Here is a 57,671-nt window from a genome sequence, read left to right on the forward strand (position 1 = left end):
GCTCGGCCAGATGCTGGGGCGTAATCCGGGCAGCTTCTTCGCTCAAACGGTCAAAGGCCACACGCGGTATGGTCGTGGCGCGAGCGCTGTCGAGGTTCAGGGATCGTACATACTCCAGGCGTTCCAGAGGCCATCGCATCGGATGTATTCTGAATTGCGTTAAGGGAAGATGGACCCTGAGCCCGCCCTCAAGCGGATCGCCTTACGCCTGCGAGAGCCATTTCACGGTAGACTGTAGCGCGACCGAGGCCGAGTTGCCGTGCGGCTTCGGTGGGTGATACCCCCGCTTCTACAAGCTTGAGCGCAGCGTTCGCCTTTTTCGGGTCGAGTGGTCGGCGTCCTGGCAATTTTCCCTTGGCGCGCGCGGCGGCGATGCCGTCCTTGGTCCGTTCGGCGATCAATCGTCTTTCGAAATGCGCGATCGATCCGAACACGTGAAACACAAGTTCGCCCGCCGCCGACGAGGTGTCGATTTTTTCTTCCAGGCTGAGCAGGGCGACACCACGCTCTTTCAATTCCGTCACAATTTTCAACAGCTCGCCAAGCGATCGACCAAGCCGATCAAGGCGCACTACCGCCAACGTATCCCCGGCACGGGCGTAAGCAAGCAACTCGTCAAGGCCTGGGCGGTCCATCGACTTGCCCGAGCGCACGTCGGTAAACACCTTTATCGCGCCAGCCTGTTCGAGCCGCATGGCCTGCCCGGCAACATCCTGATCACTGGTGCTTACCCGCGCATACCCCAGAATGCCGCTCATCCACCGTCTCCCAACCGCTCGGTCTGTGGACGTCTGAGGCGTAGACGCACCGCAGACCCTAAACCCGTCCAGAGACTACGTCTCAATAATACCTTAAGTCCACAGTTCTTCTTACCCATTTGTGGACGGATTTATCATGGCACGACGCGATCTCCTGACCGATAGCGAACGCCACGCGCTGTTCAGCGTGCCCGATACGCGCGAGGATCTGGCGCGACACTATATATTATCGCCGCGAGACCTCGCACTGGTTGCTATGCGACGGGGTGACGAAAACCGTCTCGGCTTCGCTGTGCAACTCGCGCTGATGCGCCATCCGGGTTTTGGATTTACGCTCGAAGGCAGCGCGCCCGAACACCTCGTCGCGTTTATGGCGGAACAGATCGATGTGCCCGCATGGGCGTTCGACAACTACGCCTTGCGACCCGCGACCGCGTCGGTCCATGCCCGCGAAGTCGGAGACGCTCTCGGGCTTCGTGGTCCGACCAATGCCGACTTGCCATTGCTGATTGAGGCTGGAGCGAAAGCCGCCTGGTCAACCGATCGCGGCTTGCCAATTGTAAGCGGCATCATGGAAGTGCTGCGTGCAGATGGCATCACGCTACCATCACAATCGGTTATCGAACGCGCTGGAATTGCGGGGCGCGCCCGCGCTCGGAAACGCACTTACGACGCACTACTCGCGTACGTGTCTGTCGAAAGCCTGGCCAAACTCGACGCCACGTTGATCGTCGATCCGAAAACCGGAGTGACGTCGCTCGCCTGGTTGCGCGAAATCGCTACTGTGCCAACGCCGGACAATGTGCGTGGGCTACTTGATCGATTGGCCTACTTGCGCGCTATCGAGCTACCCGTCACCATCGGGAACGCTATTCATGCTGATCGGTTGCGACAGCTTATCCGAGAAGGGCGTGCCTCGTCCGTGCAACTCATCGGACGTTATACGCCATCTCGTCGGCGAGCGACGCTGGCGGCGATGATTCTGGACCTGGAAACACGACTGACCGACGCTGTGCTCGACATCGCCGATCGCATCATCGGTGGCAGCTTCACGCGCGGGAACAACAAGCAGAAAAGGAGCTATGCCGAGACCACGCGCGACGTGGGGCATATCATGCGCCTGTTTGACCAGACCGTTGCCGCCTTGGCTGAGGCACAGGAAATCGGGATGGAAGGCTTTGCCGCAGTTGATGCGGCGGTGGGCTGGGACAAGCTGCTTCGCGCACGCGGTCAGGCCCGGCAGATAGCCGACCTGACCGCGGAGAGTCCGCTCGTCCGGGCGGCGGACCAGTGGAGCCGGCTGCGCAAATTCGCGCCGCTTTTCCTTGAGGCAATCGATTTCAAGGCAGGGCGGGGGAGCGCCTCGACGATCGCGGCGTTGAACACGTTGCGCGAGATGAATCGTTCGGGAAGCCGCGATGTACCACCAGACGCGCCGATGCCGTTCCGCAAGGAATGGCGGACTCTGGTCAAGGCGGGCGGCGGAAAACCTGATCGCCGGTTATGGGAAACCGGGGTTCTGGCGCACCTGCGTAATAAATGGCGCTCCGGCGACGTCTGGGTTGAACGCTCCGCCAACTACCGCAAGTTCGACAGCTATATGCTCTCCTCCGCAGAGGTTGCACCGATTGCTGCCGAACTTAAGCTCCCGGCCACGGCCGACGCGTGGATCGCCGATCGCAGCCGTGAACTCGACCAACGGCTGAAACGCTTTGCTGGCAGGCTGGCGCACGGAAAGGTTGAGGGTGTTGTGCTCAAAGACGGTAAGCTCTCGGTCTCTCCAGTGCGCGCAGATGAAACTGCCGCAGCCAAGGACATCGCCGCGCGCATCGACGCACTGATGCCGCGTGTGCGTATCACTGAGTTGCTTCACGAAGTCGCTAGGGAAACCTCGTTTCCTCAGGCGTTTCTCAACGTTCGCACTGGCGAACGCCACGACAACGAAAACGCCCTGCTCGCCGCCATACTCGCCGACGGATCCAATCTTGGCCTCGCACGCATGGCAGCAGCCAGCCAGGGGGTGACACCTGATCAGCTCATCTGGACCCGGTCAGCCTATATTGCACCTGACAACTACAAAGCAGCGCTCACGCGCATCATCAATGCCCACCACGCCCTGCCGATCGCATCGGTCTGGGGGCAAGGCTCTACCTCGTCTTCCGATGGCCAGTTTTTCCGCTCGGGCAAACGGGGCAGCGGTGCCGGTGATTTCAACGCCAAATATGGCGTCGATCCAGGCTTCTCATTCTATACCCATGTCTCCGACCAGCATGGCCCCTACCACGTCACGGTCATCTCGGCCGCGACGCATGAAGCGCCTTACGTCCTTGACGGGCTGCTTCATCACGGTAGCGGGCTCGAGATCGAGACGCATTACACCGATACCGGCGGCGCGACCGACCACGTCTTCGCGCTGTGCCAGATGCTGGGCTTTCGCTTCAGCCCGCGCCTGCGCGACTTTTCAGATCGCCGCATGGCTTGCATTCAGGCGCCCGGACAATACCCGTCGCTCAAGCCACTATTGGGCGCCCGCGTGAAGGTCGATGTGATCCGCGAGCATTGGGACGAGATTGTCCGGCTTGTCGCTTCGTTGAAAGCTGGCACCGTCCTACCCTCGGCGATGCTGCGTAAGCTCGCCGCTTACGAACGCCAAAATCAGCTCGACCTCGCGCTTCGCGAGATCGGTCGCGTCGAGCGGACCTTGTTCATGTTGGACTGGCTGGAGAGCCCGACCCTACGTCGCAGATGTCAGGCAGGCCTCAACAAATCCGAGCAACGCCACTTTCTTACGCAGGCAATCTGCACCTTCAAGCAAGGACGCATCGCTGACCGCACGCATGAAGCACAGCAATTTCGGGCATCGGGTCTTAACCTCGTCATCGCAGCCATTGTTTATTGGAACTCGACCTATATCGCTGACGCGGTTGCTCACCTCCGCGCAATCGGAGTGTCCGTGCCCGACGAGTTTCTGGCGCATACCTCGCCCGTAGGGTGGGGGCACATTGCCTTTTCGGGTGACTTCTTATGGGACCGTGCCGCTGCCATGCCTATCGGGCGCCGCGCGCTAAACCTGGGGCGCATCAACACGGCGGCATGACTGTCTCTGACGTTCGTTGTGCGTTCTCAGCTAGCGTAATTCAGAGAACATCCGTTGCGATGGCCTCTCATAGGACTGCGCGATCCCGAGCTTACGAAGCTCATCCGCCAGTTCCGCCTGGAAGAAGGCTCCGAACTCATGGACGCGGGATCGCAGGCGCTTTGTGTCCAGCGAGCCTACATGGCCGCTGTCGGTGACAACGACATTGTAGAGCGAATTATGGATGTGCATGTGCGGATCGCCCCCGGTCGGGGCCTCACGCAGATAGGTCGTATCGGTCTCGGCATCATGCAGGGTCAGGGTCGGGCGAGACGTGCGGTGCCGGTAGGACGTCCAGGCGACCTCCCCTGCCTCTTCTCCGTCTTCCCCGCCGTGGCCGCGTCGGGCAAAGCCCAGCTCACGGGCCACATACTGCATGGTCGCGTCATTGGCCCGCTGCACTGCGTTCCAGATCGCGGCCCCTTCGGCCTGTGTTGGCGCAAACTCGGCAGCCAGCGTGACCGATTTGTGCGGGGCCATGGTCAGGTCGTAGGCGCTGATCTTCCGCTTGGCCTGAGACCATTGCTCGCCACTGTCGGCGCGCTTGCCTTCGAACAGGGCCGCAAGTGTTTCGGTCGTGGGCATGGCACGCCGATCCACGCCGAGCACGTCCGCCATCTTCTGACTCATGCCCGGATTGAAAGAGGCCCGACCATCGCGGCCGAGGTAGTAGTTCGTGAGGCGCTGACCGTCGCCGTCAGGCACCTTGCCGGTGTCCGTGCGGAAATCGTGCTCCGGATCCGGCGCGCCCTCGGTGAAGTAGGCGGCCACGAACCGGCCGTTGCACTCCGCCGAGATCTTGCGGAAGGTCATCATGACGGGCGGCCGTCCTCTGCTTTCGTGCGAACCTTGCGGCCTTCAAGCAGGTCATTGTTGCGGGCCGTCGTATGGTCGATGCGCCTGATGACCGGCTCCTGATCCTTCATCAGCTCGACCAGGCGCGCGAGAATATCATCCATTGTCGGGCTGTCCCCTTTCTCCGAGGGGGTCAGAAGCTCAATCAGGATACTCAGCTTTTCGCTGATGAACCGGATCTCTTCTCCCTGCTCGTTAGAGCGGGTGAGGAGATGCTGAAGAAGCTCCCGATCCGAAACATCGGTCTCGGGAGCGCGGTCGGGGGTCTGGGTCTGATCTGTCATGCGGGCAGGATAGAAAGCCCTCATGCGACTGAGATCATTTCGTCAAAGCGTCAGGCCGTTCCCTCTCCTTCTGTGCGGTGGTTGCTGCCTGCATGACCCATTGCGCCAGTCGAGTGCTCAGAGAGATGGCCTGATCAAGCTGTTGGCCGCAGGAATTTTCGGTCACTGCCTTGTTCATGATGACGTCCTCGGTTCGGAAGTTCCGCCACAGGGATCCGACCAGTTGGGCAGAACTCACCAACGCCTGCACATCGGCCTGATCAACCTCGACAAGGATTTCGTCCAGATCACGGGCTTCAACATGCAAAGGCCGGTCCGGCAGACTCAGAACCATATACCGGCCCGGTAGGCGACGCATTTCCTGAAGGCGCGTAAGGTCAGCGGGGTCCACTGATTGACCTCCCGCAATCGCCAGTTCCACTCCTGGCCGAGAATAAAATCCATTTCGCCTGATGCTCGGGAGAACTTCTTTGGTAATCCAGCGACGAAAGGCGACCGCTAGCGGAAGCTGTGACTTGATCAGGAAGTGATAGAGACCGCTCTCGCTAACAACGATCTGATTTTGAATCCTACCTGAGGATGGTAGCGCGATCGTCCGCTTTTCGTCGTCATCAAGCCCACGAGCTGCAACGGCAGGCGAGCTGTGTGCGATAGCTTCACACACCTCCATCATCCGAAACCAGACTTCGCCATCTTTTACGAAAGTCTGAAGAGTTGTGTCGTTGAAACGGAACTGCGCGGCTTCGACGTAGTCCACATCAGCGACGAGGGGGGGCGATATAGCTTTCTGCTTTCTTGGCACGTCAGGCTCCTGCTGAGGGGTTCTGCCTCCCGATGAGACGGACTGGTGTTCCCCTTTCGAAAGCCAGGATGACCGCTTGATCTGCGACTGCACCGAGAGACCGAAGCGCCGCTTTCAAACGAGGGTAGGTCTATCAGATTGATACACCTACCCCTCTTCTTTTTCCCTGCGCGGCGAAGCCGTCCGCACCAACGGTGCAATGGTCTATGAAGAAGCTCTTTTCTATGCCGTACTTACGCCGTGTCTTTGCCGTGCTTACGCCGTAGCAACGCCGTAGCAACGCCGTGAACGCGCCGTGGTGCCGCCGTAACGACGCCGGACTTGCGCCGTGAAAACGCCGTGTGTATAGCTCCAGACGGCTGTATTGGGCTCTCAGACCACGTCACGCAGAGGCCGTCAGTCCCGCGCTGTGTCCAAAACGGACACACTTCGAGGAGATGCCCGTGACAAATCCACTCCACGACCTGAAGACTTCCCGGAATGGAAAACGGGCACTGCGGGAACGGGCGAGCCCACTCTACAGGTGGCTGCGCACGAACATGGCCGAGGTCTCCGACCTTCGTGAAACCGGGGTCGCAACATGGAAAGACATTCTCGGCGCCGCGCGTCTCGCGGGCCTGAATGTCGAGGTCAGTCAGCGGATGGCGAACGTCATCAGCAAACAGTGGTACCGTCTTCAGAATGAGGCTCAGGGGCTCCCGGTGGATGCCAAGTCAGACACCTCGGCAGTGAGGCCAGAGAGGATTTTGCCTCCGAGCAAAATTGATCCCGACTGGCGTCCGGACGAAATTGAGGCTCACTGGGCCGAACGCGAGGAGCCTGTTTCAGTGAGGCCGAATGAACCGAGCGGCCCCGAAGAAACAACGGGGCAGGCGCTGGTGCCAGCTCATCCGATCCGGGCGACACCTCCCGTCGCGATCGAAGACAATGAGAAAATTCCGCAGCACAGCAGAGACTCATTGAAGCGCCTGCGCGAAAAGATCCGCGCCCGCAAAGAGGAAAAGTACCGTCTGACGCCAGACTGATTTTCTTCCCCGCGCGCATCTCAGTCGCAGATCAAGCAGTCATCATGGCTTTCGAAAGAGGAGCACCAGTCCGTCTCATCGGGAGGCGGAACCCCTCAACAGGAGCCTGACTGTGACCAAGGACGCTGACGTCAAAGCCACCCCGTCTGCACCGGCCCCCAAGGCCACTACCAAGAAAAAGCCCGTTATTTTCACAATCATCGGTCGTCAGCGGGTAGGCAAAACCACCCTGCTCAATGCTCTCGCACAGACCGTTCATGACCAGGGCGGAACGCCGGAGATCTGGAACACCGATCTCCTGAACCGGTCACACTCAATCTCGAATTTCCATGACGCGGATAGTCCGGCCGCAGGCGACACAAAGCGCCAGAGAAAATGGCTCGAAGAGAAGATCCAGTCTCTCATGGAAAGTCGCCATGACGCCATTCTCGACATTGGCGGCGGATGGACAGCCCTGCACGAGCTGATCAACACGGAATCCCTAAGCCGCGCGCTCGACATGATGGGGATTACGCTGTCGGTCGTCTTTCTGATCGGGCATGAGCGGGCTGATCTGGACTACCTGGAAGATCTCCAGAAAAAGAAGAAGTTCTCTCCGCGCAATTCTGCGATCATCATTAATGAAGGCCTCATCCCTCCTTCACTGGACGTGGATGACGTTGTGGATGTCGTTTCCCACCATCCAGCCGTTGAAGAGGCGATGGAGAACGGCGCGGACATCTTCATGTATCCGGCCGCCGAGCCCATGAAGGACGTATGCGACCGGGCCATGACCTTCTCGGCCTATGCCGCAGGCGAACAGAAGGACGGCTTCCCGACCAGCTCCATCTTTGATCGACTGGCCATGGACCGCTGGTACCGTCGCGATTTCCCTGCATTTCTTCAGGAACTCGGTGCCAGCCGTCTGCCGAATATGCCTAAGGGCCTCCCTGTTCCGGCCGAAAGTGACGTGTAATGTCTGACGGCCTTACCCAGAGGATTTCCGACTGTCAGGCCAGATTTGAAAGCTCAGTGGATGCGCTCCGTGAGCAGACGCATCGGTGGACGCTTCGGCCGCGTTCACCTGAGGCCAAGGTTCTGGATGGCCTCATGATCCTGATGGAGATGAACAATCTTCATCAGGCCCTCCTCCTCAAGGATCGTGAACATTCCGAAGCAGCGCACAGAGCGCTGTTTCAGGAGGCCGAGAAGCGGATGGAGCAGTGTGTCGCGAAGTGTGAAAGCCTGCTGGATCAATGCACACGCTCGGCAACGGAAGAGGTGATTGAGGTGAGGCGTGCTCTTCATGAAGGCGTGGCAGCCTCTCGCCAGCTTCAGAAGATTGACGAAAAGACCGTCAAGGCAAAGGTCGCGGAAGTCCTTGGAACGGTCAAAGGCGAAATCGCCGAGAGCATGAAGGCCCAGATCGTGATGGCGGGCACTCGTGTTCGACGGGACGAAATCAGCAAGCGGGCCGGATGGTTCGCCACCATGATCGTCGGGGGAACCGTCTTCGGAGTTATCCTCGATCACCTGATTTAGGTGTGTCCGAAACGGACACACCGCCTTGCGCCATCAGGGCAGCGTTTCAAACGGCCCTCAAAGTCGCAGATGACAGGCGGATACTGAGCACCCCAACACAGGAGTGCTCAATGCCGCCCCCCGTCAAACAATCCTTTCTGATCACAGGTCTGGCCCTCTCGGCTGGACTTGGCCTCAGCGGTTCGTGCCAGGCGCAGTCGATCGAAGTGCCTAACGGCCTGCCGGAAGTCCCGCATGTCGTCTATCCGGAAGTCGGCCTGCCGAACTTCACGGTCCCAGCCGGAACCGTCCAGCAGATCGGCGGAGACGGCAAGGTCATCCAGACCACTCAGCCCGTTTCGACCGGATCGGATTCATTGCAAACGCTCTACAGCCGCGCATGGGGCTATCAGGCCGCTGACAATGCTTCTTCCCTTGGCGTGAACCCGGCTGCTTTGGCCGCGACGTGTCAGGTGGAGTCCGGCTGTCAGAATGTCTATACGGCCACCGGATCAGGCCACACCATCACAGGCGCGTTCCAGATGGCAAATGGCACATACACAGAGGAGATGAAGAAGGCGCTCGCATCCAATCCAGGACTTGCCAGTACCATCACATCAGGCACAGCAGGTCAGCAGGATCCAGCCACACAGGCTGTTGCCGCCGCCCAATACATGAAGGAAGAAGCGACCACCTTGCAGGCGCAGGGGATCAGCAATCCAACGGCGCTGGACACGAGAGCTATGTATAATTTCGGTAGTCATGCGGGAGCTCAAGTTGCACAAGCCGATGACAGCGCCCTGATGTCGGACTTCATTTCCTCTACTGCCATGAGCAATAATAACATCTCATCAGGAACGACAGTCGGCGAATGGCGGCAGAGCACTGCGAACAAGATGGGGACCGGTGCAAACGCTCCCGTACTCCAGAGTTAAATGACAGAAGACAGAGAACCGGATACCCAATCACCATGAAACATAAATTTCTCCTTCTGGCAGTTTTGACGGCGTCTTATTCCTTCAGTGCATCTGCATCGCCGAACAAGCCTGTCAGCCCCCTAGCGGGATATAAGTGCCTGACTCTCAACGCGACAGATGCGCAGATGATGGATCCGAACTTCTCCATTCCATTCCGCGAAAGCCCGTCCGATCAGGCTGCGGTGGTGGCGCCTGCAACCACCCTCGTCCCGGTGAACACTGCCGTCCAGCCCGTTAACGGATATTATCAGACGGTAAACCTCGCACGGAAGACCATGTGGATTTCGGCGAAGTGGTTACAGCCCTATGCCAATGTCCATCCGGGACGGACCTGCACGCCATACGTAATGACCAACGGAAGCGTAGGCTTTGTTTTCGCTAACCAATAAAGAGAGGCAGCCTCCGGGCTGCCTTTTTCATATCCCCTGAGCCTGGACGTGGAGACACCGGAACCCACCACGTCGCGGGCAATGTCACCCGGCTTTGCGGATCTCGGCGAGAATGGGATCGGCCTTTCTCTGCCGGGGACAGGGATGGGCCAGATGGGCAGCTTCCAGATCCAGCAGCCACAGGGACAAATCAGCCGGAAGTGAGGACGTGCCGTCCAGGCAGCGCCGGAACTGGTTTCTGTGCATATCGCATTTCTCGGCAGCCTGACGCTCGGACCATCCGATCCGGAACAGGGCAAGAGACAGGCGCGGCCCGGTCAGATGCTTCGGGCGGCTATCGAGAGGGGAAAGGCTCTTCGTCATGAGAGCATCCTGCCGCCGCGTTCTGCGACTGAACGCAAAAAATCTCGCCTTGAAACACATCTTCAGAATGGCCTCGAACCACCGGAAAACCTTGCCATTCCGGGCAAAAACCGCTATTTTCTTCCTATGAGTTCAGCCAAAACCCTCTTCGCTCCGACGCCTTTTTCCGCTCTTTCGGATGAAGAGCGCGCGCGCCGCCAGGACGCGGTCGAGTGGACTCTCGCGGCCCAGAGACGGCAGGGCTACACGCATGATCCGCTTATCGAGGATGCCTGCCAGTCGTTCGTTGCGGGGCAGATCGACCTTGCTGAACTGGGGCGGAGATTGAATCCCGCCCTCTGACGCGTCGATGCCTCCCGCCCACGGTTACACCTACCCGAACGTCTCCGACGATCCGGACCAGACAGACGTCCTGCGGAACCGGCTCGGCCTTCGCCGCCATTCCGAACTTCACCCTGAAGAATACCGCCGCACCAGCCACAGGATTCTGGAAATCCGGCTGGGTCTGGGGCCGACCGGCCATTTCGATGCCGACCACCTGAAGGCCATTCATCGGCATATCTTCCAAGACGTCTATGAATGGGCGGGCCACATGCGCCACGAGAGGCCGGTCGTGGACGGGGCACGGGTCGAACCGATCGGCTCGATGCGCAAAGGCGCGACCACCTTCCTGCCCGGCTCCCATATCGACATGGGCCTGACCGAGGCCTTCAAGCCCATCCGCGACCCGGACGTCCTGAAGACCTCCACGCCGGAGCAGTTTGCGGCCATCGCCGGCAAGGTTCTGAACGAACTCAATTACGTGCACCCGTTCCGGGAAGGAAACGGCAGAACGCAGGAGGCGTTTGTCGCGGAACTCGGCCGACACTACGGGCATAATGTGGACCTCTCCGTCATCACGAGATCTCGGATGGTCTCCGCGTCCATTGTCGGCACGCAGGATCCGGACCATCCGGCCATGGCGGCCCTGCTGACGGACGCCAGTTCGCCCGCCCGCACCCGTGCTCTGAAGGAGCTGATGCAGGACATGGGCTCTGGCTCTGCCGCAAGGACGCTGGATGACCTCGTCATCCGCACGGCCGCGCCTGGGGAAACTGTTTCGGGGATCTTCAAGACACGGACCAGCCTCTCCGGTGCGTTTGAAACGCCTGACGGGATCGTGGCGGTACCTGTCGCGGATCTGCGAAACGCTGTCCGAAAGGACGGCGGGTACACCGTCACCGTGCAGTCCGATTTTTTGACGGCCTCTGCTGCTCCGGTGCTTCGGCCCGTGCCGCGTCCGGTCATCCCGGCTGTCTTCGGGCCTGCGGAGGAGAAGCGCGAAAGCGCGCTCCTGGCACGGGCGAAAGAGGACGGCCGCAAGGCCGCTGCCTCTCTTCATGCGTTCTGGTCTGCCCCGCCTTCCCTTGTCTGCCGCGACATCGAGGCCGCCATCCGCCAGGAGGGCGGCGATGCAGCACAGGCCTTTACCGGCATGAAGGCCGGAGGCCGTCATGCGGCGCTCGGGAAAGAGATCGAAAAAGAACTGCGCCACAATCCCACCTTCGCGCGCGAGCTGGGCAAGGTGCAGAAGGACATGGCAGCCTATGGCGACAGTCGGGAAAAGGCCTTTGCGTTTGGGGCCGCTCACGGTCGGGAAACGGAAATTCTAACCGACCTGGCCGGGACGGATCGGGAAATCGCCCGCCACGCCAGCCGGACTCCCACCTCTGAACCGGGCCGCGCCCTGATTCAGACCCTGACCGGCCAGCCCGCCCTAACCGCCACAACGGACCCGGCAGACCGCCCGTCTCTTTCGTCTGCCCAAACACCCGGCCCCGGCTGATCGCCCCCGGTTTTCCTAGACCCATCCTGCCCGTGCGGCGAGCACACTGACGGCGACGAGAGTGGAACGACGGTGGCGTTTTCCTGAGCCCATCCTGCCACCGGCCAAGACGGGCGACGGGACAGGCCGTCAAGCCCGGAGCGTCCTGAGCAAGGGGGGCAGGCTTGCGGCTGATGCGGGGTCGCGTGCGGCCCTGCAGCAGACGCGGGCCTGACACCTGCCGCCGAGGGTCGCGCAGTGGCTTTACGGACTGGCACGGCGACTGTCAGACTGAACGCTGGATGCGAGGACGCTGTCGTGGAACGTCCCTCCCGGGCGGTCCTTCAGGACCGTTCGGGAGGGACGAGGAGCCGTCTCACGGTCGAACGTGCCAGACTAGAACCGTCCGTTCATGGAAAAGGATGCGGGTGAACCGTTACCCGGAAGGGCCGAGACGCAGGGTCCAGACGCCCGGTTGAGGGCGGCTGGACCCTGTGGCTCGGTCGAACTTGGCGACGCAGGAGCCTAGTGAGATAGAGTGAACGAACCCTTCAGGGCCGCCCCGAATTCTTTTTCCGCCAGTCGCATCTTTCCGCGTCATTCTCCCCTTCTGAAGCAAAAAACACGCGCTCATCCGAAGCGTCGGCTTCGTGAAGAAGAACATGAAACAGATGCTCACCATTCCTAAAGTCTGGCCGTATTTCCTCTTTCTCTTTGGCCTCCAGTGGCTGATCGCAACCATCCGTGAGCGAAACAACGCCAAGTTTCTCGGCACGCCCTATGCGCTTTTCCACATCGCTTCAGCGGGCATGGCAACGATGATGCTCTGGCTCCGCCGCTCGACCCGCTACGCACTTTTCTTGGCTGTTCCGGTTACGGCGCTGTGCGCAGTTCTTTCGCTTGGCCTGTATCTTCTGGGCCATGAGAAAGAGGCGGTCAGCGCTCTCGACGTGGCTCTGATGGCCGGATTTGGAGGCTGGCTTCTCGAATTACTCTCGTCCATGATCGAAGAAATCTAAGCACCATCCTTCTTCGATTGCCTCGCGCAGCCCCCCTGTGGGGGGCGAGCATTGGGGGCAAAACACTCCGCGCCGACGAGGCGCGTCCGCCTTCCCGGAAAAAACGACGGGAGATGAAAAAGGGCGGACGGGAGAAGAGGCCGAGGGCAGAGCCGAGGCCGTCAGCGCGGCCCCGGTGGATGGCCGGACCTGCTGGCCCGGCCTGTGGGCGTTAGAGAATGGCCCCCCACTGTGCGGCGCGGACGTTCTCGGTAAGGGTGCGGCCCGTGTCCTTGACGTAAGGCTTCCAGTCTTCCCCGAACAGTTCGCGGTAGGCGTCACATGCGCTCTGAGCCATGACGGCGAGCGCGTAAGCCTTCGGGGCCTGCGCTGCTGCAAAGCGAACGGCGCGGTCAACGCGGTTTTCCCCGCCGTCGATGCCTTGGCGGTCTTCGTCGCGGCTTTCGTTGCTGAAAGAGTTCTGTTCGTCGCGGGCAATCTGGCGCTTGTTCTCGTAAAAGTTGGCGGCGCCATAGGCAGAGCGGACCAGCCCGTCCACGAGGCGGCCAAGGTGCATTTCCATGGCCTTAAAATTGCGCTCGCCCCGGAAGTCGGTGACGATCAGAACGTCCTCAAGAAGCGCGTACTGGTCGCGGATCATGCTCAAACCGGCCCCCATCAGCTCGTCATAGTCGCCAGCCTCGAAACCGAAATGCTGAACAATGGCGGAAATCTTGTCATCGTTGGGGGCGATGCGGAGAACGTCGGCCAGCGTAGGGGAGGCAATGGCCTTTGTGCGGTCGCGGGCTTCGTTGAAACGACGGACGGCGGCGGGGCTGGCCTTGTTTGCGGCCTTGCTGTTCTTGGCCTTCGGTGCGATTGTGGTTGCTGCGTCGGACATGAAACTTAACCTTTCTAGTCTAGCGAAGTCCCGTTCGGTGGTGCAAACACCGTTCGGGGCGCTTTGTCTTGAGAGCCAATCCCTCTCGACAAGTAAAAGATAGCCTTTCCGGCCTTTCGTGACAAGAGAAAAAACGCAGAAAACCGCCATAAAACGCGCTTTATTTTTGCATGACAAGTAAAAAGATTGCTTGATTACTTTATGAATACCTGTCGTTTTCCTAGACCCATCCTGCCCGTGCGGCGAGCACACTGACGGCGACGAGAGTGGAACGACGGTGGCGTTTTCCTGAGCCCATCCTGCCACCGGCCAAGACGGGCGACGGGACAGGCCGTCAAGCCCGGAGCGTCCTGAGCAAGGGGGGCAGGCTTGCGGCTGATGCGGGGTCGCGTGCGGCCCTGCAGCAGACGCGGGCCTGACACCTGCCGCCGAGGGTCGCGCAGTGGCTTTACGGACTGGCACGGCGACTGTCAGACTGAACGCTGGATGCGAGGACGCTGTCGTGGAACGTCCCTCCCGGGCGGTCCTTCAGGACCGTTCGGGAGGGACGAGGAGCCGTCTCACGGTCGAACGTGCCAGACTAGAACCGTCCGTTCATGGAAAAGGATGCGGGTGAACCGTTACCCGGAAGGGCCGAGACGCAGGGTCCAGACGCCCGGTTGAGGGCGGCTGGACCCTGTGGCTCGGTCGAACTTGGCGACGCAGGAGCCTAGTGAGATAGGGTGAACGAACCCTTCAGGGCCGCCCCGATCCTTCCTTTGCTTTTTCTACTTATGGCCCTGATTTATGCCGGAAGAGTCCCGCGTCAGGAAGAACACACCCCCACCCACGGCAAGCACCAGCAGGCCTCCCCGGATTGGATGCAGAAAGCCCTGCCAGATCAGGAGTAGAATGGCGACCTGAATACTCAGTGCAACAATGCGGATTATGTTTTGTCGTGACATGGTGCCAGTCTAGTCTTTTTCGCTGTCCTGGCGCAGCCCCCCAGTGGGGGGCGAGCATTGGGGGCAACATACATCGCGCCGACGAGGCGCGTCCGCCTGACTAAACCGGGCGAGCGGACAAAAAAAAGCGGCCCGGAGGCCGCCTGTCGGTGTCACTGATGGGACGTTCGCAACTTTGCGAGCCGGGTGGCAATCGGTCCGATCGCAAGGCCCAGACCGATGGTGAAAACAGCGGCAGGAAGAAGAATAAACAGGATACTCTGGGTCACGTTATCCATTGGTTTTCGCCTCCGTCTTGTCCTCAGGATAGGGGATATAGGCCAGAAAAGTCAAAGAAATTGCCTCAAGCGCCGCACCCAGAAAAAAACAGGTGACGGCACGCATGGGTGTCAACGGTCCTGTCCCGGAGATGAGTGGGGTCACGATGCCGAGCCCCCACGCGCTGAGGGCGAATGTCTGAAGAACGCTGGCAATCGCCTTGTAGCGGTCTTCCTTGTGTTTGGAGCGCTGCGGCGGGGGCAGCAGCGCCATGAGGCGGTCTTTGTTCATCTGGCGCAACGCTCCTTTTTCCCGGAATCAAAACGGCACGTCATCGTCAAGATCGTTCCCGCCCGGTGCGTCCCAGCCCGCATTGCGGTTTCCGTTGCCAGACGATCCCGCAGACCGGCCGCCACCGTTTCCACCACCAAAGCCGGCATCGCCCTCATCGCCATTGCCTCGGTTGCTGTCGATCAGCACCAATTCACCCCGGAAACGGTCAATGACAACCTCTGTGGTGTAGTGCTCCTGACCGCCCTGATCGGTCCATTTGCGGGTGCGGAGTTCGCCTTCGATATAGACCTTGCGTCCTTTGCGAAGAAAGCGTTCCGCCACGTCACCAGCCCGCTCATTGAAGATAACGACCCGGTGCCATTCGGTGCGCTCACGACGCTCCCCGCTCTGGCGGTCGTTCCAAGTATCAGACGTGGCGAGTGTAAAGCTCACGATCTTGGAACCGGACTGCGTATGACGGACTTCGGGGTCTTTACCAAGGTTGCCAACGAGAATGACTTTGTTAACAGAACCGGCCATGAGAACCTCCAAGAATTAAGGAACGTATCAACTGGACTGTTTCGGCGTTATTGCCTCCGTCCATGAATATATATTATGTTTTTACTTACTCGCGGTCAACGAAAAACCGCAGAAAACCGCCGTTTCCAAGAAAATAAAGCCTCTGGAATTGACGATTTACTTGTTGAATACTGAACGAGTATTTGATGTCTTCCTAGACCCATCCTGCCTGTGCGGCGAGCACACTGACGGCGACGAAAGAGGAATGGAGGTGGCGTTTTCCTGAGCCCATCCTGCCACCGGCCAAGACGGGCGACGGGACAGGCCGTCAAGCCCGGAGCGTCCTGAGCAAGGGGACTGGTTTGCGTCTGATGCGGGGTCGCGTGCGGCCCTGCAGCAGATGCGGGCCTGACACCTGAAGCCGAGGGTCGCGCAGTGGCTTTACGGACTGGCACGGCGACTGTCAGACTGAATGCTGGATGCGAGGCCACCTCCATGGAACATGCCTCCGCGGACGGTCCGGAGGACTGGCCGGGGAGGTTGAGGAGCCGTCTCACGAACCGATCCCCCAGACCAGGACCGCCCATTCATGGAAAATGATGCGGGTAAGCCGTACCCGAAAGGGCCAGACCCGAGGGCCAGACGCCCGACTGAGGGCGGCTGGACGTCGGGGCTAGGCGGAGCTTGGCGACGCAGGAGCCTAGCGCAGTAGAGCGCGCGAACCCTTCAGGGCCGCCCCGATCCTTTTTTCGCCTCCCCTTCACATTACCCACGGGTCAGTCTCGACGAAAGAAAACACACTATCCCCTCTCTCCCCCTCTGCTTTCTTCAATCTCCTCCTCAGCACCTTCCGCTCCTGGCGCGCTTTCCTCCTTTTCTTTTCGCTGACGTTCCAGCGGTCCCGCAGGACGGCCCGCAGCTCCGGGCACGAGGCGCTGATCTGTCCATAGGACTGACGCCGAAACCGGGCGACGCCACCGAAGCGGTCGATCCCTGTCACCAGGGTGCTCCTGCCGATCTCCGGATAGAGGATCACCCCGAGGCCATCCTGCGCGTCGGGTGTCGAGGGCGGGCGGAGAAAGAGTGCGGCGAAGCCGTCCGTTGTCTCAACCCATTCCGGCGCTGGCCCTGCCTGTTGGCGCAACGGCATCAGGTCAAAGTGTGGACAGTTCTCGGCTATGGCTACCGAGAGAGGCTGAGACCTGTGCCAAAAGCTGGCGCAACAACCCGCCCAGTCTTTCGAAGTATCCGTTGGAAACAGGATCGAGAAAACGGTGATGAGGTCTGCTTCATAGACAAGCTGGCCGCCCTGCCATTTGACGAAGCCCGGATCATCAAAGCAGTCGAAATATTCCATGCCCCGGATACTGACGTCCGGATACTCGTCGGACAGGCCATGGCCGTGGTCAAGGAACGACGTTCCGATCCCGCTTTCGAGGGTCATCACCAGTGTGGTGTCGTCTTCCCACGTCATCTGATCCGGCGCGCAGGTGCGGTAGGCGCGTTCTTCTGCGATCTGGCGCAGACGATCCTGCGGTCCTGTGAGGGTAAAGACGGTTGTGACGTGAGTCGCCATGGGGAACATCCTTTTTCATTTTCTGGATGCTTTCCTGCGGGCGCAGACGGCTGGCCGGGACAATGGCGCGCCCTCCAGGGCGCGGGCCGCGTGCGGCCGGACCATTGTGGCGACCGGACGGCCTGTGCTGTCCCTTTCTGTCTCTACTTCGGCTCGTCTCTGTTCATTCCGCTCGATATGCCACTCTCGACCTTGAGAGCAAAAAGTTCCCAGAAGGCCGGATGCATGGTGCGATCACCACTTTCCCATCGCTTCCAGGTCAGGGGTGTGACGTGAACAAGAGACGCAGCGCTCACCTGTGTCAGGCCCGCATCGAGACGGGCTTGACGGATTGCCCGAGGAGAAATGCCCTCGACGTCAGCCGCCCTCAATAACCCAGCCATGCCCGCTTGAAATGACCTGCCTGCTCAAGTCCGGCCTTCGTCCGATTAAGGCTCGCGATCAACGTAGCGTCGGCCCGACCTCGCGGCGAGAGGTCGAAGTCTTCGCCGTATTCGCCGATTTTATCCATACTGGCTTCGTCTATTTCACAGCGACCGTCGGGAAAGATCCAGACACCTGACAGGATACGATCCCCGGTTCTGTGCTGTAGCTCAATGCGATCGGAATAATGAGGGGTGTCGTCACGCATCGCAACTTCCCCCGTTCCGTCATGCCGCATCGAGTGCTCTGTCGCGATTTCAAACCCGTCGTCCAGCTTTACACTGCCGAGATTGCGCGTCTCACCCGTTGAGAAATGCCAGCCTGACAGAGCCAGTCTGTCCACTTCGGTCTTTCCGACCTTACGAATGGCCTTCGCGACATCGTCGGCCGTAGGCGTAACCCCAAGGAAAACAGCAACCCTTTTCGTGACGGCGCTGTCTTCGAGCGAGAAATAGCCTTGCGACGGCGCAGCCAGGAGCAGGACCCTTCCTTCCTCATCGCGCTGAACGCCATCTGTCACCCGTCCTATCGCTTCGACGGTGGCGCGACGCTGCACTTCCTTTTCAAGTTCGCGCATCCGGTAAGTGTCAAACTTTGGCATGGAAAGATCCTCGCTTTTGAGATCTTTACTATAGTATCCATTGGATACTATTCAAAGAAAAAAACGGCTGATCTTAGATTTTTATCAAATCTTTCAGTCGCAGACGACATGCGTAGTCTGAGGTCATGATCGGCTACATGAGGGCATGCGCGTGATATTACAGGGCTTCTATATATCTGAGGATCTTCTTGAATGGTTCGCCTGAGGCTGAAGCCCCGGGGTGGGCCTTCGCGCATCGAGCGGAGCGACAGTGCGCACGCGGCCTGGAAGAGCCTTCAGGCTGAACTCAAGGGTGCTAAAGGCGAGGACAGGATCCGCACCCTCCTGAAAGAACTGGGACGGCCCAGCCTCCATGACGTTCACCTTCCCAAGGCCTCTGGTGATGGCACGACCCAGATTGACCATCTCGTCCTTTTGCCCCGTGGTCTCATGGTCATCGAGACGAAGCACTACGCGGGCCATCTGAGCGGGCATCCAAATGACGAATACTGGCGTCAGCGTCTCGGCAAAGAAGAAGAAGGTCGGCTGATCTACAGCCCCGTCCGCCAGAACGCAGGCCATTGCGCGGCCGTCCGCGCCATCACCTCGCAGGCCTGTCTGGATGTGGAGATCCTGAGCCGCGTAGTCCTCACCGGACGCGCCAGCGTCAGCCCGGCCCTAGAGTCCAGTGTCAGATCGCCGGACGCTCTGGCAAACGAACTGAGACAAAGTGGCGGAGAGGCTTCAGGAGTGATGATGGGCGTGTGGCAGAGGATTGTGCACGTCGCCCGTCATACAAGAAAATAGGCGCACAGTGCCTTAGTCCGTGCCAATCCCAATCGCGGCGGCCGTATATCGGGTTGTCGGCAGGATCCGGACAACCGCCTCACCGCCAACATCAGAAAGATACAGCAGCCCGTCCTTCGGACAGCCCAGGGGGCGCCCATCCGGATCAAGCACCAGACGCAGGCTGGCGATCGGGCTGACTTCATAAACGTGATGCTCGTCCCAGGAGACGAACGCATGCGTCCGTCCCTTTTCGACCACGGTATGCAGCGTTCCCGGGAGAATACCTCGGGTTTTCTGCTTCAGACGCTCTGACATGAACTGACCAACAGCCTCTTTCTGCTGCTCGGTCAGGCTCTCATATGTGCAGGGGGCGGGATAGATCGGTTCACCAGTCACGCGGCCAGTCCTTCCTTGCTGAGATGGATAAGGAAAGCGCCAAAGGTGCCTCCCTTATCGGGACAGGTCAGTGTTTTGCCGAGGCCTGGCGTTGTTCGTCAATAAAGTCAGTGACGTCTTTGAGGACGCCATCCGGAATTTCCTCACCGTCATCAAGATCGACTTCCAGACCGTCGGCCGGTGCCTCCGTGCTCCCCGCAGACAGACCGAGACAGAGATCCGGATCCTCAGGGTCGTAATCGACCCTGACGGCCCAGCCATCCGACAGAAAGACGAAATCACTCAGCAGACCATCCTCTTCGAGATCGTCATCGTGCTCGGCCTCATCAGCGTCGGACGGCAGATCAGAGGCCTTGCAGACGCCGGCATACAGGCCGGGAAAGGCCGTGTTCAGCGCATCCACAACCTGCTGGGTCTGCGGACGAAAAGGTCCGGTCTTTGAGACCGGCATGACATCACTCATCAGTTCAGCTTCCAGCAGGTGGAGGTCACATGCTGACTGTAGGTCAGGCGTGTGTTGCCACTGTGATCACCAATCAGCTCGCACCGCACCCATTTTGACGGGGAGGTCCGGTCCACGAATTTTTCAAGCGTCAGGATGTTGCCTTCTTCACCAGCCGACGTGCGAATGGAATAGCCGGCATCAAGCAGTGTCTGAAGGCTTTCGGGAATGGCTGCGAAGGGCGTAGGCACGGAGGCCGCATGGCCTTTGGACGTCGGTGTCGGGGATGCAAACCCCATACTCCCAAGAGCCGGATCGAGGGCCATGGCGGGCGAAAGGGCAGCGGCCGTAAGGCCTGCTGCCAGGGCAAGAGAAGAAAGAAGGCGGGTCACGGTCTGTCCTTGCGGTTCACTGGATCTGAAAAGATCGCTTTACCGGGCAAAGGTAAAGACCGCTTCTGCGACTTCCTAAAGAGACTCAGGCCTTTACAGGACGTCCGCGCCGCTTCTGCGGGATCTTCCGGACCTCGACCTCGGTTTCTTCCGGCTCAGGTGCAGGCTGGCTCCGGCCACCTTTCACGGCCCCAAGACCGATCTTATGCGCCAGCGCGGTTCGATGACGGGAATAGCCCGGAGCCGTCATGGGATAGTCGCTCGGCAGTCCCCATTTCGCGCGGTATTCGTCCGGTGTCAGGTCAAAAGCATTTTTGAGATGGCGCTTGAGGAGCTTCAGCTTCTTTCCGTCTTCGAGGCAGATGATATAGTCCTCGAACACAGAGCGCTTCGGATTGACGGCCGGGACCAGCTCGACTGGCTCTAGCTCGGGCGCCTCACCCGCCGAAGCAAGGGCTGCATGGACAGTTCTGATCAGGCCGGGAAGCTGCTCTACCGGTACCTCGTGAGCACCGACATAACTTTCGACAATATCGGCGGTTAGATGACGGAAGTCTGTTTCAACGTCTGTGGTCATTTAAAATGCCTTTTTCAAATTTTGACTGTGTAGAGTGTCTGTCTATACGCAAGATAACATGACAGGTCACTGAGGTCGCGTGGTTCGCGGCATCGGAGCCAGGGCAACACCTCGCCCCAGATGACGATGTTCAGAACAATAGTGTGTGTCGCCCTTCACTCCGGTAAACCCGAAGGCCGCCCCCTTCCCGCAGACTTCGCAGTCATACAGCCAGCCAGACTTCGTCCTGGGCCGCAGGGAGGTGTAAGGCCTGTCGTCAGACCCATGATGATCGGACATCTCTTAAAATCCCATTGCATCGAGAGCGGCCATGGTGTGCCGGAACCGGCCCCCTGTCTCTCTTGTCTTCGACCGCCCCTGCTGGCGCAGCCAGCCTGTCACGCGATGCTCGGCAGGGATTTCCTCAATGAAGCCTGACGGCCTCGCTGAAACACCCTGACGGTAGCCGACACTGCTGATCGTGGCCTGCTGCATGGCACGGGTCAGCGACACATAGGCCAGTCGGCGTTCTTCCTCATAGTTCCGCTCGCCCATCCCCGGAAAAACCGTCTCCTCCCAGGCGGGCAGGAAGACGTGGGGAAACTCCAGCCCCTTGGCCCGGTGCATGGTCATGAGCTGCACCCGATCACGCCCGCGCTCATTCGGTGAGGCCGTGGCCAGGGCTGCGTGCTCCAGAAGATCCTGAAGCCGGGTAAAGCCCTCGGCCAGCCCGACCAGCTCGGACAGGTTCTGCAAGGCAGTCTCCCCTTCTTCGGACGCGGCCTCCCGCCACATCGTATAGTAGCCGGTCTCCTTCAGGAGCGTATCGAGGCGGTCACAGAGCCGCATGTCCGGGATCTGCCCGATCCGGGAGACCGTCTCACGAAAGGCCAGCAGGCTATCGCGCACCTTCGCGGGCAGCGTTGCCGTGGTGACGGCCGCACACAGGCTGAGGCCGCGATCCTGCGCCTCCTGCTCGATCTGGCCAAGCGCCTTGGCGCCAAGGCCGCGCCTGGGCACATTGGCCACGCGACGGAACGCCTCATCAGACTGGCGACTGTCCGGACAGGCCGCCAGCATCAGGAACGCGAGCGCGTCCTTCACCACGGCACGGTGATAGAAGCCGACATCGCCGATGATCTCGTAGGGAATACGCGCTTTGAGCAGCGCCTCTTCCAGGGAGCGGGACAGCCGGTTGATCCGGTAGATCATCGCCATATCATGCCAGGCAACACCTTCTGCCGCACGACGTCCCATCTCGGCCGCGATCGCGTCGGCCTCATCGGACGCATAATCGTAGGTGAGCACCTCGATCTTCTGACCGTCGCCCTTCTGGGTAAACAGCGTCTTGGGGATCCGGCCCGGGTCTCGCGCGATGATGGCGTTGGCGGCCTGGAGAATATGATGCGTCGAGCGGAAGTTCTCTTCGAGCTTGAAAAGTCTGGCCCCGTCAAACTCCCGAACGAAGTTCCGGATGAAGCCAATTTTGGCCCCACGCCAAGAATATATCGACTGCGAATCATCGCCTACGGCAAAGAGTTCTCGTGAGTATTCAGACATATAGGTGAGCCACAGCATCTGTGCACGGTTCACGTCCTGAAACTCATCGGCCATCACGGATGTGAAGCGCTGCGACCACCTGTCACGATAGGATCGGTCGTTCATCAGGGCAAGCGTTGGCCACATCAGCAGGTCCGAGAAATCGGCAGCATTCTGCTCGCGCAGGGTCGCCTGATAGATCTGATACAGACGAACGGCGAACTCCCAGCCTTCGACATCGACCATCTGTCGGGCCGCACGGCGGCGCTCGATCAGCCCGCGCACCCAGGCCGGTGCGGCCTCAGGTGTGACAAGGTTCTCTTTCATGTGCCCGATCCGCTCGCCCATCTTCTTGACCTGCCGGACGTCACACTTCTTGCCTGTGTCCGGTTCGGGCACAGTGTCGGGGTCCATGGCCTTCATGAGACGGCGGATCAGCGCTGTCGCATCGTCCGCGTCGCGGATATCGAAGCCTGGGTGTAACTGTGCCACCTCAGGCTCGGCCCGAAGCTGTCGCGCGCCGAGGCCATGAAACGTGCCAAGCCAGAACGGAGCCTGCCCCTCGCCCAGGACACTCGTGATGCGCTCACGCATTTCCTGTGCGGCCTTGTTGGTGAAGGTCACGCACAGGATCTGGGACGGCCGCATCCCATACATCTGGATCCGGCACGCCACACCGGCCGTCAGGGTCTTGGTCTTTCCCGTTCCGGCTCCAGCCAGCACGAGAACCCGGCCAAGCGCCATGGCGGCCTCACGCTGCACAGGGGTCAGCGGATCCAGTACAGGTGCGAGGGTTTGGGGATAGGCGCTCATGCGGGCACCTGCTCGACGGGATAGACCTCAGACGCCACGGGATCCTCTACGGGAACGATATTGCTGCTGTCGGTGAAAAGGGTCAGCGGATGATAGAGGTTAAAACCCTCATGAGGACCATCCCATCGTCCGGCAATCACGAGAGCCAGCGCGCGGTTCAGGCCGCTACCCAGCCACACAAGCTGGTGCGGAACCGGCATGTCAGGCGCTTCAGGATCCGTACAGCCGAGACGGCGCGCATGATCCATCCAGATCGCCGAGGCCTTTTCATGGCCCAGCATGTTGAAGGTCAGGCCGGTCTTGATAACGATATGGTCGATATGCTGGCGGGCCGCGGAGCGGGTGTCGTTATACATCATGACGTCCTCAAAAGCCTTGGGGCAGGCTGACAGGGTGAGCGTTGGGAGTTCAGGTCCGTTCAAACGGACGATCGTTGATTTTCGGGTGAAGACGATCAGCTCGCCGTCGCGGTCCCAGGCGTCGTTCAGGCGATCACCGCCGATGACGACCCCCTGCACCAGTCCTTCGGGCGTGTGCGCCTCACAGAAGACTTCGGGGGCCGAGGTTCTCAGACCAGTTCTCTTCCAAACCTTGATGGCCTCTGCGTCCTGCCGCCACAGGATCAGTGTGACGGCCTGCCAGCTCAGACGGGATTTGCTCTGCTTCATGCCGCCACGTCCTGACGGGCGCGGCGCTGCAGAACGGCGTTCCAGTCCTTGTCTTCGCCTTTGGGTGAGTACCGCAGGGGCTTGAGTCCGGCTTCGCGGATCATGGGCGCATAGATCTCTTCGTACCGGTCGCCCTGGGCATCGCCGTCCACGACGATCATGACGCGGCCACCAGCCTCAATCGTGCCAAGAAGAGCACGGAACTCCTCCATCGCTTCAGGGCTCATGCCGCCTCCGGTCGAGACGTACAGGCTGGGGTCTGCGAAGAACGGATCCATGGCCGCATAGGACAGGACGTCGATGGCGGACTCACCGATGACCAGACGGACGGGCTTCACTCCTTTTTCGCCAGCCCTCATCCGAAAGAGCATTTTGCCACCGCCGCCCGAGGAGAAGCCGCGATATTCCGGCCCGCGCATCTCCATGCCCGTCAGCGCGCCCGCATTGCTGTGATGGGCGAACCAGGCCGTGCCCTTCATGCCTTCCCGCAGGAGACCCTGCTGGTTCGCGAGATGAAGAATGCGTTCCGGCAAAGCCCGGTCGCGGGTCAGATAGGTCCAGGCAGCCGACCCCGGCTGGGGAGCCTGACGGTTCTTCCACATATAGTTCGGATCGCGTGCGGGTTTGCGCTCTTTCGGCTCCGCCACGTACTCGGCCCCGCTCGGCGCGAGACCAAGCATTCCACGGAGTTCTACGCGTGCGTTACCGAGAGACATCCCGGGATTGAGGAACCGGACCAGGTCGATGACCGAGCCTTTGACGATCGAAGAGGAATTGTGCGGATCCCACCAGCCCTTGCCACCGTGCGTCACGATGATGCTCTCGCCTTTCACGCGACGAAAGCGCATGTGACGGGCGGAACTTTCGGAGCGGACGAACCTGTAACCGGCCTGCTCCAGAACAACGATGCAACTGATCTCGTCACGAAACTTCTGGAGTTCCTCGTTCATCTGCTGGGGCGTGTTCTGGTAAGCCATGGCGGAATATCCTCCCGAACGTCCGTTACTTTCGATCTGTGAAAAGTATAGTAAATTACCGCGATAATATCCAATGAATACAACAGAATAACACGGAATATATTTACTTGATTGAGTGAAATAGTTCTTGCGTCCAGAACGACAAAAACCAGTTTTTCTTGTTCGTCCTGCGGGGGTTTCGGGGGCAGCGCAGCCCCCGGTGTTGCCGCTGAAAGGAGATGTGTGGAGACGTTTTTCTCGTCCCGTCCTGCCAGGAACACGACAGTTGCGGGCCGAGGGTGTCAGGACCGGAAGACTGCGGATCGGCAAAAGCGGGTTGCGGGCAGCGCGGGACAACGTCCTGCGATGAACGCGGCCCTCTTTTGACGAAAGACGCGGTCTGGAGCCCGAAGGGTTGTCTTGAGACCCTCGGACCGTGACTGTCACACTGATCGCATGACGGCGAGGTCGGAACACAGCTCCGTGCCACCCCGCAAGGGGTGGTTGAAGCGGCAACGTCTGATGGTTCGGCATGAACGGATCCTTCAAGAAGTGTCCCCAGTCTGCCCGTGCCATCTGCGACTAACGCCCTCTGCCTCAGTTTTTTTTCGAAGACCCTGTGTCGGCCATCCCGTCTTCGTCCTTCTTCGTCTGCCCTTTCTGTCGCTCCAGTTCCGCCAGTGTCCGTCTCACGGCCTGCGAGAACCGCGTCTTTCCCTCCCAGAAACGGCGTGAGTACGCGCGGCGGTTCATGGTCGCCATCCTCATGCCACACCTTCCGGACGATCGAGGCTGTCCAGGAGCTTCTCCTGCGAGCGGCGGCGCAGCGTCGCGGCCTTGCGGCGGAAACCGGCCGTCAGGCGCGATGGCAGCATGACGGACTGATCCGTGTCTTCCAGGAACACGGCCTCTGCCATCAGGCGGGCGCTCAGGGCGCGCGCCTGACTGCGGGGAACCGTGAGGGGAGCGGGTGTCGAATAGAACATAAAGCCTCCTGAGACCCGCCTCCTTCAGGAAGCGGGTATAAAAAGACCGGCTCCAGGGCCGGTTTGCGTGCGTGTTTCGAAGAAAGAGGACGTCAGCGTCCCGGATCGGTAAGGATCATCACATCCCCGTCCTGGGCACTCACGACGATCTCGGTCTCAGGGGGCGCCTGATCTGTGCGGGGACGGGGCTCGTAAGCGCCGCGCACGAACACGAGCTGGCCCTTGCGGGCGCGTTGTTCGAGAAGATCGGTCAGAAAGTCGTTGTGGCAGACGATCCTGTGCCACACGGTCTTCGGGACACGGCGACCGGTGTGCGTGTCGGTACGGTGGCTGTCCGTCGCAAGACGGAAGAGAGCCACGCGGTGTCCGTCCTGCCCTGTGCGGATCTCCGGATCCGCACCAAGGTTGCCAATGACGATGGCAAGGCTAAGGGTCTGAGACATTGTTCTGTCCTTTTCGCTGGCCCGTGTCAGAAAAGCTCGGCCTGCACGGGCGCGGCAGGGGGAGACTGATGTGTGGTTGGCAGGGCAATCCGGAAGCGGTCTGCAAGACGCTCCAGATCGGCCCGGTCGCGTGCCTCCTGCTCGGCGGCAAGGGCGCGCGTGTAGGCCTCGATCAGGCCGCTGCCGATGATGCGGTTGCGGATGTCGCGTTCGACGTCCGACCAGGTCCAGGCCGGATCGCCATAACAGCCGTACAGGACGATGCCGCGCAGGAAGCCCAGACGCGCCTGTGTCGTAGAGAACTGAGCCCCCCAGAAGCCGTGGATGTCGTAATGGGCGATATGCCCGAACATCTGGCTCAGGCGGTTGTAAAGCGTGCGGTTCCAGGCACTCTGCGGAAACCCGCGAGCGATGAAGGACAGAAGCGCGTTCCCGATTTTCGCCTTCTCGGCCGCGTCACTGAACTGCGTCGCAGTGAGGCCCTGAGGCTGGATCGGTGGCCGTCGTAGCGCGGGACACGCGATGGACGCTGGCTCCGGCCCGTTCATGAGCGCACCTCATGGGCGAGCATCGCCTCGACCTGAGTGAGGTAGGCTTTGAACGGCGTCTCTTCAGGAATCACCCTGATCCAGTGTTCGGTGCCCAGAGACCCTTTCCAGCGGGCGTCGCAGAAGCCCTCGGGATGATCGCTCCCACGCTCGGGTGTCACAGACACGAGAAAGGAGGCGTCCGGGTAGTCGTCGTGCAGGCGTGCACCGTATTGGGCTACTGCCGCCCGGATTCCTGCAAGGTCAGCCGCCTCGATCCGTTTCTGTCTGTAGCGGTAGGGGGATGAACAGGAGATGAGGCTCCCGTGAGAGGCCGCAGGGATGGCGGCCAGGGTGTATGTCGGCATGGTGATCTCCACACAGGACACGGCCGCCCGTGAGGGCGGCTGATCTCGGATCGGTCAGAGAAAGGCGGGAAGCACCACCACCAGAACGATGAAGGCTGCAAACAGCGCTGCACCTCCTACGAAGCCCGCGACTTCGAGCCATTCTGTGCGGTTGCGGGGACGCAGATCGGAAATGTCGGCCATGTCATTCTCCTTTTTTCTTCCATGACCCTTTCCGGCGACCGCAGCGGGGACTGGCTGGCAAAGGCGCTGCAACGCAGCGGGATCGGACGACCCGCAGCGCAGCGAGGACACGGCCGACCCACCCTTTGCCAGACAGGCTCCGGTGTGGTGCCTGCCTTCTCCTTTTTCCCCTTCCCCCTTTTCCCTTTCCTGATGTCCTACTGCGCGAGATTGGCGACCTGCCGCGCCAGACGGGCACAGAGCGCGCGCGTAACGGGATCGTCCTCGTCCACAATCGCTCCGGTCAGGACGGGCAGAAGGCGCCGCGCTTCAGGGGCGGTGAGATCTAGGTGCCAGCACGCACCGAGCTGCGTGGCCACAGCGTCCGGCTGATCGACCGGGCGAACGGACACCGAGACTTCGTTTCCGTCCACGTCTCCGGGTTCGAGAACGGTCTTCTGACCGTCTGGGAGGCGAACCGGGCGTAGCCCGCTCTCCTTCGGCTCGTCGGCCGTCGCGTCCAGCACAAGCTGACCGGCTGCCTCGGCCGTCTCGGCCTCGACCTCAAAGTTGACGCGATCGGAGAGAAGCTGGCGCTCGCTGAGCGTCACAATAAAAACAGGCATGTCAGGCTCCAGAAATGGAAAAGGCCGCCCCGGAACGGGCGGCCTTGAAGGGGCGGACGAAAAAAGAGACGCTCAGTCGCTCACAAATTCGGAGCTGCCGAACACGTCCTGCCAAGGGCTGTTGCCCGTCAGATGGCAGTCAGACTGCCAGTCGTAATATCCGGACTTGAACCGCGAGGTGATGGCCTGGAGGGTTTCGGTCGCCGTCTCGTCCAGCTCCTCCTCCGTCCGCACGGTCACACTGCCATAGTGGCTCTTGCGGACGGAAAACTTCACCTTCGGGAAAGCCTTCTTCAGCATCCGACGGATGTTTTTGGCGGCCAGCGTGCCGCTGCTGTCGTCGCCCTGCTCCAGATGGGCATAGTCCGGATTGACGCGGAGTGCTGCGACCTCGGCGGCATGTTCCGCTTTGGCGCGCGCCTCAGCCGCGACCTTCTCGGCCTCTACCTCTTCGGCATGGGTGCGGAGGAAGGCAATCTCCTCGGGACTGGCCAGTCCCTTGTCGGCGTCGATCCGCCACTGGACACCGCGCAGAATGGCCTCGGGCAGACGACGGGAGATCGAGCCACAGGCAAAGACGATGTCATAGGACGCGCTCCCGCCCGACACGATGGCCCCGCCACGCGACAGGGACCTCACGGTGGTCGGGCTGGCTTTGCCATGAACGGCCATGACGATCCCGGCTCCCCGGCTGTAGAGATGGGTGTAAACGCGGGTGCCGACCTGAACGGGAACGAGAGAGGGGACGAACATCGTCTGATCCTTTTCCTTTGGATTTTCGTGATGTCTTCTCCAGCGTCAGCGCGGGACGGCCGGGTCACAAGCGGCGCGTGCGCCGGCACCGGAGGCGGCGAAGCCGGTGAGGAGCCACCTTTTGACCCGGACGGAGCGCGATGGCAGCGCCCCTCCCCTCCTTTCCTCTTCTTTTCCCTCTCCCGGCTTCAGGCCACGACCACGATTTCGAGGTGATCCCGCATGAACTGCATGGCCTCATTGTGCTCCGTCTGCTCGGGCTCGCTCTCGGGCGCTTGCAGAGAGAAGGTCTCTTCCGAATCAGGCTCCGTCGCCGACACGACAGGGCCGCTCGAACGGTCAACCTCATCATCGGCTGCTTCCTCGAAATCATCTTCAGGCATCTCGTCCAGATCCTCATCGTCCATCACGCTTTCCAGCTCCCGGATCTTCTCCTGTTTTTTCTTCTGCTTTTGCGTCCAGACGTCCTGCGCCTGCGCAAACGATGCGACCTCGGGCAACCAGTGGCCTTCCCCGACATGGTTCATCAGGGCCGCACGCATCTCCTTGCCCGTATTCTGCGGGGCAAGGCCTTCGGCCTGTACGGCTTTGGTAATGCCGGGCTTGCTGTAGCATTTGAGGAACGCCTCAAAGGCCATGCTCGGCATCTTCTGGTCGGCGCCGAACAGAACGCCCACGAGCTGCGCGGGCAGACCGCTGCCGCTGTGCATCGACACATCGCAGTTCAGGATGCTTTGCAGGACGGTGACGGCATGGCGGCGGATCAGCTTCTCGTCGCGAACAAGGCTGCCTTCGGGAAAGAGGTCAGCCATCGCGAGCGTACGCGCGGTTGGTTCTGACCAGTTGTTTCCGCTGGCATCGCCATGCACCCGGACATTCTCGGCCTCCAGCGCCAGCAGAAGGGCGGCGATCAGCTCCCATGGGTCGGCTGTCTCGGACACCTCACCAAGCGCCTCACGCAAAGCGACGGTGCGGATCTCGCCGATCATCTTGTGGCCGGTCCCGGAGACGTCCGGTCGCTCTTTCGGGGCCTCTGGCGTAGCAGGGCTGCCCGAGTGGTCAACCTTCGCGGCGCTGTAGGGACGGCAGCGTTCTTCCACGATCTTCAGGGTTCGGGGATTGAGGCCATAACCGATGACCTCCCCCTCCTGTGTCGCCATCCAGGTGCCCATGGTGATGAAGCCCTCGGGGGCGCGGGCATATCCGTATTCGTCCGACGTCAGGACAATGGAGGTTTCGGGCCGCTCATTGTCCAGCCAGTCCTGCTGTGCTGCGGCGTAGGCCGTGGCATCGAGCGTATAGCGGCTGTCTGTGTTGGCTTCGGCAAACAGATCCTCCATCCAGACAATGTTGTGCTTGCGGGCCAGCTCGTCGCCGAACCGGGCATCGCGGGCGTACCATTCCTTCTGTTCGAGGTTCCGGGCCAGCGCGCCCCAGGCCACGGTGTCTTCCGGATCTTCGGCCTTCACGCGGTACTCGGCCGGATCCTCGTCATCTCCGACGCTTTCGGAAAACATTTCCGCCCACGCGTCACGCTGCTCGTCCAGTGAGGCCTGCGCGATGATTTTGCGCTGCCGCTCGTCAGGGCCTCGGCCGAGGGCGATGGCATCCAGAATAGGCGGGTGCAGCTTCGCCAGCAGACTGAGACGCTTGAGATAGCTCGGCGTGACCATCAGGGCGGCACAGACCTGCGGATCTGTATAGCCAAGCTGCTCGCGCAGGCGGGTGACGCTGTTCCACTGTTCCGGCTCCGTCATGTCCAGACGAACGAAGTTCTCGCTGACGGCGGCCAGGGCATCGAGGTCTTCGCTCTGATCGCCGACATAGACGTCGATCTCGGTCAGACCGGCATAGATGGCGCCTTCCGTCCGACGGTGGCCTGCCACGATCATCAGGCGTCCGTCTTCCAGTTCCCGGACAGCCGGAGGATGGAGGATGCCAATCGCCTTGATATTCAGGGCGAGTTTTCGCAGCTCCTCAAGGCTTCCGATGGAAGAGCGCGGATTGTTCGGATTGGGCACAAGGGTTTTCGGATCGACGCGGCGAAGCTCGGCCATGGGACGCTCTTTCTATAATTTTTCAGATGTCCCTCCCGCGTCACGGGCCAGCCAGCCGCGCAAGGCCGCGCGAAGCGCGCCCGGCCTGAGCCTTGCGCGGCTGGCTGGTTCGTGACAGCCCCGCTTTTCCTCTTCTCCTTTTTGCTTTTCATCTCCCTCACTGTGTCCATTTCGGACACAGTGAGGGCAGGATCAGGCGGCCTCTACGATGACGGCCTGATCTTCCAGCGCGGCCTTTGCTTCAGCCTTTTCCGCCTCCTCGCGGCGCTCCGTATCGGCTGCGAGATCTGCCTCAAGGGCCGCCATAGCCTCCCGCTTCTCCTGCAACAGCGCGGCCTCTGGAAACGCCAGCCCCACGCGGGCGCGGTAACCGGGGAGCTTGCGCTCGGCTTCCTCCACCTGACGGCGCGCATCCGCCAGTTCCGCCTCGAACCGCAACAGCGCGTTCTCGATGCGGCTGACCAGCCCGACCGGGCTTGTTTCGCGGTCAAAATCCATGCCGAGGATCCGCCCGTCCAGCACAAGACCGAGTGTCGCGTCCCACGTCTCCTCGCCGTCAAAGCGGGTGCGCCAGGTCTCGCACAGTATCTCGAAACCGCCGATGGTGCCAAGGGTCCACTTGCCTTTCTCCCCGGACTTCGCGGCGAGACGGGCCTGCGCGAGAAGCCACTGACCCGCCTTCTCACGCTCGGTCATCTCCCGGTCCTTACGTACCAGACGGAACGCTTCACCGCGTGTCGGCTCGCGCCGTGCGATGTCGTTCTGAAGACGCGGGATCACGGCCTGCGCCGTCTCACGGTCGCGCTCGGCACGGTCGATGGCACGGCGGACATTATACTGATCGTCGTGATGCGCGGCCTGCAAGCGCTCCAGGCGGGCCAGTTCGGCCTCCAGTCCGGCCTTCTGCATCAGGCGTTCGTCTCCCGACGCAAGGGCCTTGGCCATGGCGAACTGGTTGGCTTCTGCTCCCACATCCTCCAGACGGCGGATCGTCCGGTCTCCTGACATCGCAAGGCAGATGAACTTCTGCTTGCGCTCCAGCATCTGCCAGTTCGTCGCATCCACCGACCCTTTCAGGGCGTAGGCGTAAAGCTGGATCACCGGGTTCTGATTGCCCTGCCGTTCGATCCGGCCCTCGCGCTGGATGATGTCCGAGACCAGCCAGGGCACATCGAGATGATGCAGGGCAATCAGGCGCTGCTGCGCGTTCACGCCCGTTCCCATGGTGGCGGACGATCCGATCAGGATGCGCTTGCGCCCGGAGTTCATGTCGCGGAAGAGCGCCTGCTTGGCCGTGCTCTTCTTGTAGTGCTGCATGAAGGCGATCTCGTCGCGCGGCACGCCCATGCGGATCAGCTCGTCGCGGATCCAGCGATAGGCCGAGAAGCCGCGTGTCTCCAGCGCGGATTCCGTTCCCAGATCCGAGAAGATCATCTGCGTGGCACCGGGCAGTTCGTATTCCCGCCCCGTCTCGGGGTCGGTGTAGCGATTGGCTGACGTGTTCTGCCAGATCCCGAAGACCCTGCGGATCATGACGTTCAGCTTGTTGCTGTTGTCATTCGCCGCCCAGTTCCGCACGAAACGCAGGTCGATCGCCGCGTGCCGGGCATCGGTGATGACGGACAGCAGGATGTCGTCGCCCTTCTGGGGCTTGCCCGTGCGCTCTTCAATTTTCTTGATCCGCTCGGCGAGCGTCTTCTGATACTCGCGGAAAGCGTCCCCGCTATCGGCCACGACGATCTCACGCCTGCCGCCCGCAATCTCGGGCAGTTTGACGTAGCGTCGCAGGTCGTCCTGCTGCACGACGTCGGCAAAGTCGCGATACATCGCCATCAGATCCGCGACGTTCACGAACTCCGAGAAGCGCGTGACAGGCTTGTAAAGTCCGCTCGGCTGAAGCTCCAGTTCCGTGCGGGTCTCGCCAAAACTTGCGGCCCAGGCGTCGAACTCGTGCAGGCCACGCTCGACAAGGGCTGGCAGATCCATGAAGCGCTGGATCGAGAACATCTCGCCCAGGGTGTTGGTGATCGGCGAGCCTGACGCCATGACCAGCACGCGCTCTGGATTGCGCTTGGCGAGGTAGCGCGTTTTGACGAACAGATCCCAGGCGCGCTGGCTGCCGTTCGGGTCGATCCCCTTCAGATCGGACTGGTTCGTCCCAAAGGAGAGTTTGCGGAACTGCTGCGCCTCATCCACGAGGATCTGGTCAATCCCGATTTCACCGAGATGCACGAGATCGTCCTTACGGCTGGACAGGGCTTTCAGCTTGGCTTCCATTCCCTCCTTCAAGCGCTCGATGCGCTTGCGCGACAGACGGTCATCGCGGCTCACATTCTCCAGAAGGCTTTCGTAGGAGGCAATCTGGTCCTCGACCATCTCCTGCTCAAAGGCGCTCTCGACCGGCACGAACTTGAAGGCGTCATGCGTGATGACAATGGCGTCCCAGTTCCCCGTGGCCGCCCGGGCCAGGAACCGCTGGCGCTTGTCCTTCACGAAGTTGGTCTCATCCGCCACGAGGATCTGGGCGTTCGGGTAGAGCATCATGAACTCACGCGCCATCTGCGCAAGGCAGTGGCCCGGCACCACGATCATGCCCTTGGAAATCAGGCCGAGGCGCTTTTGCTCCATCACGGCCGCGCACATCGAGAAGGTCTTTCCCGAACCCACCGCGTGAGCCATGTAGGTGCTGCCCTTGGCGATGATCCGCCAGATCACCCGCTTCTGATGGTCGCGCAGGCTGATCGCCGTGCTGGCTCCCGGCAGTTTCAGGTGAGAGCCGTCAAACGTGCGCGGGACAAGGTTGTTGAACGCATCGTTATACAGCCGCACCAGACGCTCGGCGCGGTCGGTGTCCTGCCAGACCCATGTCTCGAACGCGGTCTTGATTGCGGCCAGCTTCTCCTTGGCCGCCTCGGTCTCCTTGGTGTTCAGCTCACGGTGTTCGCCGTTCACATCGCGCCAGGTGTCCCAGATTTTCGGGCTGGCCTGATTGAGCGCATCGTCCAGCAGATCCCCGGCATGACGGCGCTGTGTTCCCCAGACCGAGGTGGCCTCGGCCTTGCCGGAAAAGCCGCTCTTGTCCACGCTCCAGGTCGCCACCTCCAGCGTGTGGTGAATGGTCGTGCGAACCCCCATGACCTCTGCAACAAAGGCCTCAACGTCTGGCACCGGGATCCACGGCGCTCCAAGGCGGGCGGTAATGTCGGACGGGCGCAGGTCTTCGGGCTGCACCTCTTCAAGGGCGGCGACGTTGCGCAGATAGCGTCGGTCGCGCTCGGCAGCCTCCCGGGCCTGCGCCAGCTTGGTGCGGACCGCGCCTGACAGGGCTTCGTCAGCCGTCACCCAGACCTCACGGCCGCCTGTGCTGCGGATCGGGTCGAGATAGACCGAGGATCCGAGTTCGGCGAGCACCTCTTCACCGGGACGGCCCAGAAGCTCCGCCATGCGCTCGACGTCCACGCCACCCGTCTCATGCAGGGAGACCGCCAGCGCATCATGGGCGCCGTGAACCTCGGGCTCGGACGGGGCCTGAATGACGCGCTCACTGAAGATCGGTCCCGGACGGCCGGTCTGGCTTTTCTCGTCATACTCCTCGATCGAGCTGACCAGCCACACATCCGGATCGTCGTAGAACGGCTGAAGGTTCGGGCGGCGCTGTGTGGATTTCTCCTCTCCCGTCTCTTCATCCACCCGTGTCGTGGTGTTCGTCAGGTTGATCGGCCCGAACTGACGGCTGAACGCCTGATACGCGCGCTTGAGATCAGCCTGATGGGTGCTGTAGGGCAGGTTCTCCACCTGGGCGCGCAGCACCAGACGGGCCGCGTCCCTTACCGGAATCAGACCCTTGATGATGGCCGCGTGCTTTTGGAAAATCCCTTCCTTCTGCTCGCCTTTTTTTACCTTCACCAGCACGGTTTCGCCGTCGATGATCTGGTGCAGCACGCCTTTGTGCAGCAGATAACTGCCCTCTTTCAACAGGGCACCGTCTGCGGCCGTTCCGACCTCGGCGGCATGATTGTCCTGCACCGTCGCAACATCGAGCGTCTGCGGGGTCGGAAAGCGGGCCAGCGAAGAGAGACGGCCGAGGGCGAGCGGCAGGGCCTCGTCCAGCATCTGGAGCGGGTTGGCCTTGCAGGTGTATTCCGGACCGAACTGACCGCTCGTCCAGTCATGCCGACCGAGAACCTGCTGGCCGTTCTCCGCGAAATAGCGGTTGATCCACAGCGGGCCTTCGCCCTGATCGGTGTCCTCCAGCGCCGCCACGTCCAGCCATGTCGCATCGCCCGCATCCTCTCCCGGTGCGCGACGGCGGAACACGAGCACGTCCACCACGACATCCGTTCCGGCATCGTCGCGCATGGCCCCGGCTGGCAGCCGTGCGCCACCCACGAAATCGGCGGTCTCGAAGATCGTGCGCCGCGCGCCGGCATCGGACTTGTCCATCGTCCACCGCGACGTCACGAACATCGCCACAGCTCCGGGACGCAGACGGGAGATGGACCGGGCGATGAAATAATCATGCAGGGACAGGCCAAGGCGTCCCAGCTCGTCCGTGCCCCGGACCGTGCGGTTGCTGAACGGCGGGTTGCCGATCACCAGATCGTAGCGTTCCGCCAGCTTGGCTGTCGTAAAATCTTCAGCGCGGACCCACTGGTTCGGAAACAGCTTGCGCGTGATGCGGGCCGTCAGCGGGTCGTTCTCGATCGCCGTCCAAGCGGTTTTCGGGGCCAGCTTCGGGGGCACGCTTGCCATGAAAAGCCCGGTGCCACAGCCCGGTTCCAGCGCACGGCCGCCCCGGAACCCCATCTGGGCCACCAGATCCCACATCGCATGAACGATCAGTTCGGGCGTGTAGTGGGCGTACTGCGTGGCCCGTGCCAGACCCGCTCGCTCCTGCTGGCTGGTCAGGGCTTCAAGCTGGCTGCCGATCTCTTCCCAACCGGCACGGAAGGTCTCTCCGGCACGCGGGAACAGGCTGTTGGCCAGCTCTCCGGCCCCGAACCCTGTGAAACGGGCGAGCACGGCCTGCTCTTCCGCGCTGGCGTTGCGGTCTTCCGCTTCCAGTGTGGCCAGAAGGCGGATCGCTGCCAGATTGTCGCGGGCGCGCTCTTTCCAGCCCTGGGCGAGGCCACGCGTTCCGCTCAGGACGAAATCCACTTTCGGCAGGACGGCGGGGATCGGAGCCGGGGCCTGTGTCGCCTGTCGAACCGCAGCGGCGGCTTCCTCAAGGGCGCGGTCTCCGGGAAGATCACCCCAGTAGAGATTGGACTGGCTGCCGCCGAGTGCTGAGGTATCGAAAAAGCTCAGTTGGGACATGGACATGGAAAAACTCCGGACAAGCGGCAGCGCCCGGTACTGCGCGGAGGCAGACCGGGGGGCCGGAAAACAGGATCAGTTCGGGGAGAGAGGCGTCAGGCCTCCCGGATCAGCGCGGGGTCAGAGGGGACCAAAGCGCAGGCGGATCTGCTCGCGCTCGTTCTCGGACAGGCGGGACAGCGCCTCACGGTGGTAGGCCGAACCCTCGCCTGCCTGCCTCGCCACGCGCCACCAGGCCTGAGGATCGCTGCAATGCAGACCCACCAGATGCGTCTCGTCATTGTCGGGTCCGCAGCCTTCGAGGATCGTCCAGCCCTCTTCGTGGGCCTGTTTCAGATCGAAGGCGTGCGCCTGTGCGGGGCGTTCGAGGGTGTCTGACATTGTCTTTATTTCCTTTCCTGACCCTCTCCGGCGAGCGCAGGACAGTGCGGCCTGCCAGAGCGACGCACAGCGTCGGGACCGCCCGGCCCGCAGCGCAGCGAGGACACGGACGGACCCACCTCTTGCAGGGCGGGCTGGCCTGTGCTGCCCCCCTCCCCTCTTCTTCTTTTTCAACCTTCTGTTTTTTCTTCTTTTTTTCAGGTTGGCCCCCCGCCCTGCCCGAACGCTCCGGCCGGGGTCTCCCAGGCTGGTGTGAAGACAGTCGGGATCGGACGCGCCGAGAGGCACGCGCGGGCCAGCTCGGGCGCTGCCAGGGCGGCGGCATACGGCCTGCCCTGCTCGGCGATCTGCTCCAGCGACACTGTGCGCTTGATCGTGCAGCCAAACTGCTGCTCGTACTGCACGAGACGTTCAAAGCGGGCAGGATCGAGCCAGCGGATCGTTGCAAACTGCCGCGCATCGCCAAAAATACAGGTGGCACAGGACAGTCTGGAGAAGCCGATGCGGTATGGCAGCGCCGGCATCACCTTCCAGCGTTTCAGGCTGTCCCAGACCTGCGCCTCGCTCCACTGGTGAACGGGCCGCCAGTGATCGACGTGACGGCGACGTCGCGTGCCGTGCCGCGTATCCGTGCGGTGCGGCTCAAAAGCGGCATAACGGGCACGGTTTGGGCTTTCCTCGGCGCGCTCACCGGTCACGAACAGGGTGCGGCAGTTCAGGAAGCGGTCCTGGCCGCGTAGGGCGCGGTCGGCGACGTCGATCTTGGTGACACCGGAGCACCAGCGTGTCGTCAGGCTGGCGGAGACCTGGGGAAACCGCAGGCGCGTCCCGTTCGGCCCCTGCCCGCCTGTGCGGATCAGACCCTCAGGGCTTTCGAAAAGGACAGGGGCTGTCGGTGCGTCCTTGCGGAGCATCTCCCGCTCGAAGCCGCCCTCGCGCCAGGAGCGATAGAGCGGCAGGCCGAAGTCCCGCGCCAGGGCGCTCACATAGGGGCTTGTGGAGGGCCAGTCCATGAAGGACGGCCCCTGCCCGTCCACCTCGTGGTGCCACAGTTCCAGGCGGTCCGTCGGGGCACCGCCTTCAAGGAGGGCGAAAAGGCAGGCGAGGCCGTCTTTGCCGCCCGACACGGCCACGATGATGCTGTCATACGACGTCAGATCCGGCGTCATGACACGAACCTGCTGACCGGGGCACCTGTCCGGACAGAGCGGCACATCAGGGCACTGGCGATCGGAGCGTCCCGCAGGAGAAGCGGCTTGACGTGCCGGTTGTCCCAGCTCAGGCCGTCGCAGCGTGAGAGGAGTCCAAGCTGGGTTGCCGCCTCATCCCGGCACGCACACACCCGCTCATTGCCCCCCGCACTGCGACGGCAGGGCTCATGCGCCGGCGCGTTGCAGCCCGTACACGGGATCGTCAGGGCCGGATCACCGCCAGCCCAGTGCTCATTGCATTTGCGGCAGGACACAGGCTCCTGCGTATCGGTCCACCGCATGGGCGGCCGACCGCGTGGTGTTGGGACATAAGGAAGGTAATGACGGCGCATGATGCTCGATCCATTTCTGGTTTTTGAACATCGTCGCGTCCGGCTGGGGGCTGTTCAGACTGCAACAGTGCCGCGCAGCGGCAGGATCAACGCGGCCCGCAGCCACGCGCAGACGGCGTAGCCGGCGAGCATGGCGAGGACACGCGTTGACCCACCTGTTGCGGGCTGGGCGGCTTCCAGTCAGCCCTTTCCTACCCTGCTCTCCTTTTATCCGGTTTATTTCTTTATCAGGTTTAAATTATTACCGGGTTTTTGTTCATATCCGGTTTTGTGCCTTAATCCCGCTTCAGAAGCCGCCAGTAGAAGGATAAGTTGGAACACTCTTATTGGGCTCCTATAAAATATTATCCGGTTATAGTGATTACCGGATATATTTTTTAATCCGGTTTTAACATTTATCCGGTTTACTAAACTACACAGCGGCACTACCAACGTAGGTCAGCACGGCTTCTTTGAGCGGAGAACACAATGCCTGTCATCGCTATCGCGTCCCCCAAAGGAGGCGCTGGAAAATCGACTACAGCTGTCATCTTGGGGACCCAGCTTGCACACTATGGCGCAGAGGTGACTCTATTAGACTGCGACCCGAACGAAGCGTTGACTTTATGGGCTGACCGCGCGCCAAGACCGCCGAGAATCAGCCTGATAACGAAGGTCTCTGAAAGCGACATTATAAAGACGATCAAAAGGCACGACGCTGACGGGAAAATCGTCATTGTCGATTTGGAAGGCGTCGCGTCGAGATTGGTGTCGCGCGCAATTTCTCAAGCTGATTTGGTGTTGACCCCCATGCGAGGAACCACATTAGACGCGACAATAGGAGCGAGAGCCCTTGCTCTAGTAGCAGAGGAAGAAGAGTCTTTAGGGCGTAAGATTCCTCACTCAGTTGTTTTCACAATGACGCGGGCAATTCGCTCCAAACAGCATTCAGGTATTGAAGCTTCACTTAGGGAGTCAGGCGTGGACGTGATAACGCCCCCTCTAATGGAGCGTGCTGCGTTTTCCGCTCTTTTCGAGTTCGGTGGAGATCTGCACTCAATCCCACCACAAGGTAACATGGTGGCAGCGATCGAAAACGCCGATGGCTTTGCACAAGCTGTGTACCGACGCCTTACAGGAGCGGCAGAATGACCGAGAAGAAGCCTTTTGCGATTGATGTAGGAAAGCTCCGGTCGCGAGAAAAAGTCGCATCGGCCTCCGCCGTCGAACGAGTTGATCGCGTCGCTGCGGATCATGGCTTCATAGCCAGAGAACCTGCAAAACGTAGAGGACGCCTACCCAGCCCTCGAACAGGACAACTGCACGCTAAGGTATTTCCCGATGTTTCCGACGAAATCGCTAAGGAGGCGACTAGGCGAGGCGTTACCCAAGGCGTCGTCATAGAAGAAGCTTGGAAGCTGTATAAAGAGAATAATCCGGTTTGATTGTTTACCCGGTTTTATAAGTAACCGGGTAATATATTTTACCGGATAACCCTAAAAACGCTTGCAATGGAATTAGACTTGTTCTCTTTATGTTCTCGTTAAGGAGAACATAGATGACAACGGACGCCCTGGCGCGACTGCGCGAGCAGGTCCGACGCCTGGAGCGTCGAGACCTGTCTCACTCCCGTAGTGACACACTCGCCACCGGACATTCTGCCGTCGATGCCCATCTCGGCGGCGGTCTCAAGACCGGCAGCCTGCATGACTTTCTGATTTCTGATCCTCTGGAGATCGGGGCCAGTCTCGCCATGCTGCTGCCCATCCTGCAAAAGGGCAGGGGGCCGGTCTTCTGGATCAGCGATACGCCTGCCGCACTGAATGCTTGGGGACTGCATCAGTGCGGTCTGTCTCCAGATACTCTGGTCTGCATTGAAACGGATCCCGCCAGCCTGCTCGCTGTCGCCGAAGACGTGTTGCGCGGACCAGAGCGCGCATTGGCCGTCATCACTGGCAGCCAAGTTCCAACCCTTAAGGAAATCCGTCGCCTCAATCTGGCAGTGGAAGCGAGTGGCAACACAGGCTTCTTCCTGCGCTTTGCACTGCTCGCGCGCGCTCCCGGGAAAGATCCCTGCGCGTGCGCCACGCGCTGGCGGATCCTCTCTCATCCCTCATCACCACGATTTTTTCCGGGACTGGCCATGCCGCTTCCCGGTTCCCGACGCCTTTCTGCCGCGCTGCTGCGGGTGAGGGGAGGCCGCCCTGCTCACTGGATCCTCGACTGCACCGATCATGCGCCGCTTTCTCGCTCTCTGGATGCCCTTCTGGCGCACCGAGCGCCTTCAGCTCTCCCGCTCGGAAGACTTCCCGCCCGACAGGCCCCTGATCGTGCACGCGCCAGCGCATAACCGTCAGATCGTCACTGGTGTCAGTCCGGCTGCGCTCGCAGCCGGACTGACACCCGGAATGCCGCTAGCGCAGGCCCGCTCCCTGGTGCCGGATCTTCTGACCGCAGAAGAGGACGCCGACGCACAGAGGGCCGCGCTGACAGATCTGTGCTCCTGGCTGATCTGGCTGTCGCCGCTGCCTGCGCTCGACGCTCCGGACGGTCTCTACAGCGACACCACCGGATGCGCCCATCTTTACGGCGGCGAGGCGGCCATGCTGGATCTCGTCAGGGACCGCCTGAAGGCGAGGGGGCATTCCTGCTCCGTAGCACTGAGCGATACCGCCGCTGCCTCACGCGCTCTGGCCCGTTCGGGGATCGACCAGATCTGTCTCGTGCCTCCCGGTCAGCAGAAACAGGCGCTGCACCCGTTGCCCTGTTCAGCACTTCCCTTACCCGAGAAGACACTCTCCAGCCTCACCCGACTTGGACTGAACACGATTGGCGCCCTTGCAGACCTCCCTCGCGCGCCTCTGGCCAAGCGTTTTGGCGCAGAGCTTCTGAGCTGTCTTGATGACGCTCTGGGACGGCAGGCCAGCCCGCTCAGCGTGTTTCAACCTGTGGACCGGATTTCCCTGACCCGGTCTCTGGTCGAGCCGATCAGCACACCGGAGGCCATTGCCACGGTGATTGCTGCCCTTGTGCCGGTTGTCTGCGAAAAGCTGACGGCGCGAGGGGAGGGGGCGCGGCAGCTCGACTTTCTCTGTGTGCGCGTGGACGGATCCATCCAGGCCGTCCGCGTGGGGACGTCCGATCCGACGGCTGACGTGCCGCGTCTGACGCGCCTGCTGAAGGACCAGATCCCGCAGATCGCGCCCGAGTTCGGAATTGAAACCGTCATCCTGACTGTCAGCGCGAACGAACCGCTGGAAGCGGGACCTGAGCGGTCAGTCCTGCCGGACGTCGGGGCATCCTCGGAGCACGCTCTCCCGGCCACTCTGATCGACCGGCTGCTGAACCGTCCGGGGATTGTTTCTGTCCACCAGCTCGCGCCTCGGTTTTCCGCCTGGCCGGAAGACGGACAGTCTCGCGTTTCTCCAGGCGACATGGCAAAACCGCCTCTCGCGAGCCAGATGCTCTGGGCGCGGCCGAACATTGTGTTCGATCTGCCCGTCCGGGTGCAGGTGACTGCCCTGCTTCCGGACGGTGCGCCCCGCCAGTTCGTCCTCAAGCGGCAGACACATCGCATTGCGGCCGCCGATGGCCCCGAACGTCTGCTGGGAGAATGGTGGCAGACGTCCGAAAGTTACGGCGCGATCCGCGACTACTGGCAGGTCGAGACCACGACCGGCCTGCGCCTGTGGCTGTTTCGCAAAGGCGACGAAGCCCATGCCTGGTCCGGTTCGGGCGACTGGTTTCTACAGGGGGGCTTCTGATGGACTCCCGCGATGATCTGATCCCGGCCAGCACCTCGGATGTGGCCGAAGTCCTGATGCACGCGTTGTGTTACGATGGACGCAGGCGCACGCATGACGCCGCCGAGCTGATGGCCCATCTGGTGGCCGAGCGTCTGGTCGCCTATCTCGAACGATCCGGATTTGTCGTGATGCGCGCTCCCACCAGCAACGCGCCTGATAGCAGCCGACACCCGCATCCCCACCGCCGCTAGATCATGAGCGCGCCTTATGTCGAATTGCAGGTCACGTCCTCGTTTTCGTTCCTGCGCTCGGGCAGCCAGCCGGATGAACTGATCTTTCAGGCGAAAGCCCTGGGCTATGAAACAATCGGTCTGACCGACTGGAACACTGTGGCCGGAGTGATCCGCGCCCATCTGGCGGCGCGCGAGGCCGGTCTTCGTCTTCTACCCGGATGCCGTCTGGCTCTACGTGACGGCAGTGCGCTCCTGGCCTATCCCCGAAACCGTGCCGGCTGGGCGGGTCTGTGCCAGCTTCTGACCCTTGGCCATCACCGGGGCGAGCGGGAAGTCTTCCTTCTGGGCTGGGAGGATCTCATCGGAGCGGCACCGGATCTCCTCCTGATCCTGTTGCCGCCCGAGGATCTGGCAGCACTTCCCGGGCACGTTCAGAGCCTGCTGGATCTGCCCGGACAAAGGGCAGGCGAAGAAGAGACCCGGTTTGTCGCGCTGACGGTGCTCAGGCAGCCGGGAGATCTGGCGCGGCTTCACGCGCTCGCGGGCTTCTGCACAGCGCGCGGTCTGGCCTGTGTTGTGACAGGAGATGTTCTTTACCACGATGCGCGCCGGCACGTTCTTCAGGACGTCGTCACGGCGATCCGGGAAGGCTGTACCGTCGATGATCTTGGCAACCGCCGTCATGTCCACGCCGATCGCCATCTGAAAGCCCCTGAAGAACAGGAACGCCTGTTCGCCGCCTTTCCGGATGCTCTAGCCAACACGCGGCGAATTGCCGAGGCCTGCACGTTTAGTCTGGATGACCTCACCTATCAGTATCCGACCGAAACCGAGAGAACGGGCGAAAGCGCGCAGGACACACTGACACGCCTGGTCGAAGCCGCACTACCGCGACGCTATCCGGCCGGGGCGCCCCCTGAGGTCGAGACGCAGATCGCCCACGAGCTGAGGCTGATCGGCTCTCTGTCCTACGCACCATATTTCCTGACCGTGCATACAATCGTGCGTCACGCCCGCTCACTCGGCATTGTCTGTCAGGGGCGCGGATCTGCTGCGAACTCGGCGGTCTGTTATGTTTTGGGCATCACGAGTATTGATCCGGTCCGCTCGGGCCTGCTGTTCGAGCGGTTCATCTCGGCCGAACGGCAGGAACCGCCTGACATCGACGTCGATTTCGAGAGTGACCGCCGCGAAGAAGTCATCCAGTGGATCTATCGGCACTATGGTCGCCATCGCGCAGCCCTGTGTGCCACCGTGCAGCGTTATCAGCCCAAAGGCGCGTTGCGCGAGGTCGGCAAGGTGCTGGGGCTACCGGAGGATCTGACCGGCCAGCTTTCCAAACACATCGCCTCATCGTTGGCCGATCCTGATCTGTGCAAAGCGCGCGCGACCGATCTTGGCCTAAACCTGAAGGACAGACGCCTCAGCCTGACGTTTCATCTTGCCCGCCAGCTTCTCGGCTTCCCGCGCCAGCTTGGGACGCATCCGGGCGGATTTGTGCTGACCGAGGATCGCCTGGACGAACTCGTGCCTCTGATGCCGACGGCCATGGACGGACGGCAGATCATCGTCTGGGACAAGGACGATATCGACGTGCTGCGCTTCATGAAGGTGGACGTTCTGGGCCTGGGAATGCTCGGCTGTCTGCGTCGCGGGTTCGAGTTGCTGCACACCGTGTATCAGACCCGCATGGACTTGGCTTCGATCCCGGCCGAGGATCCGCAGACCTATCGCATGATCCAGAAGGCTGACACGCTCGGCACTTTCCAGATCGAAAGCCGGGCGCAGATGTCGATGCTGCCGCGCATGAAGCCCAGGACTTTCTATGATCTGGTGATACAGGTCGCGATTGTCCGGCCCGGGCCAATCCAAGGAGATATGGTTCATCCCTATCTCCGCAGGAGAGAGAAACTGGAGCCTGTCACCTATCCGTCCGAGACCCTGCGCGGGATCCTCGGGAAAACTTTGGGCGTGCCGCTGTTCCAAGAACAGGCAATGCAGGTGGCGATCCACTGCGCGGGCTTTACGCCAGGCGAGGCGGATCAGCTCCGCCGTGCGATGGCCACGTTCAAAGCGACAGGCGGGGTCTCGCCGTTCCGCGACAAGCTGGTGAACGGGATGCTGGCCAATGGCTATGAGCAGGACTTTGCCGAACAGACGTTCAGCCAGCTCGAAGGGTTTGGCAGCTATGGCTTTCCCGAAAGTCACGCCGCCTCCTTTGCCCTGATCGCCTATGCGTCCGCCTGGATGAAATGCCATCACCCGGATGTGTTTTGCGCCGCCCTGCTGAACAGTCAGCCCATGGGGTTTTATGCGCCCTCGCAGATTGTTCAGGACGCGCAACGCCATGGCGTCGAGGTCCGGCCGATCTGTATCAATGCCTCCCGATGGGATTGCACCCTGGAGCGCGGCCGGAATGGACGGTACGCGGCGGTCCGGCTGGGGTTCAGGATGGTGCGCGGGCTGGCGAACGGCCATGGTGCCGCCCTGATCGCGTCTCGGATGCCGGATTATGAGAGTATTGACGATGTGTGGCGGCGTGCCGATGTGCCGGTCTCGGCCCTGGAATGTCTGGCAGAAGCAGATGCCTTCCGGGTGTTCGGACAGATGCGCCGTGCTGCGCTCTGGTCAATCAAAGGGCTCGCGGACACGGCTTTGCCATTGTTCGAAGCGGCGGATCGGGGCCGGAACTTTCCACTTCCGGAAATGATCGAGCCGGAAATTGCCCTGCCGCAGATGTCAGAGCGGGCGTCGGTGCATGAGGATTACCGGGCCACTGGCCTCAGTCTGACAGGTCATCCCGTCGCGTTTCTGAGGGAGGGACTGCGAAAAGAAGGAATCGTTCGTTGCGGGGATCTTCCTTATCTACGGGATGGGCGCCGGATCCAGCTTACGGGTCTTGTCCTGATGCGGCAGCGGCCAGGAACAGCGAACGGCACCATGTTCGTCACGATCGAGGACGAAACGGGCACGGCCAATCTGATTGTCTGGAAGGATGTACAGGAGAAATACCGCCGTCCTCTTCTCGCCTCCCGTCTTCTGGCCTGTAAGGGCAGGCTTCAGAAGGAAGGCGAGGTGATCCATGTCGTTGTGCTCAGTCTGGAAGACCGCACGCCATTGCTCCAGGGATCGGAGCTGCTGAAGGCACGGGACTTTCGATAGGAAGCGTAATCGGGTCGACCGATCTTATTTGAAAAATAGAGAGATGCTTGTTGATATTGAACCTGTGGACTTGTGGGCAGAGCCGCACCCTGTGGTCAGCCGGCAGGGCTGTCCATCAGGACGCGAGCGACCGCGGAGCGGCTGTCCATAAGTCCATGGGCGGCTCATGCCGGTATAGCCAAAAGCAGTGATACACAAACATAGGCGTCCTTCTCCTGACGTCCCGGCTTACCTTGTCATATGTGACACACGGTTGCAGTAATATCGCCAGTTGTTTGATCCTGCTGAACTCTGCTGCACCCCAAGGCCCGACATGAACCCGACTGAAATCTACGACGCTCTATCCAAGATCGTGGAGGCATCCTTTGATGCAGACGAATTTCCCTTCTCGTTTGCTGAAGCAACAGATGCTTCACAGGCGGCAATTTCAAAGCTTCGTAACGGGTCGACCAATAAATCTGACCTTCCGGGCGGGGTCTTGTTTGGTAAGAGATTTCATTATGCACCGGCCCCAACCGGAAAGAGCGACACTACTCTTGAGCAGTTGAGAGCATCGAAGAAAACGAAATCTGCCAAACCCGCCATTCTGCTCGCAACGGATGGTGAGATGATTGCGGCGGAACATACTGCTTCGGGCGAAACACTTCATTGCGCCTTCAAAGAGTTGGGGGATCAGTTCGGCTTCTTTCTCCCTGCTGCGGGCAAAGAGCGGTATCGTGCTGTTGAGGAAAACCCGGTCGATGTGAAGGCGACTGGGAAACTTGCCAAGCTTTATGACGCGTTAATCAGGGCAAACCCCGACTGGGGAACAGATGCACGTCGTCATGAGATGAACCAACTCATGATGCGGCTGATCTTCTGTATGTTTGCCGAAGACGTCGGCATCTTTCCAGAGCAGCAATTTTCCCGCCTGATTTTCACCTATGCTGACGATAAAGGTGAGGAAGCCCATAAGGTCCTTATTGCCGCCTTCCAAGCGATGAACCTGCCCCGGCATAAACGAACAGGTCTGCCCGCATGGACCGGTGAACTGGACTACGTGAATGGCGGGCTGTTTGCTGGCGTCATTGATGCACCGAAATTCAATACTATTGCCTTCCGCTATCTGCGTGAGGCCTGCGGGTTAGATTGGGGTAAGATCAATCCAGACATTTTCGGTTCAATGATCCAGTCCGTAGCGGATGCCAAGCAACGCTCTGAACTGGGAATGCATTACACCTCGGTTCCGAATATCATGAAGGTTATCGGGCCGCTTTTTCTCGATGATCTGGACGCGGAGATCCATAAGGGTTGGGATCGTGCCCGCGCACTTCAGCAAACACTGGGCCGGATGTCCCACATCCGTGTATTTGACCCCGCCTGCGGATCGGGGAACTTCCTTGTTGTGTCCTATCGAGAACTCCGGGCACGCGAGACGCGCATCATGCAGCGTCTGGAAGAGCTTGAGGGCCGTAATGCCATGGGCACAAGCGAGATGTTCTCGCGTATTAAAATTGATCATTTCTACGGAATTGAAATTTCAGATTTCGCCGCTGAAACGGCGAAGCTCGCGCTGTTCATCGCTGAATACCAGGCCAATGCGAGTTTTAAGGCCGTTTTTGGGCGTTGTCCTGCCGCCTTACCGTTGAGGGATGCTGCTCGCATTCATACAGGAAATGCCCTCCGACTTGATTGGGAAGAAATTTGCCCTCCGCCCGTCAAAGAAGAGGAAGTCTTTATTGCTGGGAATCCGCCGTTTTTAGGGTCAACTTTTCAAAGCCGCGAACAAAAAACTGATTTGGCCTATGTTTTTGCTAAAGACGTTAAGAGCTTTGCCGCCTTTGATTTTGTAGCGGCATGGTTTTTTAAAGCGAGCTGCTTTGTGCGTGAATATGCTGTGCGAGCGGCATTCGTATCAACAAACTCCATATGCCAAGGACAATCTGTTGCGGCTTTGTGGCCGCATATTCTTGGTGATGATCTGGAAATTTCTTTTGCTCACAAGGATTTCAAATGGAGTAATAACGCCTCGTCCAAGGCCGCTGTAATTTGTTCCATTATTGGTATTAGACGCGCTTCTAAAGAAGATAAGTTTCTTTTTTCCAATGGGTTTGGAAGTTTGTCGCAAAATATAAATTCCTACCTTGTTGATAGTCCGCATGTCTTCGTTGATAGCATCAGGAGGTCTATGTTTGGTTTGCCTATCATGGATTATGGAAACAAACCGGTAGAAGGCGGATCGCTAATTCTCTCTCCAGAAGAGCGCGCCGAATTTATTGTTTCGGACCCCAGATCTGAGAAATTCATTCGTAAGTTTATGGGCTCCATGGAAGTTGTCCGGGGGGTTGAGCGTTATTGCCTATGGATTAGGGATGATGACCTCGCCGAAGCAAACTCAATTTCTATGATCCGCAATCGAATAGAAAAATCACGCGATATTCGCATCAGCATGAAAGATGCTGGAGGGCGCAAACTTGCTGCCCGCCCTCATCAATTCCGTGACCTTTTAGCTCCGAAAAACCACGCCATCCTCGTCCCCCGCGTCACCTCAGAGCGCCGCCCGTACCTTCCTGTGGAGAGGGTGGGAGCTGACGTGATTTCATCGGACCTTAATCAGGTCCTCTACGACGCTCCTGAATGGTGCATCGCGCTCATTGCGTCACGTCTGCATCTTGTCTGGATCGCCACTGTCTGCGGCAAACTGAAGTCCGATTTCCGCTATTCGAACACGCTCGGTTGGAACACGTTTCCAGTCCCGAAATTCACAGACGAGCAGTTGGAAGCCCTCTCAGCCTCTGCACGCCGCATCCTGAAATGCCGCTACTCCCACTACCCCAAAACGATCGCGGATTTATACGATCCGGACAAAATGCCTGACGACATTCGCGCGGTGCATAAGGAAAACGATGACTTGCTGGAGAGCATGTATATCGGCCGCCCCTTCCGCAATGATACGGAACGCCTGGAAACACTCTTCAAGCTCTATGCGGCCAAGATCAAAACGCTAGAAACTGCCAGCAAAAAGAAAAAGGCCTGACCCATGGTTGAGATGCTCAACGTCACCTATGGCACGTCAACAGCCAAGACGAACGCATTAGGCCAACGCCCGATGCAGGCCCGCACCTACGATGCCCGTGCCGCGCAGTTTCTCCTTCTCAAAGCCCCCCCGGCTGCGGGTAAAAGCCGCGCACTCATGTTCGTGGCACTTGATAAGCTGCTGCATCAGGGACTGGAAAAGACGATTGTCTGCGTTCCTGAAACGTCAATCGGTGGCTCTTTTCGCTCTACGGATCTGATGAGCTACGGCTTTGAGGCGAATTGGGACGTCGAGCCACGCTGGAACCTCTGTCTGACGGGCGATGACGCGAGCAAAGAAAAGGTCAAAGCGTTCCAAGCCTTTCTGCAAAGCGACGCAAAGGTTCTGGTCTGCACCCATGCGACATTCCGTTTTGGCGTTGATGCTGTCATTGAGACCAGTGGTATCGAAGCGTTTGATCGATGCTTCATTGCGATAGACGAGTTCCATCACGTCTCGGCATCGGACAACAACCGCCTCGGCGTTATTCTGCGGAACCTGATTACCCGTGATGCATGCCATATCATGGCAATGACGGGCAGCTACTTCCGGGGGGATTCAGATCCGGTTCTCCGGGAGGAAGACGAAGACCGCTTCACCAAAATTACCTACAGCTATTACGAGCAGTTAGAGAGCTACACCTTCCTCAAAGCCCTCGGCATCAATTACGAGTTCTATAAAGGAAACTACATCAACGGCCTTGAAGGGGTTCTGAATCCCAATCAAAAGACGATTATCCATATCCCGCATCGCGGCTCGTCTGAAGCATTTGATGACAAATACAACGAGGTTGGTCGGATCCTTGATTTCTTAGGAAAGCATGAAGGTCGAGACCCTGAGACCGGCTTTGATTTGGTCCGCACAGCAGAAGGACGGCTTCTGAAGATTGCTGATCTGGTGGATGATGGTCCGGGCCGCAACAACGTGAAGACCGCTCTATCCCATGAGATTAGAGGAGCGGATGGTAAGCGTGATGATGACGCTGACAGGGCCAAAGTCGATATTATCATCGCGCTTGGCATGGCCAAGGAGGGCTTTGACTGGGTGTGGTGTGAACACGCTCTGACCATCGGCTACCGCTCCTCTCTGACTGAGATCGTGCAAATCATCGGTCGTGCGACGCGTGATGCGCCCGGAAAGCCGCGTGCCTTGTTTACAAACCTTGTCGCTGAGCCAGGAGTTGAAACGGGCGTCGTCACTGATGCTGTGAATGATATGCTGAAAGCGATCTCGGGCTCACTGCTGATGGAGCAGGTCCTCGCTCCGAACCTGAAATTCTACCGTCGGGAAGATGGGGATGTTCGTGCACCGATTGGCACGGATGATGAAGGTAATGTCACCATCGGGATTAAAGGCCTCATGGAGCCACCCACAGACCGCGCGCGGGCGATTTGTGAAAAGGACATGAACGATCTGATGGCGACGGCCTATCAGGAAATGGATCGCCGTGTGCTGTCACCGGAAACCGCCCCTGAAGTCGCAACGCAAATGGTTCTGACGGATATCATCGAAAGACGTTACGAGACGTTGGACACAGAAGAGGCTGAATCCGTTCGCCAGCATCTGGCTGCGCATATGAACGTCCTGACATTGGCCCGCAAGCAAGCCGAGCAGGATATTACGGGCGCGCAATCCGTGCTTGGTGCTCCACCAACCGAAGGTGCCCCCACAACAGGCGAAGGGGACGATGGTGGTGAGGAGACACCTGACAGTGCTCCGAACACTCTGCTGGAGATGGTGAAGAAATTTATCAATGTTCGGGACATCGATATTGAGTTGATTGATAGCATCAACGTCTTTCAGGAGCGCTTCGAAGTCGCGTCTAAATCGTTGAATGCTGAGATCCTCGCGCATGTGCAATCCGCCATGGTTGCCTTGCGTGTGAATATGAGTGGAGACGAAGCACGGACTTTATGGCCGCGCATTAAAGCATTTCGCGCGACAGAAGGCCGCGAGCCCAATGTGAACTCCGCTAACACACTGGAGAAACGCATGGCCGAAGCGCTTGCCTGGCTGAAAGCCGAAAAAGCCAAGCGTCTACGCGAGGCAGCACAATAATGGTGCGCCCCTCTCTGGATGACATCTACAGCGAACACGACGAGTTTGGTCTTCTGGATCTCAAACAACGTGGTACCCGAAGTGGAAACACCACAGATCGTGGCGTCGCGGTGTTGCTGGACGTTACCCGTTTTGTCGAGCAGAACGGCCGCTTGCCGGACCCAGAGGCACTTGCCCATGACGAGATGAAGCTGGCGATGACTTGGGGCGCTGTAAAAACTTCACCAACCGAGAAAATGCGAGCAGCCGACCGCCTAGGACTTCTGGACGAAAAGTCAATCGCCCCGCCTCGCTCGTGGAAAGACGAAGTCCCTGAGGAGGCCATCCCGGAAAGTCTCGATGATATCTTTGATGATGACGAACTGGAGGTTGATCCCTCACTCGTCACCTTCCAACACACAACCCCCTCAAGCGAACGGGTGATACCCGATCATCGCGCTGAGTTTGTACCCTGCCGGGATTTTGAGAAATTTCGTGAGCGCTTTGAAGCAGTACAGCGTGCTCTGGAGACGGGAGAGCGAAAAGTAAGAGCGGTGAAGAAATGGGCCATTATTGAGCCCATAGAAGGGGATTTTTTCATCCGGAACGGTTTGCTCGCCATGATTGCTGAGAAGTCTGAGATGACCTCTCGCGGCGGCTCTCGGGATCACCGGTTACGGGTCATCTTCTCTAACGGGACAGAGAGCGATCCCTTAATGTCTTCCTTCCGGAAGTCGCTATCCGAAGACAAGACTGCGCGCACCGTGCAGAAGGTGGGTCTTGGTCCGGTTGATCCAGAATGGGAGAGTGATCAACTCGAACTGTCTGGCACAATCTATGTCGCCCGGTCGCGCTCAGAGGATCCTGCCATTCGAGAGCAGCGGATGATCTTACACAAAATTGGTGTGACCAGTCAGGATGTCGCCCGCCGTGTAGCTGATGCCCGTAACGATCCAACATTTCTACTAGCTCCAGTGGATATCGTCGCCACATACAGCCTCAAGAACCTCTCCCGCCATAAAGTTGAGGATCTTCTGCATCGCTTTTTTGTATCCGCACGCCCTGCCGAATTATTCGTCGTGGATCGTCTTGGAAAGAAGATCTCGCCAAAAGAGTGGTTTTATGTGCTGCCAGAACACGTTGGCCAAGCCGTTAAACTGATCGAGGACGGGCAGCTACATCTCTTCCACTACGATGTGGCGACGCAGAAAATCGTACCGAACTGAGGCGTGGAGCGATGACACGAATTCTAACGGTGCTCACCCCACGCGTACGTAAAATGCACTTTCGTGTGCGTTGTATAAATCTTCACATTAAATGCCCCAGTTTCTCATCACGGTATCTGGCCGCCTGCGTGGTGTCTCTCAGGCAGCTCTGGGGGGGAAGCGAAAGGTCTGCTTTTAGATCCTATTACAAACAAGCAGACATCGTTGATTAGGGCCTGTTAGGCCTTGATATAGTCTGCTGTAGCCGCGATGAGGATGACGGAGAAGAAGGATGCGGCGGTCTTCTCATACCGGGTCGCGATAGCCCGCCATTCCTTGAGTCTTGCCCAGAGATTTTCGACCAGATGCCGGTGTCTGTAAGCCCATTTGGGACAGGCGACTTCCGGATCATTCTTCCTTGGCGGAATGACAGGACGAGATCCCCGGTTCCAGAGATATTCGCGGAATTTATGCGAGGCATACCCACGGTCACAGACGATATAGGTCGGTGGGTGTGGCAGGTCGTCGAACAGGGCATAAGCGGATGGCAGTTCGTGTGACTGTCCGGGCGACAACGTGAAAGACAGTGTCTTGCCATGTCCATCCGCAGCTACGCAGACCTTGGTGCCAAAGCCTCCACGTGAGCGGCCAAGCGCCTCACGATCTCTGCAGCGTTCACTGTATCCCCTTTTTTGGCGGCCCCGGCCGCCTTGTGATGGGCACGGATCGTCGTGCCATCGAGAAAGACCATGCCCAATGCCGGCTCCGCGCCTCTTACCTTTTCAAAGAGGCGCTGCCACACACCAAGCTTCGACCAGCGAATGAACAGTTGGGCGGTAATCCACCAGGGACCAAACTCAGATGGCAGCGCGCGCCACTTTGCGCCGTTCTGATGGCGCCAGAAAATCGCAGAAATCGTCCGTCAAAAGTTTTTCGGTGGGGTCTTGCCCTTCGGACGGACTTCCTCGATCAAAGGCTCCCAGACGGACCAGGCGGCATCAGAAAAGACAGACTGCATCATGCTCATCATAAACAGCTATGCAGTCCGTTCTGTCATTCAAGGCCTAACAGGCCCTAGTCTCCTTCGCTTCAAACGAAAAATTGATTACTTAAGACTCTCCAAATCATCTAGGAATTCTGATCCCGGTTTTACCCCCGACACCCAAAGCGCATCTCGCGCCCGCGTGCAGGCCACATAAAGAAGGTGGCGCTCAGTGGCGTAAACTTCTTCGAGTTCACCTTCATCTGCAACCTGCTCGATCCGCGATTGAAGCGGGATAACCTCGTCGTCACACGCCATAACCACGACAACCCGGAATTCCAGTCCTTTTGCCAGGTGCATCGGCAATATGGAAACGGAACCGGGCGTGAGGACGAGCGTGTCGTCCAATATTGTAGCCGTTATTCTGGCTGCACGAACGGCAGCCTTCGCCCGATTGATCTCGGATCGGGAGCGAACAAGAACAGCGGTCTCCTCCGGCAGGCAGCCTTCCTTCATGCGCTCGGCAATCCAGCGTCCCGCCTCGGCCTCTTCTGTCTTAGCATCATCAAACAAGGCAACAATCGGCGTTGGGCCATCGAACAGAGAGACTGTCTCGGCCCGTTCGTCCGCAATACCGTCAGCATCCGAGACGGATCGGGAGAGGAGCCGGTCTGCGTGCGTCCGGATCTGATGCGAGGTGCGATAGTTTATCTTCAAGGTGGACGACCGGCCGCGAACGTCTATTCCCATTGCCTTCCATGGAAAAGGCTGCTGGAAAATCCGCTGGCCAAGATCGCCCGCAAAGAACAGACCGTTTTCTTTTCTACCAGCAAGGGCGGACAGGAAACGCGCTTCGGCGATATCCAGGTCCTGCGCCTCGTCCACGATGACAAAACCATAAGGAGGCGCCAGTCGTCCTTCCTGTAATGCGTCGGTCAGAGCCAGAAACACATCTGCCATGGTCATCAGACCGTCTTGGGCAAGTGACTTCCGTAACGCTTCAAAGCCCATCCAGAGAGATGCACGCTGCTTTTCCCCCAGGCGGGCCTTGCGTCCCAGACGTGATGCTGCGCGATAGGTTTCCCAATCACGGATCTGGCGCGCATCTACGACGTCACTCCACTCCCCGAACAGAAAGGAGAGCGAAAACCGGCTGTGCGCTGCATCATTCGCGATCTGTGCCAGCCGCTTCTGAATATCGGCTGAGGATGCTATAAGCGGCTTTTTTCCCGTCAGGGTCGCGTAAAGCCCCAGTCCCGTTTGCGTCAGACAACTTACGTCAATCCGGGAGGCGAGCGAACTGTCGTCCGAAACCAACAACGACACACGTGTCGCCAGCGCACGCGCCAGCGGACCGGAAAAGGTTGTGAGCAGAATCCGCTCGTTCGGATGAACCCGTGCCAGATGCACTGCCCGATGCAAGGCGACAATCGTCTTTCCCGTTCCGGCGGAACCCATCACCCGCGCGGGGCCAGAGAAAGACCGATCCACCAGCGTCTGCTGTGCGGGATGAAGGAAAATGGCCCATTTGTCCCATGGATAATCCAACGCGCGGCGCAGTTCCTCCACTCCATGCAGCACGCGGAAACGACGCTGAGCATCGGGATGGGCGAAGCCCTGAACCTCTTTTTCGATCCGTGTCGGAACTGGCTTTTCCCCTACTGCCAACGCCATCAATGCCTCTGCCGCCTCGCCAGGTAAGTGAGGGAGCAGATCGAGCAACGCATCTTCGTCGGTGACGGCCAGAACATCCGCTAGCCAATCCGCTGGCACTCCGAAGGAAAGCAGTTCCGCCTCCGTGCGTCCTGCAAACAGTCGCTTCTCTCGAAGCACCGGAACTGGCAATTCTTCAACCCGTTCGCGGATTTCCACCATCTGCATCGCGCCGGTCGCGGGGTGAACCTCAATCCGCCGTCTCTCGGCCCAACGATAGGCGTCATCGTGATGGTCGACCCAGACGAGCATCAAACTGCCTGCCATACGATGCACGATCAGGCGGATATCCCTGTTCACGCGGACGGACCAGAAATGCGGGTCTTTTGCGTGGTCAATGCGGTGGAAGCTCAATCCCTTGCCGGTCGGGTCCAATTGCAGGTCCAGCGCCGTGATCTTTGCGGCTTTCTGCTCCTGCCCCGAAAGCCGGGCAAGACTCGCGGTAAACGTATCGGCAATGCGGAACTCGGTCATGAGATGTCAAACACCTTCATCACCTCATCGCCAAACTGGTTGATGACTTTCACGGCAATCCGTCCAGTCTCGGGTTTCGAGAACGGACGCGAGACCTCACTGTTCAGACTTGTCCAGGCTTCTTCGTCAATTTCGGCCCTCAATGTCGTCTTCAGAGCCTTGTAAGGATCGTTTGCGCCGAGGAAGTAGGCATGACGCACGAAGAAGCTCTCCTCATTATAATCCGTATCGATCATCCAAAGGGCAATATCCTCTGGCCCACCCGACACAACCTCACCCGTCGAAGGCTTGAACACGTCCACGCCATGAATGCGGACACGAACTTCCCCATCTTCTGTTCGTTCAATGCCAATATCGGGCTCACCAAACACGACGAACAGATTGCCGCTTGATTTCAGGTCCGTCTGCATATGAAGGTCCGGGTTCATTCGCGCGCGCAAGACCTTCAGCCGCCCAAGGCTGTTGAACTCAGACGCATTGGCTTCGTACGCAAACGCGCAGGAGATCAGCACATCAAACCCGGCATCTCCGGCCTCACGGGCCGCTGCGGTCAAGTCAGGTTTCGTCACCGTTCCGAATTCCGGACCGATCAAAATACCCGCTCGCCGCTCGGTCTCGCCCTCCATAAAACGGCCCTCAGCGCAAAGCATCTTACCCGGCCAGACGTCGAGCGATGTGAAGGTAATCCGCTCGCGCTTGTCGCCCTGCTGCACGCCGGCTTCACGCAGGGTCGTCAGGATCATGGTGACGAAATCACGCACGGACGGATCCCGTGAAGGGGCTGTCGGCTTGCCGGGATCGAAGAACTGATCGTCCGTACCAACCGCCAGCATCCGGTGAGGCGAGAGGGACTCAACAGTGAACGGTCCGCTTACACGCACCTTCGAGCGGTCTTCGTAGGGCTTGTCGTAAAGATATTCGGTGTCCGCCTTGGCGGCGATTGATGCGTCGATTTCCTTCTGACGGGCAATACGCTGCTCCCACCATGCTTCGTGCGTTTTCCGTGCAGCTTCGGGCCAGTCTGTGTCCGCGTCGCGCGGAATTTCCCATTCCTCCCAATGCTGACCAAGTGTTTTATTAAGTTCTGACCGCAGAGGTTCCAGTCGTGTCTGGAAATCCTCCCAGATCACGTCAATCTCTGCATTGTTTGCTATGGATTTCAGCGTGATATGCGGCACGCGCTCATAGACAAAGCCATGTTTGATGTTGCCATGCGTCGGGTGTGATTTCGGAACGGACCGTGTAACTTCGGCCTCCTTGCGCTGCCCTTCCGGACTATCAGCAAGGAGATAATAGGAGTAGCGTGCGCCCATCAGTCGTGAACGGGCCAGCGCAAGCGCCACACGTGAGGTGTCAATAGTTATCCATCGCCGGCCCCATTGTTCGGCAACGTAAGCTGTTGTCCCAGAACCGCACGTAGGATCAAGCACGAGGTCGCCGGGATCGGTTGCCATAAGAATACAACGCTCTAACACACGCTCATTCGTTTGAACAACGTACACTTTACCCTGTGCGCCGGCCAAACTTTCAGTCCATATATTCGTTGAGGATACTGATGGTGAATCATCAAAGCCTTCGATATAAAATGGCCTTGATACGCTTGGATTCACACGTCCTGACTTGTAAAGTCTGTTTCTACCTTTATCGTGGGTGCGCCAATGGCGTCCTTTCCCTGGATAGTAAGATTTTCCTTCAACTTCCCACAGAATCTGAGAATTTCCAGAATCCCCGTCCTGCGTAAGTGTGATGTCACTTCGGAATGGTCGCCAAGAACCCGCAAACAAAGAAGTGTTTTCTCTCCATTCCTTGGGGATTATTTGAATGCCGATTGGGGTAAAGGCTTTTGTATATTTAGAATAATCAACATCATTCAAGTTTGCGGCAGTAAATTTTTTTCTATGCTTGTTTTTTTCTTTTTCTTTTGCATAGATAAGAAGATAATCGGCTATATTTGAAACATTCAAGGACTCTTGGTAGTGAGTTTTTTTAAATGTTATCATCGAAATAAAGTTCTCGCTACCAAACACCTCATCCATTATAGATCGAACGCGATGAACATTTTCATCGCCAATTTGGACAAATATACTCCCGCTTGCATTTAAAAGATCCCGTGCAAGAACTAGCCGATCACGCAGATAGGTGAGATAGGAATGAATCCCATCGCGCCACGTATCGCGAAATGCCTTGACCTGCTCGGGTTCGCGCGTCACTTGAGATAAGTTGCCATCCTTTACTTGAGGGCTAGTCGTGCTCCACTGAAAATTCGAGTTGAACTTGATCCCGTAAGGGGGATCGAAATAGATGCACTGCACCTTACCGCGCAGCCCTTCCCGCTCGGCTAGGCTGGCCATGACCTGTAGGCTGTCACCAAGAATCATACGGTTAGACCAGTGCTGGTCGTGACGGTAGAATTCGGTTTTTGCCTGACTGTCCGACAGGCCGTTAAAATCGCCGAACAGATCGGGTGTGTCATCCTCAACCCGTACGCGGCTCTGGCGCTTGAGATCTTCGATCAGTGCCTGCGGATGGACCTTCTCCTGAATATACAGGGGTGGCGCGGACACACTGAGGGTTGCACGGTCCTGTTCATCTTTCCCGCGCCAGACAAGTTGCGGGTCAAGGTCGGGATTACGGGGATAGAGGAGTGTCTTCGGCTTACGATCCTCCGCCTCCATGATGGATTCAAACTCGGCAGTCGGGATGTTCCGCCGTGTAGCTTCATCGTGACGATAGCTGCTTATGGCAGGCGTTTTTGTTTTTGCCCCTTTTGTCGCGGGCTTTGCTTTTGTGCGGGGTTCCGTAGTCGTCTTCTGGGAGGAGGCTTTCGGTGCTTCGACGACAGAGGCTCCGGCAAGACGCACCGAACCACCTCGTCCACGTCCGCTCGCAATTGTTCCGTCAGCAAGCAGCGCCTCTTTGACGTCTCTATAGTCACTCTCGTCCCAGTCCAGTCTTTCGCGCAGGGTGCCATTACCGGCTGACCCACCTTCAGCACGAAGGGCTTCAA

Annotated in this window: 50 protein-coding genes and 2 pseudogenes (1 of these 52 running past the window's edge); 20 read left to right on the forward strand and 32 right to left on the reverse strand. The window is 59.6% G+C overall.

The window, feature by feature from the left end; all coding sequences use genetic code 11:
• Positions 1–188: 188 nt before the first annotated feature.
• The gene (locus tag OQZ28_RS14005) at positions 189–758 is read right to left on the reverse strand and encodes a recombinase family protein (protein WP_211504810.1); all 570 of its coding nucleotides are present in this window, start codon (positions 756–758) and stop codon (positions 189–191) included.
• Between the two features lie 136 nt (positions 759–894).
• Here OQZ28_RS14005 and OQZ28_RS14010 point away from each other — a divergent pair, with 136 nt between their 5' ends.
• Positions 895–3,855 carry a Tn3 family transposase gene (locus tag OQZ28_RS14010; protein WP_415499379.1) on the forward strand — a complete coding sequence of 987 codons (2,961 nt, stop codon included), beginning with the start codon at positions 895–897 and terminating at the stop codon, positions 3,853–3,855.
• A 54-nt stretch (positions 3,856–3,909) separates the two neighbouring features.
• Here OQZ28_RS14010 and mobF read toward each other — a convergent pair.
• From mobF to OQZ28_RS14025, 3 genes and pseudogenes are all read right to left on the reverse strand, one after another.
• Positions 3,910–4,710: pseudogene (gene mobF / locus OQZ28_RS14015) on the reverse strand (MobF family relaxase); the annotation flags it as partial.
• The gene (locus OQZ28_RS14020) at positions 4,707–5,057 is read right to left on the reverse strand and encodes a hypothetical protein (protein WP_458136455.1); all 351 of its coding nucleotides are present in this window, start codon (positions 5,055–5,057) and stop codon (positions 4,707–4,709) included. The pseudogene mobF and the gene OQZ28_RS14020, both read right to left, overlap by 4 nt.
• A 10-nt stretch (positions 5,058–5,067) precedes the next feature.
• Positions 5,068–5,835, reverse strand: a complete 768-nt coding sequence (locus tag OQZ28_RS14025; protein WP_099287685.1) for a BRO-N domain-containing protein — start codon at positions 5,833–5,835, stop codon at positions 5,068–5,070.
• A 539-nt stretch (positions 5,836–6,374) separates the two neighbouring features.
• Between OQZ28_RS14025 and OQZ28_RS14030 the strand changes: the two genes are divergently transcribed.
• The 8 genes from OQZ28_RS14030 to OQZ28_RS14065 all read left to right on the forward strand — a co-directional run bounded on the left by OQZ28_RS14030 (position 6,375) and on the right by OQZ28_RS14065 (position 12,912).
• Positions 6,375–6,860: a hypothetical protein gene (locus tag OQZ28_RS14030; RefSeq protein ID WP_458136456.1), complete on the forward strand. Its 486-nt coding sequence runs from the start codon at positions 6,375–6,377 to the stop codon at positions 6,858–6,860.
• Positions 6,861–6,972: 112 nt separating this feature from the next.
• A complete protein-coding gene (locus OQZ28_RS14035; protein ID WP_211501559.1) occupies positions 6,973–7,815 on the forward strand; it encodes a P-loop NTPase family protein in 843 nt (280 codons plus the stop codon).
• The gene (locus OQZ28_RS14040; protein WP_458136457.1) at positions 7,815–8,381 is read left to right on the forward strand and encodes a hypothetical protein; all 567 of its coding nucleotides are present in this window, start codon (positions 7,815–7,817) and stop codon (positions 8,379–8,381) included. The genes OQZ28_RS14035 and OQZ28_RS14040 overlap by 1 nt, the downstream gene beginning before the upstream one ends.
• A gap of 110 nt (positions 8,382–8,491) precedes the next feature.
• The gene (locus OQZ28_RS14045; RefSeq protein ID WP_099287687.1) at positions 8,492–9,295 is read left to right on the forward strand and encodes a hypothetical protein; all 804 of its coding nucleotides are present in this window, start codon (positions 8,492–8,494) and stop codon (positions 9,293–9,295) included.
• A gap of 35 nt (positions 9,296–9,330) precedes the next feature.
• On the forward strand, positions 9,331–9,726 hold the full coding sequence (locus OQZ28_RS14050) for a hypothetical protein (protein ID WP_099287688.1): 396 nt from the start codon (positions 9,331–9,333) through the stop codon (positions 9,724–9,726).
• A 240-nt stretch (positions 9,727–9,966) separates the two neighbouring features.
• On the forward strand, positions 9,967–10,431 hold the full coding sequence (locus OQZ28_RS14055; RefSeq protein WP_211591324.1) for an antitoxin VbhA family protein: 465 nt from the start codon (positions 9,967–9,969) through the stop codon (positions 10,429–10,431).
• A gap of 7 nt (positions 10,432–10,438) precedes the next feature.
• Positions 10,439–11,914 carry a Fic/DOC family protein gene (locus OQZ28_RS14060; protein WP_458136458.1) on the forward strand — a complete coding sequence of 492 codons (1,476 nt, stop codon included), beginning with the start codon at positions 10,439–10,441 and terminating at the stop codon, positions 11,912–11,914.
• 641 nt (positions 11,915–12,555) lie between these two features.
• On the forward strand, positions 12,556–12,912 hold the full coding sequence (locus OQZ28_RS14065) for a hypothetical protein (protein ID WP_458136459.1): 357 nt from the start codon (positions 12,556–12,558) through the stop codon (positions 12,910–12,912).
• 211 nt (positions 12,913–13,123) lie between these two features.
• Here OQZ28_RS14065 and OQZ28_RS14070 read toward each other — a convergent pair whose 3' ends face one another.
• The 6 genes from OQZ28_RS14070 to OQZ28_RS14095 form a co-directional block, all read right to left on the reverse strand.
• On the reverse strand, positions 13,124–13,792 hold the full coding sequence (locus OQZ28_RS14070) for a hypothetical protein (RefSeq protein WP_458136460.1): 669 nt from the start codon (positions 13,790–13,792) through the stop codon (positions 13,124–13,126).
• A gap of 1,214 nt (positions 13,793–15,006) precedes the next feature.
• Positions 15,007–15,285 (reverse strand): hypothetical protein, encoded by a 279-nt coding sequence (locus tag OQZ28_RS14075; protein WP_010505526.1) that lies wholly within the window; start codon positions 15,283–15,285, stop codon positions 15,007–15,009.
• 27 nt (positions 15,286–15,312) lie between these two features.
• Complete coding sequence (gene ssb / locus OQZ28_RS14080) at positions 15,313–15,807, reverse strand: single-stranded DNA-binding protein (protein WP_458136461.1); 495 nt, start codon at positions 15,805–15,807, stop codon at positions 15,313–15,315.
• 739 nt (positions 15,808–16,546) lie between these two features.
• The gene (locus tag OQZ28_RS14085) at positions 16,547–17,362 is read right to left on the reverse strand and encodes a hypothetical protein (protein WP_458136462.1); all 816 of its coding nucleotides are present in this window, start codon (positions 17,360–17,362) and stop codon (positions 16,547–16,549) included.
• Between the two features lie 143 nt (positions 17,363–17,505).
• Entirely contained in the window at positions 17,506–17,745 is a 240-nt protein-coding gene (locus OQZ28_RS14090) for a helix-turn-helix domain-containing protein (RefSeq protein ID WP_099287176.1), read from the reverse strand.
• A complete protein-coding gene (locus OQZ28_RS14095; RefSeq protein ID WP_458136463.1) occupies positions 17,730–18,386 on the reverse strand; it encodes a hypothetical protein in 657 nt (218 codons plus the stop codon). The genes OQZ28_RS14090 and OQZ28_RS14095 overlap by 16 nt, the downstream gene beginning before the upstream one ends.
• Before the next feature lie 192 nt (positions 18,387–18,578).
• Here OQZ28_RS14095 and OQZ28_RS14100 point away from each other — a divergent pair, with 192 nt between their 5' ends.
• Positions 18,579–19,172: a nuclease-related domain-containing protein gene (locus OQZ28_RS14100; RefSeq protein ID WP_458136464.1), complete on the forward strand. Its 594-nt coding sequence runs from the start codon at positions 18,579–18,581 to the stop codon at positions 19,170–19,172.
• Positions 19,173–19,184: 12 nt separating this feature from the next.
• Here OQZ28_RS14100 and OQZ28_RS14105 read toward each other — a convergent pair whose 3' ends face one another.
• The 19 genes from OQZ28_RS14105 to OQZ28_RS14195 all read right to left on the reverse strand — a co-directional run bounded on the left by OQZ28_RS14105 (position 19,185) and on the right by OQZ28_RS14195 (position 37,704).
• Entirely contained in the window at positions 19,185–19,550 is a 366-nt protein-coding gene (locus OQZ28_RS14105; protein ID WP_099287179.1) for a hypothetical protein, read from the reverse strand.
• A gap of 67 nt (positions 19,551–19,617) precedes the next feature.
• Positions 19,618–20,013 (reverse strand): hypothetical protein, encoded by a 396-nt coding sequence (locus tag OQZ28_RS14110; RefSeq protein ID WP_458136465.1) that lies wholly within the window; start codon positions 20,011–20,013, stop codon positions 19,618–19,620.
• On the reverse strand, positions 20,013–20,384 hold the full coding sequence (locus tag OQZ28_RS14115; RefSeq protein WP_458136466.1) for an ABC transporter substrate-binding protein: 372 nt from the start codon (positions 20,382–20,384) through the stop codon (positions 20,013–20,015). Before OQZ28_RS14115 ends, OQZ28_RS14110 begins: the two co-directional genes overlap by 1 nt.
• A gap of 85 nt (positions 20,385–20,469) precedes the next feature.
• Positions 20,470–20,961 carry a MucR family transcriptional regulator gene (locus OQZ28_RS14120; RefSeq protein ID WP_458136467.1) on the reverse strand — a complete coding sequence of 164 codons (492 nt, stop codon included), beginning with the start codon at positions 20,959–20,961 and terminating at the stop codon, positions 20,470–20,472.
• A gap of 282 nt (positions 20,962–21,243) precedes the next feature.
• Positions 21,244–23,292 carry an ATP-dependent helicase gene (locus OQZ28_RS14125; protein ID WP_458136468.1) on the reverse strand — a complete coding sequence of 683 codons (2,049 nt, stop codon included), beginning with the start codon at positions 23,290–23,292 and terminating at the stop codon, positions 21,244–21,246.
• Positions 23,289–23,960 (reverse strand): hypothetical protein, encoded by a 672-nt coding sequence (locus OQZ28_RS14130; RefSeq protein WP_458136469.1) that lies wholly within the window; start codon positions 23,958–23,960, stop codon positions 23,289–23,291. Before OQZ28_RS14130 ends, OQZ28_RS14125 begins: the two co-directional genes overlap by 4 nt.
• Entirely contained in the window at positions 23,957–24,937 is a 981-nt protein-coding gene (locus OQZ28_RS14135) for a DUF3991 domain-containing protein (RefSeq protein WP_458136470.1), read from the reverse strand. The genes OQZ28_RS14130 and OQZ28_RS14135 overlap by 4 nt, the downstream gene beginning before the upstream one ends.
• A gap of 576 nt (positions 24,938–25,513) precedes the next feature.
• The gene (locus OQZ28_RS14140) at positions 25,514–25,669 is read right to left on the reverse strand and encodes a hypothetical protein (RefSeq protein WP_167383473.1); all 156 of its coding nucleotides are present in this window, start codon (positions 25,667–25,669) and stop codon (positions 25,514–25,516) included.
• An 11-nt stretch (positions 25,670–25,680) separates the two neighbouring features.
• Positions 25,681–25,902, reverse strand: coding sequence for a hypothetical protein (locus OQZ28_RS14145; RefSeq protein ID WP_211576621.1), 222 nt, complete (start codon positions 25,900–25,902; stop codon positions 25,681–25,683).
• Between the two features lie 92 nt (positions 25,903–25,994).
• Positions 25,995–26,345, reverse strand: coding sequence for a single-stranded DNA-binding protein (ssb, locus tag OQZ28_RS14150; protein ID WP_458136471.1), 351 nt, complete (start codon positions 26,343–26,345; stop codon positions 25,995–25,997).
• A 26-nt stretch (positions 26,346–26,371) separates the two neighbouring features.
• Positions 26,372–26,893 carry a hypothetical protein gene (locus tag OQZ28_RS14155; protein ID WP_458136472.1) on the reverse strand — a complete coding sequence of 174 codons (522 nt, stop codon included), beginning with the start codon at positions 26,891–26,893 and terminating at the stop codon, positions 26,372–26,374.
• A complete protein-coding gene (locus OQZ28_RS14160) occupies positions 26,890–27,240 on the reverse strand; it encodes a hypothetical protein (RefSeq protein ID WP_211576608.1) in 351 nt (116 codons plus the stop codon). Before OQZ28_RS14160 ends, OQZ28_RS14155 begins: the two co-directional genes overlap by 4 nt.
• Positions 27,241–27,294: 54 nt before the next feature.
• The gene (locus OQZ28_RS14165; protein ID WP_264784645.1) at positions 27,295–27,423 is read right to left on the reverse strand and encodes a hypothetical protein; all 129 of its coding nucleotides are present in this window, start codon (positions 27,421–27,423) and stop codon (positions 27,295–27,297) included.
• Positions 27,424–27,620: 197 nt separating this feature from the next.
• Positions 27,621–28,028 carry a hypothetical protein gene (locus OQZ28_RS14170; protein WP_458136473.1) on the reverse strand — a complete coding sequence of 136 codons (408 nt, stop codon included), beginning with the start codon at positions 28,026–28,028 and terminating at the stop codon, positions 27,621–27,623.
• Positions 28,029–28,100: 72 nt separating this feature from the next.
• Positions 28,101–28,781: an LPD29 domain-containing protein gene (locus OQZ28_RS14175; RefSeq protein WP_458136474.1), complete on the reverse strand. Its 681-nt coding sequence runs from the start codon at positions 28,779–28,781 to the stop codon at positions 28,101–28,103.
• A 188-nt stretch (positions 28,782–28,969) separates the two neighbouring features.
• Positions 28,970–30,838, reverse strand: coding sequence for a ParB/RepB/Spo0J family partition protein (locus OQZ28_RS14180; protein ID WP_458136475.1), 1,869 nt, complete (start codon positions 30,836–30,838; stop codon positions 28,970–28,972).
• A 192-nt stretch (positions 30,839–31,030) separates the two neighbouring features.
• A complete protein-coding gene (locus OQZ28_RS14185; RefSeq protein WP_458136476.1) occupies positions 31,031–36,160 on the reverse strand; it encodes a DEAD/DEAH box helicase family protein in 5,130 nt (1,709 codons plus the stop codon).
• 114 nt (positions 36,161–36,274) lie between these two features.
• On the reverse strand, positions 36,275–36,535 hold the full coding sequence (locus OQZ28_RS14190; protein WP_099213655.1) for a hypothetical protein: 261 nt from the start codon (positions 36,533–36,535) through the stop codon (positions 36,275–36,277).
• A gap of 197 nt (positions 36,536–36,732) precedes the next feature.
• Complete coding sequence (locus OQZ28_RS14195; protein ID WP_458136477.1) at positions 36,733–37,704, reverse strand: phosphoadenosine phosphosulfate reductase domain-containing protein; 972 nt, start codon at positions 37,702–37,704, stop codon at positions 36,733–36,735.
• A gap of 372 nt (positions 37,705–38,076) precedes the next feature.
• Between OQZ28_RS14195 and OQZ28_RS14200 the strand changes: the two genes are divergently transcribed.
• The 10 genes from OQZ28_RS14200 to OQZ28_RS14245 all read left to right on the forward strand — a co-directional run bounded on the left by OQZ28_RS14200 (position 38,077) and on the right by OQZ28_RS14245 (position 51,516).
• Entirely contained in the window at positions 38,077–38,199 is a 123-nt protein-coding gene (locus OQZ28_RS14200) for a hypothetical protein (protein WP_264784651.1), read from the forward strand.
• Between the two features lie 347 nt (positions 38,200–38,546).
• Positions 38,547–39,209 (forward strand): ParA family protein, encoded by a 663-nt coding sequence (locus OQZ28_RS14205; RefSeq protein WP_131973835.1) that lies wholly within the window; start codon positions 38,547–38,549, stop codon positions 39,207–39,209.
• On the forward strand, positions 39,206–39,502 hold the full coding sequence (locus OQZ28_RS14210; protein WP_458136478.1) for a hypothetical protein: 297 nt from the start codon (positions 39,206–39,208) through the stop codon (positions 39,500–39,502). Before OQZ28_RS14205 ends, OQZ28_RS14210 begins: the two co-directional genes overlap by 4 nt.
• Before the next feature lie 113 nt (positions 39,503–39,615).
• Positions 39,616–40,407, forward strand: a complete 792-nt coding sequence (locus OQZ28_RS14215; RefSeq protein ID WP_458136479.1) for an ImuA family protein — start codon at positions 39,616–39,618, stop codon at positions 40,405–40,407.
• Positions 40,388–41,821, forward strand: a complete 1,434-nt coding sequence (locus OQZ28_RS14220) for a Y-family DNA polymerase (RefSeq protein WP_458136485.1) — start codon at positions 40,388–40,390, stop codon at positions 41,819–41,821. Before OQZ28_RS14215 ends, OQZ28_RS14220 begins: the two co-directional genes overlap by 20 nt.
• Positions 41,821–42,054 (forward strand): hypothetical protein, encoded by a 234-nt coding sequence (locus OQZ28_RS14225; protein ID WP_458136480.1) that lies wholly within the window; start codon positions 41,821–41,823, stop codon positions 42,052–42,054. The genes OQZ28_RS14220 and OQZ28_RS14225 overlap by 1 nt, the downstream gene beginning before the upstream one ends.
• Before the next feature lie 3 nt (positions 42,055–42,057).
• Positions 42,058–45,198: an error-prone DNA polymerase gene (locus tag OQZ28_RS14230; RefSeq protein WP_458136481.1), complete on the forward strand. Its 3,141-nt coding sequence runs from the start codon at positions 42,058–42,060 to the stop codon at positions 45,196–45,198.
• A 313-nt stretch (positions 45,199–45,511) separates the two neighbouring features.
• Complete coding sequence (locus tag OQZ28_RS14235; protein WP_458136482.1) at positions 45,512–48,214, forward strand: class I SAM-dependent DNA methyltransferase; 2,703 nt, start codon at positions 45,512–45,514, stop codon at positions 48,212–48,214.
• A 3-nt stretch (positions 48,215–48,217) separates the two neighbouring features.
• Positions 48,218–50,311 (forward strand): DEAD/DEAH box helicase, encoded by a 2,094-nt coding sequence (locus tag OQZ28_RS14240; RefSeq protein ID WP_458136483.1) that lies wholly within the window; start codon positions 48,218–48,220, stop codon positions 50,309–50,311.
• On the forward strand, positions 50,311–51,516 hold the full coding sequence (locus OQZ28_RS14245) for a GIY-YIG nuclease family protein (protein ID WP_458136484.1): 1,206 nt from the start codon (positions 50,311–50,313) through the stop codon (positions 51,514–51,516). The genes OQZ28_RS14240 and OQZ28_RS14245 overlap by 1 nt, the downstream gene beginning before the upstream one ends.
• 218 nt (positions 51,517–51,734) lie before the next feature.
• Here the strand turns inward: OQZ28_RS14245 and OQZ28_RS14250 are convergent.
• The 3 genes and pseudogenes from OQZ28_RS14250 to OQZ28_RS14260 form a co-directional block, all read right to left on the reverse strand.
• Positions 51,735–52,513: pseudogene (locus OQZ28_RS14250) on the reverse strand (IS5 family transposase).
• A gap of 87 nt (positions 52,514–52,600) precedes the next feature.
• The gene (locus OQZ28_RS14255) at positions 52,601–54,664 is read right to left on the reverse strand and encodes a 3'-5' exonuclease (RefSeq protein ID WP_010516136.1); all 2,064 of its coding nucleotides are present in this window, start codon (positions 54,662–54,664) and stop codon (positions 52,601–52,603) included.
• Positions 54,661–57,671: the 3' portion of a site-specific DNA-methyltransferase gene (locus OQZ28_RS14260; protein ID WP_082267099.1), read on the reverse strand. It continues 28 nt past the right edge of the window; only the last 3,011 of its 3,039 coding nucleotides appear in the window; the start codon falls outside the window, past its right edge — the gene reads right to left on this strand; it ends in the stop codon at positions 54,661–54,663. The genes OQZ28_RS14255 and OQZ28_RS14260 overlap by 4 nt, the downstream gene beginning before the upstream one ends.

This window comes from Komagataeibacter sp. NFXK3 (assembly GCF_054182245.1).

Excerpts from the sequence above, each read along its gene's own strand:
- OQZ28_RS14005 (WP_211504810.1), bottom strand. The coding sequence starts at position 758 with ATGAGCGGCATTCTGGGGTATGCGCGGGTAAGCACCAGTGATCAGGAT.
- OQZ28_RS14010 (WP_415499379.1), top strand. The coding sequence starts at position 895 with ATGGCACGACGCGATCTCCTGACCGATAGCGAACGCCACGCGCTGTTC.
- OQZ28_RS14020 (WP_458136455.1), bottom strand. The coding sequence starts at position 5,057 with ATGAGGGCTTTCTATCCTGCCCGCATGACAGATCAGACCCAGACCCCC.
- OQZ28_RS14030 (WP_458136456.1), top strand. The coding sequence starts at position 6,375 with ATGGCCGAGGTCTCCGACCTTCGTGAAACCGGGGTCGCAACATGGAAA.
- OQZ28_RS14040 (WP_458136457.1), top strand. The coding sequence starts at position 7,815 with ATGTCTGACGGCCTTACCCAGAGGATTTCCGACTGTCAGGCCAGATTT.
- OQZ28_RS14045 (WP_099287687.1), top strand. The coding sequence starts at position 8,492 with ATGCCGCCCCCCGTCAAACAATCCTTTCTGATCACAGGTCTGGCCCTC.
- OQZ28_RS14050 (WP_099287688.1), top strand. The coding sequence starts at position 9,331 with ATGAAACATAAATTTCTCCTTCTGGCAGTTTTGACGGCGTCTTATTCC.
- OQZ28_RS14060 (WP_458136458.1), top strand. The coding sequence starts at position 10,439 with ATGCCTCCCGCCCACGGTTACACCTACCCGAACGTCTCCGACGATCCG.
- OQZ28_RS14065 (WP_458136459.1), top strand. The coding sequence starts at position 12,556 with ATGAAACAGATGCTCACCATTCCTAAAGTCTGGCCGTATTTCCTCTTT.
- OQZ28_RS14070 (WP_458136460.1), bottom strand. The coding sequence starts at position 13,792 with ATGTCCGACGCAGCAACCACAATCGCACCGAAGGCCAAGAACAGCAAG.
- OQZ28_RS14075 (WP_010505526.1), bottom strand. The coding sequence starts at position 15,285 with ATGAACAAAGACCGCCTCATGGCGCTGCTGCCCCCGCCGCAGCGCTCC.
- ssb (WP_458136461.1), bottom strand. The coding sequence starts at position 15,807 with ATGGCCGGTTCTGTTAACAAAGTCATTCTCGTTGGCAACCTTGGTAAA.
- OQZ28_RS14085 (WP_458136462.1), bottom strand. The coding sequence starts at position 17,362 with ATGGCGACTCACGTCACAACCGTCTTTACCCTCACAGGACCGCAGGAT.
- OQZ28_RS14090 (WP_099287176.1), bottom strand. The coding sequence starts at position 17,745 with ATGGCTGGGTTATTGAGGGCGGCTGACGTCGAGGGCATTTCTCCTCGG.
- OQZ28_RS14095 (WP_458136463.1), bottom strand. The coding sequence starts at position 18,386 with ATGCCAAAGTTTGACACTTACCGGATGCGCGAACTTGAAAAGGAAGTG.
- OQZ28_RS14100 (WP_458136464.1), top strand. The coding sequence starts at position 18,579 with ATGGTTCGCCTGAGGCTGAAGCCCCGGGGTGGGCCTTCGCGCATCGAG.
- OQZ28_RS14110 (WP_458136465.1), bottom strand. The coding sequence starts at position 20,013 with ATGAGTGATGTCATGCCGGTCTCAAAGACCGGACCTTTTCGTCCGCAG.
- OQZ28_RS14120 (WP_458136467.1), bottom strand. The coding sequence starts at position 20,961 with ATGACCACAGACGTTGAAACAGACTTCCGTCATCTAACCGCCGATATT.
- OQZ28_RS14125 (WP_458136468.1), bottom strand. The coding sequence starts at position 23,292 with ATGAGCGCCTATCCCCAAACCCTCGCACCTGTACTGGATCCGCTGACC.
- OQZ28_RS14130 (WP_458136469.1), bottom strand. The coding sequence starts at position 23,960 with ATGAAGCAGAGCAAATCCCGTCTGAGCTGGCAGGCCGTCACACTGATC.
- OQZ28_RS14135 (WP_458136470.1), bottom strand. The coding sequence starts at position 24,937 with ATGGCTTACCAGAACACGCCCCAGCAGATGAACGAGGAACTCCAGAAG.
- OQZ28_RS14140 (WP_167383473.1), bottom strand. The coding sequence starts at position 25,669 with ATGAACCGCCGCGCGTACTCACGCCGTTTCTGGGAGGGAAAGACGCGG.
- OQZ28_RS14145 (WP_211576621.1), bottom strand. The coding sequence starts at position 25,902 with ATGTTCTATTCGACACCCGCTCCCCTCACGGTTCCCCGCAGTCAGGCG.
- ssb (WP_458136471.1), bottom strand. The coding sequence starts at position 26,345 with ATGTCTCAGACCCTTAGCCTTGCCATCGTCATTGGCAACCTTGGTGCG.
- OQZ28_RS14155 (WP_458136472.1), bottom strand. The coding sequence starts at position 26,893 with ATGAACGGGCCGGAGCCAGCGTCCATCGCGTGTCCCGCGCTACGACGG.
- OQZ28_RS14160 (WP_211576608.1), bottom strand. The coding sequence starts at position 27,240 with ATGCCGACATACACCCTGGCCGCCATCCCTGCGGCCTCTCACGGGAGC.
- OQZ28_RS14165 (WP_264784645.1), bottom strand. The coding sequence starts at position 27,423 with ATGGCCGACATTTCCGATCTGCGTCCCCGCAACCGCACAGAATGGCTC.
- OQZ28_RS14170 (WP_458136473.1), bottom strand. The coding sequence starts at position 28,028 with ATGCCTGTTTTTATTGTGACGCTCAGCGAGCGCCAGCTTCTCTCCGAT.
- OQZ28_RS14175 (WP_458136474.1), bottom strand. The coding sequence starts at position 28,781 with ATGTTCGTCCCCTCTCTCGTTCCCGTTCAGGTCGGCACCCGCGTTTAC.
- OQZ28_RS14180 (WP_458136475.1), bottom strand. The coding sequence starts at position 30,838 with ATGGCCGAGCTTCGCCGCGTCGATCCGAAAACCCTTGTGCCCAATCCG.
- OQZ28_RS14185 (WP_458136476.1), bottom strand. The coding sequence starts at position 36,160 with ATGTCCATGTCCCAACTGAGCTTTTTCGATACCTCAGCACTCGGCGGC.
- OQZ28_RS14190 (WP_099213655.1), bottom strand. The coding sequence starts at position 36,535 with ATGTCAGACACCCTCGAACGCCCCGCACAGGCGCACGCCTTCGATCTG.
- OQZ28_RS14195 (WP_458136477.1), bottom strand. The coding sequence starts at position 37,704 with ATGACGCCGGATCTGACGTCGTATGACAGCATCATCGTGGCCGTGTCG.
- OQZ28_RS14200 (WP_264784651.1), top strand. The coding sequence starts at position 38,077 with ATGATGCTCGATCCATTTCTGGTTTTTGAACATCGTCGCGTCCGGCTG.
- OQZ28_RS14205 (WP_131973835.1), top strand. The coding sequence starts at position 38,547 with ATGCCTGTCATCGCTATCGCGTCCCCCAAAGGAGGCGCTGGAAAATCG.
- OQZ28_RS14210 (WP_458136478.1), top strand. The coding sequence starts at position 39,206 with ATGACCGAGAAGAAGCCTTTTGCGATTGATGTAGGAAAGCTCCGGTCG.
- OQZ28_RS14215 (WP_458136479.1), top strand. The coding sequence starts at position 39,616 with ATGACAACGGACGCCCTGGCGCGACTGCGCGAGCAGGTCCGACGCCTG.
- OQZ28_RS14225 (WP_458136480.1), top strand. The coding sequence starts at position 41,821 with ATGGACTCCCGCGATGATCTGATCCCGGCCAGCACCTCGGATGTGGCC.
- OQZ28_RS14230 (WP_458136481.1), top strand. The coding sequence starts at position 42,058 with ATGAGCGCGCCTTATGTCGAATTGCAGGTCACGTCCTCGTTTTCGTTC.
- OQZ28_RS14235 (WP_458136482.1), top strand. The coding sequence starts at position 45,512 with ATGAACCCGACTGAAATCTACGACGCTCTATCCAAGATCGTGGAGGCA.
- OQZ28_RS14240 (WP_458136483.1), top strand. The coding sequence starts at position 48,218 with ATGGTTGAGATGCTCAACGTCACCTATGGCACGTCAACAGCCAAGACG.
- OQZ28_RS14245 (WP_458136484.1), top strand. The coding sequence starts at position 50,311 with ATGGTGCGCCCCTCTCTGGATGACATCTACAGCGAACACGACGAGTTT.
- OQZ28_RS14255 (WP_010516136.1), bottom strand. The coding sequence starts at position 54,664 with ATGACCGAGTTCCGCATTGCCGATACGTTTACCGCGAGTCTTGCCCGG.